We start from the raw sequence: 57,671 nt of genomic DNA on the forward strand, positions 1-57,671 counted from the left end.
ATACGGTCGGCGGGATGCCGTTCAGGGCGGACCACTGGCCCCGGAAACGCGCCCGAAGCAGTGCTGGAATGCCCGCGTGCGGCGAACAGCTGATGCGACGGGCCCGGGCGGGCCCGGCGGGCCGCCTCCCGGATCCTGCGTCGGGGAAACAACCCGCCGAGCCCGGCCCAGCGGCCGCGGCGCCGGGGCACCGTCGCGGACAACGGGCCCTGGGCGGCGAGCCGGTCCCGGGCCGTGCGCAGGACCGGCACCGCTCCGGCGACGCCGGCCGCGAAAGACAGGACGACACGCGGGGCCCCGTCGCACACCAGAAGCGTGCAGCCGAAGACGCCCCCGGAGAGGGAGAATCCGGCCGGCCAGCACCTGGAGCAGGCGATCGGCCTCGCGCAGCACCACCGCGTCGGCACCGACGCGCGCCCGCGGATCAGTCCGTGTACACCATCGGAGCCAACGCTCCCACCGACCGCCGAAGCACACCGCCGAAGTTGCCCTCGACCTCCGCCTTCTCCGCCGCGTTCGGGTAGGGGTTGGTACACGCCGTTCCCGCGCTGGACCCCGACATCAGACTCGAACACGGACCCGGCTTGCGGTCCGGCAGGCCCAGGATGTGACCGAGTTCGTGCGAGGAGATCCGCACCGTGTCATACCCCTGGTCGACCGCTTGCCGACCCATGTAGACCGTCCCGTTGCCCAGCGACGTGGTCTGTGCGCGGGGCCAGCCGTTGTCGGCCAGGACCCGGATATTGGCGCGCCGGCCGGCCTCGACGGGACGCAGCTCCACCCCGTCGACGCTCTCGTTCCAGATCGCCGCGCCCCGGTCGACCGCGCTCTTGAACTCCGCCGACGCGCTCGCGTCATAGGTGACCACACGGGCAGCGGCGGCGCTGCCCCCGGACACATCGGAAGGGGCGGCCGTGGCCTGCCCCCCGACCAGGGCGAAAGCCAGTGTGAAAGCGGCGGCGAAGCCGCGGGCGAACCTACGGACAGGCATGGACGTCCTCCTTGTGGGGGAAAGGCAGGCGCGTGTACATGACACACCCCCGCTCCCTGCCCACCCGGAACCAGCCCCAATCCATCAATCGGCCCGCCCCCGACGCCGCTCGCTCCAGCCGGAGAAGCAGGCGGCGAGAGAGCTCCTCCCGGTGGATCGCGCGCCGCGCCCCGCGCTGCCCCGGGTGAGCGCCCTGGCGCCGGCCGAGCGCGCGCTCCTCGAGGACCGGCCGGACCGGAACGCGGCCGGTTGAGGGGCCCCGGGTCCGGCGCCCTCGCGGCGGCCGGAGAGGTGGCCCCTTCACGGGCCGGAACCGGACACGCCGGGTCCCGGTGTCCGCCCCTCAGCCCCCGCCCGCCCCGGGACACCGGGTGGGGAAGGCTTCCACGAGGCGTCCCGGCGCCGCCTGCTGCCAGGAGTCGACGAGGATGTCGCGCAGCTCGCCGAGATCCTCCAGCGCGGCCAGCCGGACACGCACCCAGGCCGAACCGGCCTCGTGCGGCGGTATCCAGAACTTCTCCGGCTCGGCGGCGATCAGCTCCGTCCGCTCATGCCGGGGACAGCGCACCGCGAAGGACGTCTCGTCGTCGGGGACGGTGACGAACATCTTCCCCGCGACACGGAAGGTGGGCATGCTCCACGCTTCCTTCTCCACGGTCTCCGGGAGGGAAAGCGCGATACGGCGCACGTCCTCGGCATCGATCACGGTCACGGTCACCACCGTAGCCAAGAACCCCTCGCCGCTCGGCGGGTTCGCGATTCCCTTCCAGGAGCGGTGTGTGCCGGCCGGCCACAGCAGGGCTCCGGTGCGCCCCCGCCCTCGACCGGCCCGGCCGGCCTCCCGGGCACCGGGCCGCTCCCGGTCCCGGTCCCGGTCCCGGTCCCCTAACGGTGCCTGCCGTGAGCTGCCGGGCCGGGCCTGTGCCGCGCGGCCGGGGAGCGGCGAACACCGGGAGACCACCCGGCCGGAGCACCGCCCGGAACGGCCACCGCCCGGTCCCGCCGCCGGACAAGGCCGGAAGAGCCCCGCACCCCCGTGGCCGGGGCGGCGGGGACCGGTGCCGCCTACCGCGAGTGGCCACCCGGGGTGATGATCACGTCCAGGACCTCACGGACCGCCGAGAAAGCGGCGTAGTTGATGCTCGCAGCCAGAGAATCCGTCTCACCTCCTCCGCCGGCCTGCTCCCTGGCTCCGGCTTCCTGCTCCACCGCCCAGTCCCGGGCGACCCTGATCCGGCGGAGGAGTTCGTCTGCGTCCACGGCTTCACTCATGACCGGAACCTACCCAGCCCCCGGCCGCCGCAGCCGGACGATCCGGTTCCGGGGCGGCTGAGGCGCGCCCATGGCGCCGCATGGAAGCGTCCGCCTGGCCCGGACCCGGTCCGTCCGGAGCCCTCCTCGGCCGCTCCCCCGCGACCGCCCGCACCATCCGGGAACGCCCCGGCGCCTCGGAGGTTCCGCCAGCACAGGGGGGTGCTACCTTGTCCGATCAGCCGGTCCGGGTCGTGCCGCGCCGCAGGCCGGGGGGCCGGGCGGCACGGCGACGGCACGGCGACGGCCCTCCCCGACTCTCCCCGCGCCTCCTCCCCCACACCCCGAGCCCGTCTCCGGCACGGCGGCCGCTGCCGCGCCGGACGCGAGGGGAACCGCCCCTCCCGCGGTCCCCGTGAGAAAGGACAGTGGTATGGCAGTGACCTCTTCGGAAGCCTCCCGGCCGGGTGCCTACGCGGCCGCCCACCGCAGGAGCATCGAGGACCCCGAGGGCTTCTGGCTGGACGCCGCCCGCGAGATCGACTGGACGGTTCCGCCGTCGAAGGCGCTCGACGCCTCCCGCGCACCGCTGTACCGCTGGTTCCCGGACGGCGAGCTGAACACCTGCCACAACGCCGTGGACCGCCATGTGGAGGCCGGTCACGGGGACCGGCTCGCGATCATCCACGACAGCCCCGTCACCGGCACCGTCACCCGGCTCACCTACCGGGAACTGCGCGACGAGACCGCCCGGCTGGCCGGTCTGCTGTCCTCCTGGGGAGTGGCCAAGGGGGACCGCGTCGTCATCTACATGCCGATGGTCCCGCAGGCGGCCGTCGCGATGCTGGCCTGCGCCCGGATCGGCGCGGTCCACTCGGTGGTCTTCGGCGGTTTCGCCGCGCACGAGCTGGCGGTGCGGATCGACGACGCCCGGCCGAAGGTGGTGCTGACCGCCTCCTGCGGGATCGAGCCGTCCCGCACCGTTCCGTACAAGCCGCTTCTCGACTCGGCCCTCGAACAGGCCGCTCACCGTCCGGAGCGCTGCCTGGTGCTCCAGCGGCCGCAGCACACCGCCGCGCTCACCGAGGGCCGGGACGCGGACTGGGCGGAGGCGGTGGCCGGCGCCGAGCCGGTGGGCTGCACCCCGGTCGCCGCCACCGACCCGCTGTACATCCTCTACACCTCCGGGACGACGGGCCGTCCCAAGGGCGTGGTCCGGGACAACGGCGGGCACGCGGTGGCGCTGCGCTGGTCCCTGCGGAACATCTTCGACACCCACCCGGGTGAGGTCTTCTGGGCCGCCTCCGACGTCGGCTGGGTCGTCGGCCACTCGTACATCGTCTACGGGCCGCTGCTCGCCGGCTGCACCACCGTCCTCTACGAGGGCAAGCCGGTCGGCACCCCGGACGCCGGCGCCTTCTGGCGGGTCGTCGCCGACCACGGCGTCAAGACGCTCTTCACGGCGCCCACGGCGATCCGCGTGGTCAAGAAGGAGGACCCGGAGGGCGAGCTGTTCGCCCGCTACGACACCGGCTCGCTGCGCGTCCTCTTCCTGGCCGGCGAACGGCTCGACCCGCAGACCTACCACTGGGCGGGCGCCCTGCTCGGTGTCCCGGTGGTCGACAACTGGTGGCAGACGGAGACCGGCTGGCCGATCGTCGCCGACCCCATGGGCCTGGAGCCGCACCCGACCAAGCCGGGGTCCCCCACCCTGCCGGTCCCCGGCTACGACGTCCGCATCCTCGGCGAGGACGGCCGGGAGGTGCCGGACGGCACCGACGGCGCCGTGGCCCTCAAGCTGCCGCTGCCGCCCGGCACCCTGCCCACGCTCTGGGGCGACGACCAGCGGTACATCGATTCCTATCTCTCCGTCTACGAGGGCTACTACCTGTCGGGGGACGGCGGCCGCAAGGACGAGGACGGCTACGTCTACATCATGGGACGCGTCGACGACGTGCTGAACGTCGCCGGGCACCGCCTCTCCAGCGGTGCGATGGAGGAGGTGCTCGCCGGGCACCCGGACGTCGCCGAGTGCGCCGTGATCGGGGTGCGGGACGACCTCAAGGGCCAGGTGCCGCGCGGGCTCGTGGTGCTCAAGGCGGGCGTGGACCGGCCCGCCGAGGAGATCGCCGCGGAACTCGTGGCCGCCGTCCGCGAGCAGATCGGCCCGGTCGCGGCGCTGCGGCGGATCGATGTCGTCGCGGGGCTGCCGAAGACCCGTTCGGGGAAGATCCTGCGCCGCACCATGCGGGACATCGCCGACGGCGGCGACCCCGCGCTGCCGTCGACCATCGAGGACCCGGCGGTGATCGGGGCCCTCCGCCCGGTGCTGCGCGACGGCTCCTGAGCGGCGGGGCCGGGCCCGGGTCCGGCCGGGCGGTCGGCGGGCGGCGGGCGTTGCCTCACAGAGCTCAAGTGCCGTCGGCGCGGCCGCCGTCCGCCCGCGGGGGCCGCGTCTCCGGCTCGGTGCCCGCGCCCTCCGGTGCCGTCTCCCGCTCCGGTGGCGCGGAGGCGGCACCGGCCGCGGGTGCCGCACCGGGCTCGTTGCTGACGTACTCGGTGAGCCGGTGGACCTGGCGCTCCAGCGCCCGGATCCGGTCCATGACGTGCTCGGGCAGATTCTGCATCGGCGGCTTCCTCCCGGAACGGGCCGGCGTTCTCCCGGCGGTCCCCGGTTCCCCTTCCGCCCCGGGTCCCGGGGAGCCGGCGGCTGTCCCCTCCATCGTGGAACCCCGCCGCCCCGGTGCGCAGCCGAACGCCGGCACCGGGCGGCACCGCTGCGGCCCGGGGCGTACGCCCCCGTCCGGGCGGCCCCGCCGTACCGGCCGTACGGGCCGGGTGGGACGGGGCGCGGACGGGGCGCGGACGGGGCCCGCGGGTCAGCGTTCCGCCGCCCCGTCCAGGCCGCAGCGGCGCTGGAAGGCGACGGCAACCGCCATCAGCGCGGCGGGGAGGACGGTGAAGCCGAGAAGCAGCGCCGTGAGCGCGGAGTCCGGCTGCGCCACCAGGTGTCCCTCCGTGGTGGAGACGAAGCCCCCGAGGGCGAGCACCGCGGAGTACACATACGGACCGGCGGCCGTGCCCGTCGCCTCGGTCGCCGTCCACACCCCGGTGTACGCGCCTGCGCGGGCCGTGCCCCGGGTCTCGGCGGCGGCCACCGCGTCCGGCACCATCGAGAAGGCCAGCAGCTGCAGCCCGGCGAAGGCGGTGCCGAGGGCCACCACCACGAGGACCGTGAAGGCCGTGCCCGCCGTCCCGCCCAGCAGCAGGCCCAGCGAACCGGCGATGAACGCCCCCTGCGCCAGCAGCAGTCCGCGCTGTTTGCCGATCCGCCGCGAGAGCCACAGCCAGCCGGGGCCGGCGATCACGGCCGGGGCGAGGAAGCCGCCCATGAAGACCGGGGTGAGGCCGCTGTCCCCGAAGACGTAGCGGGTGTAGAAGGGCAGTGCCGCGAGGAACAGGTGTGTGGTGGTGCCGGTGAAGAAGTACGACAGGACCAGCGCCCGGAAGTCGCGGTCCCGTCCGGCGACGCGCAGGTCCCCGAGGACGGAGTGCGCGTGCGCGCCGGGCGGGCGGAAGCCGCAGCGGCCGGTGAGCCGCCGGACGCCCGCGAGGCCGGCCACCCCGGAGACGGCCATGCCCACCGCCAGCACCGCCGCCATCAGGGAGTAGTCCCCGCGGGTCCCCGAGGCGACCAGGGCCGGTGCCGCGACCCCGGAGGCGAGGAGCCCCAGGGTCAGGAAGAGCATCCGGAACATGAAGACCCGGGTGCGCTCGTGGTAGCCGATGCGCAGGTCGGAGGGTGTCGTCAGATACGGCACCTGGAAGCAGGCGAAGAGCAGGTTGCCGGCGATGTACCAGCCGCCGACCCACAGCGCGGCCCCCGTCCCGGTGAGGCCCGCGGGCACGGTGAACAGGGCGGCCATGGCGAGCGCCAGCAGCAGTCCCCAGCGGAGCATGCCCCGCCGGTGCCCGTCGCGGCGCGCCTGCCGGTCGGAGAGGGAGCCCAGCAGCGGGTGGACCAGCGCGTCGACGATCTTCGGTACGAGAAGCGTCAGCCCGGCCAGGAACGGCGAGACGCCCAGCGTGTGGGTGAGGAAGTACAGCAGGAGGAGTCCGGGGACGGTGACCCAGACCCCCATGCCGACCGAGCCGGTGGCGTACGCCATGAGGTCGCCGGCCCGCGCCCGCCGCGGGGGCCCGGCCTGTCCGGCCGGTTCCCGGGTCAGCGGGTCCGGTTGGGCGGTCACGGCCGGTCCGCCCGGCGATGGCGCCGGACGACTCCGGCGGCCGGCTCCGCGCCCTCGAAGGCTCCGGCCCGGACGCGGCCGGCCAGGGTGCGGGCGACGATCCGGTCGGTGAGCGACGGCAGATGGCGGGCCAGGAAGATCTCGGCGGCGCCCCGCCGGGTGGTCGCCAGGTCGCGCCGGACCCGGCGGCCGAGCCCGGCTTTGAGCACGGCGTCCACCACGCCCTCCAGCGGTTCGTAACTGCTCATTCCCTCCAGGGACAGCCCGGCCGCGGCGGTCGAGTCGTGGATGGGGCTGCGCACCGCCGAGGGGTAGACGCAGCTGACGCCGACGTGGGTGCCGATCTCCAGGCGGAGCGCGTCGGCGTACGCGACCAGCGCACGCTTGGAGGCGCCGTACGCCGCGGCCAGGGGCAGCTGCAGGACGGCCATCCGGGAGGAGACCATGACGACCCGGCCCCGGGAGGCCACCAGGGCGTCCACGCAGGCGGCCGTCACGCGCCAGGCGCCGAGCAGGTTGATGTCGAGCTGGCGGCGGACCTCGTCGCCGGGCGGGAGTTCGGCGGGGGCGGGCCCGCCGGTGCCGGCGTTGTTGATCAGCAGGTCCAGGCCGCCGAGCCGGGCGAGGGCGGCGGCCACCGCCCCGGGCACGGCCGTGTCGTCGGTGAGGTCGCAGGCCAGGACCTCGGCCGGGTCGTCCGGGCGGGGGGCGAGGTCCAGGCCGACGACATGTGCGCCGAGCTCCGTGAGCCGGGCGGAGAGCGCCCGGCCGAAGGTGCCGGAGGCGCCCGTGACGAGGACCCGCAGGCCGCGCGCGTCGCGGCGGCCGCCGCCGAGCAGGGCGGCGAGGGCGGCCCCGGGAGTGGTGCGGGCGGTGGCGGCGGTACGGGGGCCGGTGCTCATACGGTGCTCTCCTCGGTGCTCTCCCGGGTGTTCTCCTCGGTGTTCTCCTCGGTGTTCTCCGCGCGGCGGGCCGGGGCGGCCGGACGGGCGGCACCGCGCCGCGCGCGGGCGCGCCCGGCCTTCATCTCCCGGGACAGCCCGGCGATGTAGCGGTCGAAGTCGATCCGCATCCGCGGCCGCCGGTCGCTCCCCCAGCGCGCGGTGGCCTCCCGCAGGTCGCGGTCGGTGGAGCGCCGCTGCTCCGCCGCCGGGGGCAGGGCGTAGTCGCCGGCCAGCCGGGCGGCGGCCAGCTTGGCCTGGGCCTCGACGACGGGAAGGGCGGCGCCGGTGGACTGCATCAGCCCGACGAACGCCAGACCGGGGTCGTCGAGATGGAACACCCTCTTGTAGAGGGGCAGTTGCTCGGGGTCCCCGCCGGTCCAGCGGGGGGAGAGGAACGGGATGGTGACGCGGTAGCCGGTGGCCCAGACGAGCACGTCGACCGGGTCGGAACGGCCGTCGGTGAAGACCACGCGATCCCCCTCGAAGCGGTCGAGGCCGGGGCGCGCGGCCACCTCGCCGTGGGTGAGGCGGTGCAGGATGGTGTCGCTGATGGTGGGGTGGTTCTGGAAGAGGCCGCCGGCCGGGGCGGGGAGCCCGTAGCGCTGCGGGCGGCCCACAGCCAGCCCGAGGAGGGTCTCGGCGATCCGCTGGCGGAGCCGCCAGGGCAGGACGGACAGGGCGCCGCCGGTCGCGTCGGCCGGGCGGCCGAACAGGTACTTGGGCACGATGTGCACGCCGCGGCGGGCCGAGAGCAGCACCGGGCCGCGGGCGGTGTACGAGGCGTCGACGGCGATGTCCATGGCGGAGTTGCCCATGCCGACGACGAGCACCCGGCGGTCCCGGAAGACGTCGGCGGTGCGGTAGTCGTGGGCGTGCATCACGGTGCCGGTGAAGGTGCCGGGGTAGCCGGGTTCGGGCAGCCGGGGGTCCCAGTTGTGGCCGTTGGCGACCACGACGGCGTCGTACCGGCCGGTGTCGCCGGCCTCGGTGGTGACGCGCCAGGCGTGCCCCGCCCCGGTCTCCGCCCCGGTCTCCGCCCCGGTCTCCGTCCCGTTCTCGCGTTCGACGGAGGCGACCGTGGTGCCGTAGCGGATGTGCGGGGTGAGGCCGAAGGTCTCGGCGTAGTCGGCGAGGTATCCGGCCACGAGGTCGGCCGACGGGTAGTCCGGCCACTCCGCCGGCATCGGGAAGTCCGCGAACTGGGTGCGCCCCTTGCTGGTGTTGAGGTGGAGCGAGGCGTAGGCCGGGGAGAGGCCGCTGCTGTTGCCGCGGGCCCACAGCCCGCCGGGCCGGTCGCCCTTCTCGTAGGTGACGACGTCGGCTCCGGCGTCGAGGAGGGCCTTGGTGGCGGCGAGTCCGGCCGCTCCGGCGCCGATCACGGCGGCACGGCGGGGAGGGGGCATGGGGGCGTCTCCTGGGGAACCGGGGGAAGGGGAGGCGGCGGGGCAAGGGGCGGGGACGGGGTCGCTCCTTCCCCCGCCGCCGGCCCCGGCGGGGGGGCGCTGCCGGGGCACGGGCACGGCGGGCCGCGGAGGGCGGGCCGCGGTCCGTCTGTGGTGGGACCCAACCGTAGGCGCGGCCCACGGGCCGGGACATGGCGTGCGTCACCCGATTCGGGTGCCGGATTGTTCCCGGTCACAAGGGCGGGCAGGATGACCGGATGCACGCGCGCGACGACTGGCCCCCCGTGGTCGATCTCATCGAGCGGGTCGTCGGCGAGGACGACCTGCTGCCCTCCGTGGTGGCCACCGTCCGCACGATGGTGCAGGAGATCGCGGCCCTTCCCTCCGCCGACATCGCCGGGCACACCCGCGCGCTGCTGGCCGCGGCCACCCGGGCCCTGGCGGCCCGCCGGGGGCCGACGGAGGCGGAGCTGTCGTTCGTGGAGGAGCTGGCGGTGACGCGTGCCCGCCAGGGGGTGTCCATCGAGTCCGTCCTGGCGGCCGTCCACGTGGCCGAGCGGGCGATCTGGTCCCGGGCCCGGGAACTGGCCGCCGGTGCCAGGGTGGCCCCCGAACGGCTGCTGGACGCGCGGGAGTTGTACGACGACTGGGCCGAGGCCGTACGGGGCCGGCTGATCACCGCGCACCGCGCCACCGGGGCCGACCGGGAACCGCCGAGCGGCGGGCGGGACGCGGCGCTGCTGCGGCGGCTGTTCGCCGGCGGTTCGGCGGCCGCGCTGGCGGCCGCCGAGGCGGGTCTGCCGGCGGCCGGCGGGCTGTGGGTCCTGGTGGCCCGGCCCGAGGACGCCGCTGCCGCCCCGGAGCGGGCGCCGCGCGACCCCGGCGCCCCGGTGCTGTCGGCGCTGGTGGACGGTCTGCTGGTCGCCGTGCACGCCCGGCGGCCCCCGGCCCGTACCGCCCGAGCCGTCCGGGCGGGGGCGGCGGCCGGGCTCGCCGGGCCCGGTGACCCGGAGGGCCTGGCCTTCGTACGGCGTCTGGCGGTGGCCGCCCTCGCGGCCGCCGAGGCGGCCGGGCGGTCCGGGGTGGTGCACATCGCCGAGGTGGCGGCCCTCGCAGCGGTGGTGGACCGGGCCGACCTGGCGGCGGTGCTGCTCGACCGTCACGAGGCGGCGCTGACCGGGCTGGGCGCGAACGCCGGGCCGGTGGCTCTCGCCGTCCGCGCCTGGCTGGAGGCCGACCGGGATGTGCCGGCGGCGGCGGAGCGGCTGTTCGTGCACCCCAATACGGTCCGCAACCGGATCCAGCGCTTCTCCGCCGTCACCGGGATCGACCCGGCGGGGACCTTCGGGGCCGTCGACGCCTGGTGGCTGTGCCGGGCCTGGCTCGCACGGTCCTGACCGCCGCCGGGGCGCACCCGGCGGGCCGCGGCTCTCCCCTTCCCGTCTCCCGTTCCCGCCTCCCGTTCCCGGCGTTTTCCGGCCGGGTTCGGGGTGCCGATGAGCGTCAAAAGGTGAGATAACCTTTTTCGTGGTTTGCCGTGCACGGTGCGCGGAGTGGCCGTTTCGACAAGGGTTCTGTCCACCGTGGTGGACTTCCCCGTGATCCCCGCATCACCGGCAGGCTCTCGACCGGCGCCTGTCCGAACGCTGCGGACGGGCGAGTGAGAGGGAGCAGGGCGGCTATGGCGGGTAACGGACCACGTCCGGGGGCGCGGGGCACGGCCGCACAGGGTGCGGGACCGGTGGGTGAGCCCGAGCTGCGGCAGTTGCTCGCCGGGCTGACCGCCGTGCGCGACGGGGACTTCGGCACCCGGCTTCCGGACGAGGTCGACGGCCTGCTCGGGGAGATCGCCACGGTCTTCAACGGCATGGTCGACCAACTGTCGCTGTTCACCTCGGAGGTGACCCGGGTCGCCCGCGAGGTCGGCAGCGAGGGCCGGCTCGGCGGCCAGGCCAGGGTTCCCGGAGTCGGCGGTGTCTGGCGGGATCTGACCGATTCCGTGAATTTCATGGCGGGCAATCTCACGGACCAGGTCCGCAGTGTCGCCCAGGTGACGACCGCCGTCGCCGAGGGCGACCTCTCCCAGAAGATCACCGTCGACGCCCGCGGCGAGATCCTGGAGCTGAAGAACACCATCAACACGATGGTCGACCAACTGTCGTCCTTCGCCGACGAGGTGACGCGCGTCGCCCGCGAAGTGGGCACCGAGGGACGTCTGGGCGGCCAGGCCGACGTCAAGGGCGTCTCCGGCACCTGGCGGGACCTGACCGACTCCGTCAACTTCATGGCGGGCAACCTCACCGCGCAGGTGCGGTCCATCGCCCAGGTGGCCACCGCCGTGGCCAAGGGCGACCTCTCCCAGAAGATCAACGTCCCGGCCAAGGGCGAGATATCGGAGCTGAAGAACACCATCAACACGATGGTCGACCAGCTCTCCGCCTTCGCCGACGAGGTGACCCGCGTCGCCCGCGAGGTCGGCACCGAGGGCAGGCTCGGCGGCCAGGCCGACGTCAAGGGCGTCTCCGGCACCTGGAAGGACCTCACCGAGTCCGTCAACGTCATGGGCGACAACCTCACCGCGCAGGTGCGGTCCATCGCCCAGGTCACGACGGCCGTCGCCCAGGGCGATCTGTCGCAGAAGATCCGGGTGGACGCGCGCGGCGAGATCCTGGAGCTCAAGGAGACCATCAACACGATGGTCGACCAGCTCTCCGCCTTCGCCGGCGAGGTGACCCGCGTGGCCCGGGAGGTCGGCACCGAGGGGAACCTCGGCGGCCAGGCGACCGTGCGCGGGGTCTCGGGCACCTGGAAGGACCTGACCGACAACGTCAATGTGATGGCGTCCAACCTGACCGGCCAGGTGCGGTCCATCGCGCAGGTGGCCACCGCCGTGGCCAGGGGCGACCTGTCGCAGAAGATCACCGTCGAGGCGAAGGGCGAGGTGGCCGCGCTCGCCGGTGTCATCAACACGATGGTCGACACGCTCTCGGCCTTCGCCGACGAGGTGACCCGGGTCGCCCGCGAGGTCGGCACCGAGGGCCGCCTCGGCGGCCAGGCGCGGGTCCCGAACGTGGCCGGCACCTGGAAGGACCTCACCGACAACGTCAACTCGATGGCCAACAACCTGACCGGTCAGGTGCGGAACATCGCCCTGGTCACCACGGCCGTCGCCAACGGCGACCTGTCGAAGAAGATCGATGTCGACGCCCGCGGCGAGATCCTGGAGCTCAAGACCACCATCAACACCATGGTGGACCAGCTGTCGTCCTTCGCCGCCGAGGTGACCCGGGTCGCCCGCGAGGTCGGCAGTGAGGGCCGGCTCGGCGGCCAGGCCGAGGTCGAGGGGGTCTCCGGCACCTGGAAGCGGCTGACGGAGAACGTCAACGAGCTCGCGGGCAACCTCACCCGCCAGGTGCGGGCCATCGCCGAGGTGGCCGGCGCCGTCGCCGAGGGCGACCTGACCCGGTCGGTCAACGTCGACGCCTCGGGCGAGGTCTCCGAGCTCAAGGACAACATCAACTCCATGGTGGAGTCCCTGCGGGAGACCACCCGCGCCAACCGGGAACAGGACTGGCTCAAGACCAACCTCGCCCGGATATCCGGGCTGATGCAGGGCCACCGGGAGCTGGACGTCGTCGCCGAGCTGGTGATGGACGAGCTGGCCCCGCTGGTCGGCGCCCAGTACGGCACCTTCTATCTCGCCGAGGACGGCCCCGGCGGCACCGAGCTGTCCCTGATCGGCTCCTACGGCTACCCGGCGGACCCGGGGCGGCCGGCCCAGTTCCCGCTGGGCCGTTCCCTGATCGGCCAGGCCGCCCGCAGCCGGCGCACGATCGCCGTCGGTGAACTGCCCGACGGGTACGTCACCATCTCCTCCAGCCTGGGCTCCGCCCGGCCCAGGAGCCTGATGATCCTGCCCATCGTCGTGGAGGACCAGGTGCTCGGCGCGATCGAGCTGGCGTCCGTCACCGACTTCACCCCCGTCCACCGGGCGTTCCTGGACCAGCTGATGGAGACCATCGGCGTCAACATCGGCTCCATCATCGCCAACGCCCGGACCGACGAGCTGCTCGGCGAGTCGCAGCGGCTGGCCGGTGAACTGCAGGCCCGCTCCGAGCAACTCCAGGTCCAGCAGGAGGAGTTGCAGCGGTCCAACGCGGAACTGGAGGAGAAGGCCGCGCTGCTGGTCTCGCAGAACCGGGACATCGAGGCCAAGAACCTGGAGATCGAGCAGGCCCGGCAGGAGTTGGAGGAGCGCGCCCAGCAGCTCTCCCTGGCCTCCACCTACAAGTCGGAGTTCCTGGCCAACATGAGCCACGAGCTGCGCACCCCGCTCAACAGCCTGCTGATCCTGGCGCAGCTGCTGGCGCAGAACCCGACCCGGAACCTCACGCCCAAGCAGGTCGAGTACGCCGGCATCATCCACTCCGCCGGGTCCGACCTGCTGCAGCTGATCAACGACATCCTGGACCTGTCCAAGGTCGAGGCCGGGAAGATGGACGTCGCCCCCGAGCGGCTGCCGCTGCGCCGGCTGCTCGACTACGTCGAGGCGACCTTCCGCCCGCTCACCTCGCAGAAGAGCCTGGACTTCCACGTCGGCACGGCCCCCGGGGTGCCGGTGGACCTGGTCACCGACGACTCCCGGCTCCGGCAGGTGCTGCGCAACCTCCTGTCGAACGCGGTGAAGTTCACCGAGCAGGGCGGTGTGGAGCTGTGGATCGAGCCGGCCCGGGAGGACGAGCTGCCCGGATCGGTCCACCGCGGCTCCCCCGCCGTCGCCTTCCGCGTCAGGGACACCGGCATCGGCATCTCCGCGGAGCAGCTGGAGACGATCTTCGGCGCCTTCCAGCAGGCGGACGGCACCACCAGCCGCAAATACGGCGGCACCGGGCTGGGCCTGTCCATCAGCCGGGAGATCGCCCATCTGCTGGGCGGCGGCATCACCGCCGCGAGCTCCCCCGGCTCCGGCAGCGTCTTCACGCTCTATCTGCCGGTGGCCCACCCGGACTTCAGCGCCGGGCTCGCCCGCTCCGGCGCTCCCGCCCCGGCTCCGGAGCGGGCCCCGGACGCGGCGGCCGCCACGGGCGCGCCCGGCCCGGGTTCCCGCCCGGCGGCGGACGGCGTCCGCCGCCGCAAGCGGCTGCTGGTGATCGAGAAGCAGCCCCGCGGCCTGCTGTCCCTGGTCGCCGAGAACGCCGTGGCCGGCCTCTCCGGCGACCACGGCCTCACCGGTCCGCACGGCCCCGTCGACGTGGTCACCGTCGCGGGGGCCCAGGAGGCGGCGAGCGCGCTGGCCACGCACCCGTGCCACTGCGTCGTCCTCGAACTGGACATGCCGGGCGGTGAGGCGCTGCGGATCCTGGAGGCGATGGACGGCGACTCCGCGCTGGGTGGCGTCCCCGTGCTGGCCCACAACAGCCGCCGGCTGGAGGCGGAGCAGGAGCGGAGCCTGGAGGAGCGTGCCGGCAGCCGGCCGCTGGAGCTGCTCTCCAGCCTGGACGAGCTGCGCGAGCGCGTCACGCTGCATCTGTCCGCGGAGGAGCCGGGCGACGTGCTGCCGCTGGTGCGTCCCGGGGAGTCCGGTCCGCCGGCCGGCGCGGAGATCGACACCTCGCTGTCGGGCCGTACCGCCCTGGTGGTCGACGACGACGCCCGGAACGTCTACGCGCTGACCGGCATCCTCGAGCTCCACGGCATGCGGGTGCTGCACGCGGAGAACGGCCGCCGGGGCCTGGAGATGCTGGCCGCGCACCCCTCGGTCGACGTCGTGCTGATGGACGTGATGATGCCGGAGATGGACGGTTACGCCGCGACCGCCGCCATCCGCGGGATCCCCGCCCACGCCGGGCTGCCGGTCATCGCGGTGACGGCCAAGGCGATGCAGGGCGACCGGGAGAAGAGCCTCGCCTCGGGGGCCAGCGACTACATCACCAAGCCGGTGGACGCCCATGAGCTGATCGCCTGCGTCAGACGGTGGCTGCGGGTGTGAGGCCGCGCATCCCGCACCCCGCAGAGCCCGGCCCCGGCGGCCCGGGCGACCACGACCCCACTCCAGGAGCGGCGAGACCCGTGCACCCCTCCCAGCGTCCCGGGGAGCCGGGCCGGCCGAGCGCCCCGCCGCCCCCGCGTTCCCCCGCGGCGGAGCCGGAAGCCGCGGCGGAGCCCGGTCCCTCCGGGCCGCCCTCTGCCCCGGCCCCGTACGGCCCGGACCCCGGCGGGGCCGGCGCGGCGGCCGATCCGGGCGTCAGCCGGCTCGCGGCCACCGTCGAGCGGCTCCGCCGCGAGGTGCGCGAGGCGCACGCGGCGGCCGACGGCAGGGCCCTGATCGAGCTGGCCAAGGGCATCTTCGTGGAACGGCTGCGGTGCAGCCCGGCCCAGGCGGCGCGGGAACTCGCCGTCCTCGCCGAGCAGGCGGGGGCGGACCAGCTGGAACTCGCGGCGGAGGTCATCAACCAGGCGGCCCGCGACCGGGTGGCCGAGGCGGCGGTCCGGTTCGTCTCCGAGGCGGGGCGCGAGCCCGGCCGGCGCCCGACGCCCGCCGTCTCCCTGCGGAGCGCGGAGAGCGGGGCGCTGGCGGCGAGCGACACCCAGGCGGCGGCGCAGTCGATCCTGGAGCACGCGCTGGCGCCGCTCGACGCCACCGGTGTGGCCATCTGGTCGGCGGGCCCGGACGCCTCCCTGACACTGGCCGGCTCGGCCGGTTTCACCGGTGAGGAGGCCCGGCGCTGGCGCTACGTCCCGCCCGGTGTCGCCACCCCGGCCCGGCGCGCGCTCACCGAACTGCGCACCGTGTGGTTCGACCGGCTGTCGGCGTCGGGCCTGCCGTCCATCGGGCGGCAGGAGAACCCCGACGGCGGCCGGGTGGCCGTGCCGGCCGGCACCGGCGGGCGGATCCAGGCGGTGCTGGAGATCTGCTGGCCCAAGCCGCTGGCGGGGCCGCAGCCCCCGCAGGTGCGGCGGCAGATCGAGGCTCTGGCGGAGCTGTGCGCGCACACCCTGGAGGCGCACCAGGCGACGGGGGCGGCCGCCGGCCCCGCCGAGGCCCCCGACCGCCACTGGCCGGAGCTGGTGGACCTGGCCGACGGGCTGCGGGACGCCGCGCTGGTGCTCCGTCCGCATCTGGACCCGGAGGGCCTGCTCGGCGACTTCCGCATCCACCACGTCAACCCGGTGTTCATCGACATCGGCGGGCGGCCGCGCAGCGCGATCCTCGGCGCCCTGGTGCTGGAGGCGTATCCGCTGGCCGCCGAGGCGAGCGGCCTGTTCGAGAAGCTGGAGCACGTCTACGCCACGGGCGAGCCCTTCCGCGGCGACCACATGCGGCTGACCACGCTCGTGGACGATGTCCCGATCAGCTCGGCGGCGAGTGTCAGCATCAGCCGCCACGGGGAGAACCTGCTGCTCATCTGGCGGGTGCAGGACGAGGCGGCCCGGCTGGCGAGCCTTCTGCAGCACGCCCAGCGGCTGGGCCGTCTCGGCGGGTTCGAGGAGCACGCGGGAGCGGAGGGCATCAGCTGGAACAGCCAGATGTACGCCCTGTTCGGGCTCCCGCCCACCTCGCGCCCCGTCCCGCTGGAGCGGCTCCCGGATTACGCCCATCCGGACGACGCCATCACGATCGGCCGGTTTCTGCGGACTCTCCTCCACCACCGGCGTCCGGCGTCCACGGCTTTCAGGATGCGGCGGCCCGACGGGGTCACCCGGCACATCCGGGTGGTCGCCGAGCCCGTCCTCGACCAGCGCCGGCAGCTGGTCTCCGTCCGCGGCGCCTTCCAGGACATCTCCGCGCAGCACTGGACGGAGGTCGCGCTGGCCGCCACCCGCGACCAGCTCGCGCACACCGAGCAGGAGTCGGCCGAACGCAGCCGTCTCGCCCTGCAGTTGCAGCACGCGATCATGCCGCCGACGCGCGGCCCGCTGGACACCGAGGGGCTGCGGGTGGTCGTCCGCTACCGGCCCGCGGAGACCGACAGCCTGGTCGGCGGCGACTGGTACGACGTGGCCGTGCTGCCCTCGCAGCAGATCCTGCTCTGTGTCGGGGACGTCGCGGGGCACGGCATCTCGGCGGCGACCAGCATGGTCGTGCTGCGCAACGCGCTGCGCGGCCTGGCCGTCACCGGCGCCGGTCCCGGCCAGCTGCTGACCTGGCTGAACAGCGTGACGTACCACCTCACCAGCCAGGTCACGGCCACGGCGATCTGCGCCCTGTACGACCCGCGGGACCGTTCGCTGCGCTGGGCCCGTGCCGGGCATCTGCCGCCCGTCCTGGTGCGTGCCACCGAGGCGGGCCCGCTGCCGCTGCCCCGGGGGATTCTGCTGGGTGCCGTCGCCGAGACGCGCTACGAGGAGCACCGGACGGAGCTGGAGCCCGACGACCGGCTGCTGATGTACACCGACGGCCTGATCGAGCGGCGCGACCGCTCGACGGAGAACGCGCTCGACCAGCTCATCAGCACGGTGGGTTCCCCGGCCGGTGACCTGGAGACGTATCTGGACCGGCTGCTGACCCACAGCCGCTCCGACACGGACGACGACACCTGTGTCATCGGCATCCAGCTGAGCTGAGGCGGCGGCCCACCGCCGGTGGCGTCAGGCCGGGTCGGGGACGGCGCCGCCGGGCTCGCTCCGCGCGGCCCGGGCGGGGCCGGGCCCGGGGGCCGCCGCCGGGGGCGCGGCGCGTTCCAGCCACCGCAGGAGGAGGGCGAGGGTGCCGGCGATGGCGGGCCAGTAGACGTAGCGGTAGTCCGACACCGGCACGATGGGGAAGTAGCCGAGGATGTAGGCCGCCGAGCTGACGCCCAGTGCGCGGACGGGCAGGGCGAAGAGGCCCCGGCCGGGGCGTACGGCCAGGACCAGGGCGACGGTGAGCCAGAACCAGCCGGCGAAGAGCAGCGGCAGGTCCCGCACCGCTCCGTTCACATAGGTCTCAAGCGTGGCCGCCAGGCGGGTGTTGGACGGTTTCAGGCCGAGGTCGTTGGCGCTGATGCCGGCGTGGTACTGGTAGGTCGGCTCGAACAGCAGCTTGGCGAAGACCTGGGTGCGGTAGGCGAGATAGCCGGGGAGGTGACGGGGCATCTCCTCGGCCCACAGGGAACGGAGTTGTTCCGCGTCGGGGGCCAACCCCCGCGGGGAGCGCCGGTAGCAGGCCCAGTAGGCGTCCGAGAGGGCGCCCTCCCGGCGGCATTTCTCCGCCGAGGTGACCAGCCGCTCGCGGAGGTCCGGGGGGACGGGCGCGGCCCGGAGCTCGTCCGCGCTCAGGACGTGCAGCAGATCGTCGAGGAAGACCTGGGAGACCTGGCTCGTCTCCACGGGCCGGGCCGCCAGTGAGATGGCGGCGGTGGGCACGGCGAGGCCGGCGGCGAGCGCGGCGGCGGCGACCAGCCAGATCCGGCGGGAGGGGCGCGGCCACAGGGCGAGGACGAGGAGCACGAAGACGGGCACGGCGGCGAGGACCGCGTTCTTGCGGACCAGCACGGCGTAGCTCAGGAAGAGCACCCCGAGCGCGAGCAGCGTCCACCGGGCGCCGGCCGCCCACGGCGCGCCGGGGCCGGCCTTGCGCAGGCAGAGGCCGGTGAGGGCGATGGCGCAGGTGGCGAGCAGCGCGTAGGCCATGTGGACGTCCTTCCACACCACTCCGGCGAAGGTGAGGACGTGCGGGGCCGCGCCGGTGGCGAGGACGGCCAGGGAGCCGGGCCGGCTGCCGGTCAGTTCCCGGACACAGCAGGCGGCCACCCAGAGGGATCCCCACAGGACGACCGCCTGGAGGACGGCCAGGGAGGCGAAGGTCCCGGTGACGGCGATGAGCGCGCGCCACAGCAGGCTCAGCACCGGCGGGTGCCAGTCCGCCAGCGGGGTCCGGCCGGTGGCCTGCTGGTACTGGGAGAGGCTGTCGGGGCTCATGAACCCGGGGGCGAAGACGAGGGCGGTGGCCGTGCAGCCGGCGGCGGCGAGGAGGCCCAGGCTCCAGATCCAGCGGCGTTCGCGGAGGAATAGCCGGATTTGTCCCATGAGGCGGGATGCTAGCAGCGGGCCGGGGGCGGCCCGGGCACGGCCGGGGCCGTGCGTCAGGAGGCGGTGAAGACGTAGCTGCGGTAGGCGAAGAACCGGAACAGGGTGGCGACAGCCCAGCCGCAGACACGGGCGGTGTTGTCGCTGAGCACCGAGTCGAGGCCGAGCAGCCGGCGGGAGAGGAGGACGGTCCCGGCGGTGATGGCGATGCCGATGACGTTCACCACGGTGAAGAGCAGCAGCTCGTGGGCCATGTTGTCGCGGCGGCGGCTCCGGTAGGTCCAGTAGCGGTTCCCGGCCCAGCTGAAGAGCGTGGCGGCGCCGGTCGCGAGGACGGAGGCGCGGACGGGGAGGTCCCGCATCGGGCCGCCGCCCCCGCCGGGGAGCCCGAAGACGAGGAGGGTGTAGCCGCCGTGGTCGAGCACGAAGGCCAGGGCGCCGACGGTCCCGAACTTGGCGGCCTCGCGCCAGACGCCCCGGACGATGTCGCGCAGGCGCAGCGTCAATGAGGTGAGGACCGAGGCAACCGACACAAACCAGAAGATATCGGTCGCGGTGTGCCTTCCCGGGCCGGGCTCCCCCGTGTCGCACCATGGTCCGGGGTCCGTCCAGCCGAGGAGGAGCCGTGAGCCCGAGCCCGACCATCGCCTGCGTCGTGCCGTGTCACAACGAGGAGGCCGCCGTCGGCAAGGTGGTCCGTGATCTGCGGGCGGCGCTTCCCGAGGCCGACGTCTACGTCTACGACAACAACTCCACCGACCGCACGGCGGAGGTCGCCCGGGAGGCCGGGGCGGTCATCCGGGAGGAGCCCCGCAAGGGGAAGGGCAATGTGATCCGCCGGGCCTTCGCCGACGTCGACGCCGACGCGCTGCTCATCATCGACGGTGACGACACCTATGACGCCTCGCGCGCCCGCGAGATGGTCGACCTGCTCTTCCGCGGCCCCTACGACCAGGTCCTCGGGGCCCGCCGCGGGACCACGGGCAGCGCCTACCGCGCGGGGCACTCCTTCGGCAACCGGCTGCTCACCGGCGCGGTGCGGGTCCTCTTCGGCAACGACGTGACCGACATGCTGAGCGGGTACCGGGTCCTGTCCCGGCGTTTCGTCAAGTCCTTCCCCGCCCTCTCCCGGGAGTTCGAGATCGAGACGGAGATGACGGTCCACGCGCTCAACCTGCGTCTCCCCACCACGGAGGTCTCCGTCGACTACCGGGGCCGGCCGGCCGGGAGCGAGAGCAAGCTGCGGACCTACCGGGACGGCCGGCGCATCCTCGGCGTCATCCTCAACCTCGCGCGCCGGGAGCGGCCCTCGCTGGTGCACGCGCTGGTCGCCGGCCTGCTGGCGATGGCCGCGGTCGTCCTGGGGGTGCCGGTGATCGTGGAGTTCCTCCGGACGGGGACCGTGCCGCGTTTCCCCACGGCGATCCTGGCGGCCGCCCTCATGATCATCGCCACGCTGGTCCTGCTGGTGGGGTACATCCTCGCGTCGGTGATGCACCTGCGGCAGGAGCACTCCCGCCTCGTCCACCTGGCCTATCCGGCGCCGGGGCCGCCTCCGCGCGCCGACCCGGCCGACCCGGCCGGGCCCGGCACCGCCGCCGCCCCTCCCGGTTCCGCTGCCGCGCCGCCGGCCGGCGAGGGGTCCGGCCCGGCGGCCGGGGGTCCCGGGGGGCCGTCGCCGGACGGCCTGGGCCCCGCCCCGTCCGGCACCGTCTGACGGGACGGGCCGGGCGCGCCGTTCGGCTGCCGCACTGGCGTTCCCATGATCGGAGCAGTCGTTCCGCCCTGCATTGACATCACCGGCGTGCCCGGACAGACTCCTGGCTGCGAATGAACCTTTGTTCGCATGGCGAACGCAGCCTGCCCGCATCCGCCTCGGCTGCCCGCGGCTGCGCGCCCTGGTCCCGGCCCCCGTCCGGGCCGGCCTCCATGCCTCACCGCCCCTTCCCTTCGAGCCCTGAAGGACATCCCGCGATGACCCTCCACCGTGAACTGCTGATCGGCGGCAAGGACGTACCGGCCGCGTCGGGCCGGACGGCCCGGGACGTCAACCCGTACACCGGCGAGGTGTACGCCACCGTCGCCGCCGCCGGGACCGGGGACGTCACCCGGGCCGTGGACGCGGCGGACGCGGCCTTCGAGGAGTGGGCGGCCGTCAGCCCCTTCGCCCGCCGCAAGATCCTGCTGGACGCGGCCGATCTGCTGGAGTCGCGGAGCGAGCAGGCCGCCGCCCACATGGCCGGCGAGGCGGGCGGCACCCGGCCGTGGGCCGGCTTCAACGTGGCGCTGGCCGCCCAGATGTTCCGCGAGGCCGCCTCGGCCGTCACGGCTCCGCGCGGTGAGGTGCTGACCGCCCAGGAGCCGGGTGCGCTGGGCCTGGCCGTACGCGAACCGGTCGGTGTGGTCGCGGCCTTCTCCCCCTGGAACGCCCCCGTCATCCTGGGCGTGCGCGCCGTCGCGGCCCCGCTCGCCGCGGGCAACACCGTGGTGCTCAAGCCCAGCGAGGACGCGCCGGTCTCCTGCGGCCTGTTCATCGCCGACATCCTGCGGGAGGCCGGGCTGCCCGACGGCGTCCTCAACGTCGTCACCAACGACCCCGCCGACGCGGCCGAGGTGGCCGAGGCGCTCATCGCCGATCCGCGGGTCCGCTCGGTCAACTTCACCGGGTCCACCGAGGTCGGCCGGATCATCGGCATCCACGCCGCCACGCATCTCAAGCCCGCCGTCCTGGAGCTGGGCGGCAAGAACGCCATCATCGTGCTGGAGGACGCCGACCTCGACTACGCGGTGGACGCGGCCGCGTTCGGCGTCTTCATGAACTCCGGCCAGATCTGCATGTCCGGCGACCGGATCCTCGTCCACGCCTCGCTGGCCGAGGAGTTCACCCGGAAGTTCACCGCCAAGGTCGCCGCACTCCCCAGCGGCAGCCCCGAGGAGCCGCACACCGTCATCGGACCACTGGTCACCCCCGCCGCGGCGCGGCGCGTGGCGGCCCTGGTGGAGGACGCCGTGGCCAAGGGCGCCACCGTCCTGACGGGTGGCGGCGAGCCCGAGGGCTCGGTGTACCCGGCGACCGTCCTCACCGACGTGCCCCGGGAGGCCGGGCTGTACCACGGCGAGGCCTTCGGCCCGGTCTGCGTGGTCACCCCCTTCGCCGACGACGACGAGGCCGTCGCTCTCGCCAACGACACCGACAACGGCCTCACCTGCGGCATCATCACCGAGAACGGCACCCACGGGCTGACGGTCGCCCGCCGGATCCGCACCGGCATCGTCCACGTCGGCGACCAGTCCGTCGCCGACGAGCCGCAGGCGCCCTTCGGAGGCTTCAAGGCCTCCGGCTACGGCCGGTTCGGCGGCCGCTGGGGCATCGAGGCGTTCAGCAACACCCGCTGGGTCACGCTCGCCACCCGGCACGCCCACTACCCGTTCTAGCCCGGCCGGGACCGCGGGCCCCGGCCCGGGGCGGGCGGGCGGCGGGCCGGGGGGCCGCACCGGGCGCGGGAGGTGCCGGGTCCGGCCCCCGCGGCACGCGCCTCAGCGGCCGGCGCCGGGGGGCGGGCCGGTGTGCCGCAGCCGGGCGACGCACAGGTTCGCGGCGGCGAACGGCTCCAGGCTCTCGACCGCGAGCGGGGCCCGCAGGGTCTCGAGCGTCCCCTGCATCAGCCCGAGGTGGATGCCGCACACGATGTCCTGGCGGCGCCGGGCCACCTCGAGGAACGGGCAGTGGTGGAGCCGGATCCGGGGTTCCCCGTCCTCCTCGGCGGCCTCCGTGACGAAGCCCATGCTCTCCAGGTTCTCCACCAGCCGCCGCTGCCCCTCCCCGGCACCGACCGCCTCGGTGGGGGCCGGGGCCTCGGTCAGGTAGCCGCCCCAGGCGCGGCCGGCGTCGGTGGCGGCGGCGGCCGGGTCGCCGGCGGTGGAGGAGACCGCCCCGACCAGGATGTCGGCGAGGAGCCGGAAACTGCGGGAGCCGTCGTCGCCGGCGTCCGCCGCCGAGTAGACGATCTTCGGGCGGCCCGGCTCGGTGCGGGGAGCCGTGCCGCGCACGGCCAGTTCCTCGGCGACCAGGGCGTCCAGGTGGAAACGGGCGGTGTTGAGGTGCACGCCCAGCCGCTCGGCGACCTCGGCCGCGCCGAGCGGCTCCCCGGAGGAGCGCAGGCACCGGAGGACGGCGGCCCGGCGGCCTCGCTGGGCTGGAGCCGGGGTTCCGGTTCCGGGATCGGTGAGCTGGTGTCGCGGCATACAACGATGTTACAAGTGGCACACGTAGAAACAAGTCCTGCTGTTTCTACCGTTTCCGGGCCGCCCGGACGGCGAGGTGGAGCGGTGCGGGCCCGGAGCCCGCCGGGAGCACCGGCCGGCGTCCCGGCCGGTGCTCCCGCGTCGTCACCCGGGTGTCACTCCGGCGGGGAGAACGGCGCGCGCCGCAGCTTCCGCGCGAGCGAGACCGCCAGCAGCACGTGCGGAAGCGACACCACGGCGAGGAGCGCCGCCTCGGACGGCCGGTGGTGGCGGACGAGCTCCGCGGCGGCCAGGACGACGGCCACCACCGAGATGAACAGGGTCACCACCCGGTGGAAGCGCCCCACCTCCGAGTGCGGCCAGTCGTCCGGGGCCGCGGGCTCGGGCGCCTCCGGCACCGCGCGGCGGTAGCCGGCGAACACCCGGGACGCCCAGGCGCTGGTCGTCTGGCGTCCGTAGACCTCCAGCCCCGCGGCGACCGCCAGGAGGACCAGGACGTATCCGGCGGCGAAGAGCGCCTCCCCGCTCACGGGGCCACCGGTCCCGGCGCCGGGCGGCCGCCGGTGTCCCCGGCCTCGTCCCGCGATCCCTCCGCGGCGTCCGCGCGCTCCACCGACTCCGGTCCGGGCGCGCCCGCCTGCGCCGGGACCCGCGCCGGGTCCGGCCGCTCCGTGGTACCCGCCGTGTCCGCCGGGTCCGGCAGCACCTCGGTGAACAGCAGCGCGGTCTCGGGCGCGTCCGGGTGCCGGGTGCGTCCGGCGCGGTGCCGTACACCGAGCCAGGTCATCCAGAGCACCGGCAGGACGCCGCCGGCCATGAACACCACGTCGCCCGGGAGCCGCAGCCACTCCAGGAACACGTTGGTGTCACCCTGCAGATAGCCGAGGCTGCGCGCGTCGGCGTAGCCGCTCTCCACGACCTCGTAGAGCTGCAGGGCGCCGGCGGGCAGCAGCGTGGCGAAGGACATCCAGGCGAGGCCGAGGTTGAGGGACCAGAACGCCATCCGCGGCCAGCGGTCCGACCAGTGCTTCTCCGGGATGAGGTAGCGCAGCGCGAAGACGGCGAAGCCGACGGCCAGCATGCCGTAGACGCCCATCATGGCGGCGTGCGCGTGGTTCGCCGTCAGGCCGGTGCCCATCTCGTAGTAGGAGACGATCGGCAGGTTGATCAGGAAGCCGAAGACCCCGGCGCCGAGGAAGTTCCAGAAGCCCACGGCGGCCAGGAACATGACGGCCCAGCGGTGCGGGAACGGCGTGCCCGACTTGCTCTGCCGCTGCGCCCCGAGCTTCAGGAAGCTCCAGGCCTCGACGGTGAGGAAGAGCAGCGGGACGACCTCCAGGGCGGAGAACGTCGCGCCGAGCGCGAGGTGTTCGGCCGGCTCACCCGAGAAGTACAGGTGGTGCATGGTGCCGATGACGCCGCCCGCGCCGTAGAGCACGATGTCCAGGAAGATGACGGCGAGCGCGACCCGCTCGCGCACCACGCCGAGCAGGACGAAGAGGTAGGCCACCGTGGCGGTGGTGAAGAGCTCCATGAAGTCCTCGACCCACAGGTGCACCACGATGAAGCGCCAGAAGTCGGCGACGACGAAGTCGCTGCGCGGGGTGGCCAGCAGGCCGACGGCGTAGAAGGCGGGGAGGGCGAGCGCGGCCAGCAGGAACAGCCACGGCATGTTCGCGACGCTTTCCCGCTTCAGCCGGCGGTGCAGTCCGCGGTAGAGGATGACCACCCAGATCGTCAGCCCCACCACCAGCAGGGTCTGCCAGAAGCGTCCCAGGTCCAGGTACTCCCAGCCCTGGTTGCCGAAGAGGCTCCAGAGGTCGTCGAACCAGCCGCGCTGGCCGGCGAGTTCACCCAGCAGGCTGCCGACGACCACCACGACCAGGGCGCCGAGCAGGGTCCGCGTGAGCAGCGCCTGCCTGCGGGGCTCCCAGCCCTTGGCGATCAGCGGGATGATGAAGATGCCGATCGCCAGGAAGGAGGTGACGACCCAGAAGATGGAGAGCTGGACATGCCAGGTACGGGTCAGGTTGTAGGGCAGCCACTGGTCGAGCGGGATGCCGAAGAAGCTTTCGAGGTCGGCCCGGTAGTGCTGGGCGGCGGAGCCCAGCAGCGTCTGGACCAGGAACAGCCCGGCCATGACGAAGAAGAACCAGGCGGTGGCGCGCTGGGACGGGGTGAGCCGGACCTGGTCGGGGGCGTGGAAGCGCAGCTCGCGCTGGTCCCGGCCGTGCCAGCCGAGGAAGTTCCAGCGGCCGAAGGCGGCGAACAGGGCACCCGCGCCGACCAGCAGGAAGATCAGCGACAGGACGCTCCAGGTGACCGTGTGGCCGGTGGGCTCGTTGTCGACCAGCGGCTCGGAGGGCCAGTTGTTGGTGTACGAGTAGTCCTCGCCGGGGCGGTCCGCGGCGGCGGTCCACGCCGACCAGCCGAAGTAGGCGGTGACGTCGTGGATGTCGGCGGGGTCGGTGATCGCGTTCGGCCGCAGGCCCTGCTTGCCCTCGGGGCTGCCGAGCAGATCGGCGTAGTGCTCGGTGAGCTCGCCGAAGGCGGCGGCCTGTTCGTCGGTCCAGACGAGGGTGCCCGTCTTCTCGTCGTAGCGGTTGGTCCGGAAGTCCCGGACGGTGCGCTCGGCGGCGTCCGGCGTGCCGGCCCCGCCGTGGGCCTTCCGCACCAGGGTGGCGCTGCGGTGGAGGTAGTCGGCCGTGAAGTCCGGGCCGAGGTAGGCGCCGTGGCCGTAGATCGAGCCGTACTGCATCAGGCCGTTGCTCAGGAACACCTCCTGGCCGCGGCGGACGTCCTCACCGGTGAAGACCGTTTCACCGGCGGAGGTGACGGTGCGCTCGGGGATCGGGGGCCCGGCCTGGTAGGTGCGGATGGCCAGGAATCCCAGGACGAAGAACCCGCCCAGGGTCACGAGGATCGCCGCCTGCACCCAGCCGCGGGCGATCATGCGCCCCCGCTTCCCTGCCGGCTGTTCCGTGCCTCCGCCGTCCGCGGGGTCCGCGGCGGGGGGCGGGCCCGCCGCTTCTGCTGTCGCCATGTGTCCTCCTCGGGAGATCCCGGGCGCGGCAAGCGCCGTGCTTCGGCAAGGAGGATAAACCCAATGCTTTTTGTATTTAACACGGACCGCCGTTTCTAAGCCCCGGGCCGGGGGCGCTGCCCCCGGGCCGCTTCACGTGCCGGGCCACGGGGGTTCTCCGGCGCCTCGCGGCGCGGAGCGGGCGGAGCGGGCGAAGAGCGGCCGGACGCCGCCGGGCAGTCCCCCGCCTGCCGCTGTACCGCGCCCGGACGGTCCGGCGACCCGCTTCCCCGCGCCTCAGCCGCGCGGCCGGATGTTGGCGTTGAGCCGGAAGAGGTTGTCCGGGTCGTACGCCGCCTTGATCCGCGCCAGGCGTTCGTAGTTCCTGCCGTAGCCCTCGCGCATCAGCTGCTCGCCCTCCTCCAGGAAGCCGGGGAAGTTGAGATAGGTGCCGCCGCCGGAGTACGAGCGCAGGTCCGCCACGGTGTCCCGGACCCAGGCCACGTTCGCGGCCGAGTCGTCCGCGGCCGTCCAGTTCCCCTCGACGCCGAACAGATAGGGGGAGCTCCGGTTGGCGAAGGCGGTCTCCTGCTCCCCCACCCGGGCCATCGCGCCGCCCTGGTACCAGATGTCGATGGTCGAGTCCGCCGACGGTGCCGCCGCGGCATGGGCGGTCAGGCGGTCGATCAGCTCGTCACCGAGTCCGTCCGCGTACACGGACTTCCAGTAGTACCGCCGGCCGTCCGGGTACTCCTCGTCGAGGACCGACTGCGCCCCGGTGTAGGGCAGCACGCCGCTGAGGTCGGCGATCGGCTCGGCGATGTCCCGGAACGGCAGCAGGGCGCGCTCCCCCGCCGCCGGGTCGCCGGGGTGGAGGGCCAGCAGCGCCACGAACGGCTGCCCGTACGAACCGGGCGGGAACTCCGGGGCCTCCGGGATCCGTCCGAGGACCCCGATCGGACCGGCCGGGACAGGGGTCTCCGCCAGGCACCGCTCGCAGTCCCGCAGCACCTCCCGGGCCCGGTCCGCGGGGAAGTAGACGTTGCAGAAGTAGACCTCCGGCCCCACGGGGTGCAGCCGGTACTCGAAGGACGCGACGACGCCGAAATTGCCCCCGCCGCCCCGGATCGCCCAGAAGAGGTCCGCGTTCTCCTCCTCGCGGGCGGTCAGGACGCGTCCGTCGGCGGTGACGACCCGTGCCGACAGCAGGTTGTCGCAGCTCAGCCCGTGGGAGCGGCGCAGCCAGCCCATCCCCCCGGACAGCGTCAGCCCGGCGATGCCCGTGGCGGACACCACCCCCAGCGGGGTGGCCAGGCCGTGCCGCTGCGTCGCGCGGTCGACGTCGGCGAGGGTGCAGCCGCCCCCGGCCCGGGCCGTGCGCGCGTCCGGGTCGACGGTGACCTCCGTCATCTCCGACAGGTCGATCACCAGCCCGCCGTCGCAGAGGGCCTGTCCGGCCACGCCGTGACCGCCGCCGCGGACCGCGAGCGGCAGCCCCAGGTCCCGGGCGAAGTCCACCGCGGCGGCCACGTCCTCCTCGCCCCGGCAGCGGGCCACCAGCGCCGGGTGCTTGTCGATCATGCCGTTCCACAGTTCCCGCGCGGGCTCGTAGTCCGGGTCGCCGGGACGGAGCAGCCGTCCCCGCAGCCGGGCGGCGAGCTCGTCCGCACGGGCCCGCGGAACGGCACCGTCCGCCGTGGGCCGGTCCACCGCCGGTGTCCGCCCGCCCCGGTCGCGCTGCTTCCCGCTCATGCCGGAACCTCCTCGGTCTCCAGCATCCGGTCCCGGGGGCCGGGCCGCATCCGGGGCGCTCACCGCGACGGCGCGCCACCGCCGTCAGTCGGTCGGCTTGCGCCCCACCCCGCCGCAGGTCAGCAGACCGGCGATGTCCAGCGGTGCGGTCACCGGCCCGTCGGGCCGCCAGTAGGGCAGGTAGACGAGTCCGGGCTCGACCAGGTCCAGTCCGCCGAAGAAGCCGGCGATCTCCACCAGGCTGCGGAGCTGCCCGGTGCCGAGGGCCTTCATCAGGACCGACTGCAGGCCCCGGGCGGCGGCGGTGGAGGAGGTGAAGTGCGTCAGCGACATGTAGCTGCCGGGCGCGATGGCCTTCTTGTAGGTCTCGACGACGCCCCGCGGATCGTAGGCGTCGACGATGTGGTGGATCACCGCGTGGAGGATCAGCCCGAGCGGGCGCTCCAGGTCGAGGGCCGCGGTGACCTCGGGATGGGTGAGCACCTTGTCCGGTTCGCGGACGTCGGCGTCGACCACGACGGTCCGGTGGTCGTCGGCGAGCAGGGCGCGGCCGTGGGCGTGCACGATCGGGTCGTTGTCGACGTAGACCACCTTCGCCGCCGGGTTCACCGACTGCGCCACCTCGTGGGTGTTCGGCGCCGTGGGCAGGCCCGATCCCAGGTCGAGGAACTGGTCGACGCCCATCCCGGCCAGGTGGCGCACCACGCGCCCGTGCATCGCCCGGTTGAGCCGGGCTCCGGCGCCGCCGTCGGGGAACGCCTCGTTCAGTTCCTCCGCCACGGCGCGGTCCACCGGGTAGTTGTCCTTGCCCCCGAGAATGGCGTCGTAGACCCGGGCGATGCTGGGCCGGGTGGTGTCGATCTCCGGCGGCACGTACTCCGGATTCCGTTGCGTCCAGCTCATGTCGTCCGACATGCGGTGCCCTTTCGTTCACGGCGCCGGTCGACGGCGCGTCGGTCACACCCGCGGAACCGGGTTCGGTCAGGAGGACAGCAACTGCGCCTTGCCGGCCGGCCAGCCCCGGGCGAAGGCCTCGATCTCCGGCAGGGTGAAGAGCAGCGCGGGGCCGTCGGGGTCCTCGGACTGGCGGACGGCGATCCGGCCGTCGCCCAGTTCCAGCGCCTCGACACAGCTTCCGCCGTTGTCGCCGCTCCAGGGCTTGAGCCAGCCGTCCTGCCCGAGTTCCCGGGCTGCGCTGTAGACGCGGTCCATGGTTCAGATCTCCTTGCGCATGGCGTCGAGTGCCGCCGCGGTGCGCCGTACCGGCAGGGCCTGGGCGCCCATCCGGTCCATGACCTCGGCGAAGGCGGAGACGTCGTCGTACTCGTCGAGGTACACGGCGCCGATGAGGTTCTCGAGGTAGACGATGTCCTGCAACTCGGGCTGCGGAAAACGGAAGATGTGGAAGGGGCCGTACATCGCCGGGTGCAGGCCGAGGGCGAACGGCATCAGCTGGAGGGCGATGTTGGGCGCCGCGGAGACCTCGAGGAGGTGCTCGATCTGGGCCCGCATGACCCCGGGCGGGGCGATGGGGCGCCGCAGCACCGTCTCGTCCATGATCACCCAGAGCCGCGGGGCGTCCGGCCGGGTCAGCAGTTTCTGCCGCTCCATGCGGAAGGCGACGCGGCGTTCGGCCTCCTCCTCGGCCCCCCTGCCGAGGCCGGCGCGGAGCACGGTCCGCGCGTACTCCTCGGTCTGCAGCAGGCCGGGGATGAAGTTCGGTTCATAGGCGCGGATGACGCCGGCTTCCTCTTCCAGCGCCACATAGGTCTTGAACCACGGGGGCAGCGCGTCCCGGTAGCGGTGCCACCAGCCGGGCCGGTTGGCGGCCTCGACCAGGGCCAGGAAGTCGTCGATCTCCCGCTGCCCGCTCACGCCGTACTCGGTGAGCAGGTTCCGGACGTACGGGATCTTGAGTCCGACCTCGCCCTTCTCCATCCGGCGGATCGTCAGTTCGCTGACGCCGAGCACTCCGGCGGCGTCCCCGTAGGACTTGCCGGCCGCCGTCCGCAGGTCCTTCAGCCGCTTGCCGAGGATGACCAGGCGGACGGTCGGCGTGCTCATGGAACGGACTCTGGCCATCCGTCACCCCCCTTGCGCTCCGCGCGAGGACGGGCCGCCGCAACGGGAGGGCGGCCGGCGCCTCGCCGCGCCGGATACATCAAGATGAAATTATCAGGATGAGCCTTGCGGGACGAGGGTCTCCGACAGAATGAGGCCCCTCGAACCGGCAACGGCTGTTCGCGCACCCCCCGTTCCACGGTCTTCCCTGCCTGCGGCGACCCGATCGGAGCACCCGGTGACACCCACCGTCCACGACATCGAGGCCACCCTCCCCGTGCTCAGCCTGTTCGCGGGAGGCACCCCGGTCCACCACTGTCCCGAGGTCGACCAGCGCCTGGGGCGGCGGCTGTTCGTCAAACTGGAGAGCCGCCAGCCGGGCGGCTCCTTCAAGGTCCGCGGTCTGATCCGGCTGCTGGCCGGCCTGCCGCAGCACCGGCTGGACCGGGGGGTGATCGGCCGGGGCCGCGCCAACTTCGTCCGCGCCCTGGGCTGGGCCGGCCGGCGCTACGGTGTGCCGGTCACGGCCGTGGTGCCCGACGACGTCCCCGCCTCGCTGGTCCGCGACCTGCTGGCGTGCGGCGCGCGCCCGGTCTTCCATCCGGCCGGCTCGCCGGGGGCGGGCGAGGCGGTGCTGGCCGAGCAGGCCGGCCGGCACCGGCTCACCGTGGTCCGGCCCGGCGGCCGGCACGCCGTCATCGGGGCGGGCACGGTCGCCTGGGAGATGCTGCGCCAAGTGCCCGATCTGGCCACGCTGATCCTGCCGCTCGGCAGCGGTTCCCTCGCCGCGGGCTCGGCCCTGGTCGCCCGCGGCCGCCGGCGCGGCGTCAGGGTCGTCGGGGTGGCGCCGGCGCGGTCCCTCACGGTGAGCAGCGCGCCGCAGCACCGGATCGCCGCGGGCACCGCCGGATCGCGGCAGGCGCGGGCGCTGGACAGCGCCGACCCGGACCCGATGGCCGGAGAGCTCGCGGCCCGGCTCCTCGACGAGCGCGTCACCGTCGCCGACGAGGACATCCGGCGGGCCGTCGGCGTCTACGCCCGGGAGTACCGGCAGACCGCCGAGCCCAGTGGCGCGCTGGCCCTGGCGGCCGTGCTGTCGGGCCGGGTCCGGCCGGCCCCGGGCCCGGTGGGGGTGGTGCTCTCCGGCGGCAACGTCGTGGCGGACACCGGCGGACGGCCGGCTCTCACCACCGGCCGGGAGACCTCTCGGGCGCCGGGGGCGGAGGGCTGAGGCGGCCGCTCAGGCCCAGGCCGCGGAGTAGTCGACGGCGCGGGCCCAGCCCGGGTGGTCGATCAGCGGGTTGCGGTTGCCCTGGATCTCGCCGATGGCGGCGTTGCGGTGCAGTTCCCACTCTCCGGCCGGGTCCGCCTCGTGCCAGGCCAGCAGCAGTTCCAGCCGCCCGGGGGTGAGTTCGCGGGCGGCGTCGCCGACGTAGCCGGGGTAGCGGAGCAGGAAGTACAGGGTGGCCCGGGCGGCCGCGCCCTTGCCCGCGGACGGTTCAAACCCCCGCTCCTGTTCCCGCCGGCCGCAGTCGTGACGCAGGGCCTCGCCGAAGTCCGGGAAGTCGGCGTACGGGAAGTTGCCGCGGAAGCTGTTGCACCCCGTCTCACAGGCGAACAGGTGGTGCAGATCGCCGCGCATGGGCTCGCGGCGCCCGAACCAGGACTGCGGGACGACGTGTTCGCAGTTGTACGGGAGCGCCGCCTCCAGCGCGGCGGACTCGGCCGCCAGCGCGCCCGGCCCGGGGGCGCTCTCGCGGAGCAGGAACTCCTGCCAGCGGGCGGCCCGCGCGGCCTCGGCGGCGGCGTCGGCGCGGATGAACTCCACGGGGTCGAAGCTCTTGCCGGAGTAGAGGCTGCGCAGCCGCCGGTCGGGGTGCAGGTCCACCCAGGGGTAGACCAGCCGCATGGGCTGGTAGGCGGGGCGCCGCAGATGGCTGCTCTCCAGCAACTCCGCGAGCAGGGAACGCAGTTCGGCGGGGGATGCGCCGGACATGGACTCGCGCACGGCGGCGTAGTACGTCTCCCGCGCGATCTCGTCGGCCGCGCGGTCGTAGTACGGGCGGGAGGTTCCGGCCTCCAGGTCGACGAGCGCCGCGCCCAGCCCGGCGGCGGCCGGCGCACGCCCGGCGGCGCGCACCGGGTGAGGGTGCTCCGGGCCGGGGACGGGCGGGGCCCCCGCCGCGGCGGGGGCCGCGGCCGGCGGGACGGCCGCCGGGCCCGCGGCCGGGGCCGTTCCCGGAACGACGGTCAGGTCGAGCCGCAGCGGGACGGTCCACCCGGTGGTGACGCCCGGGGTGCCGGACGGTACGGGGCCCGGGGTGCCGGCGCCCCCGGCCGTCTCCGCCGCCGTCTCCGTCTGCGGCTCCCCCGCCGTCCGCGTCTCCGCCGGCGTCCACGCGGGGGCGGAGGAGGCGGCGGAGGGGAACGGGGGCGCGGCCGGGAAGGGGGCGCCGGCCGGGAGCCGCGTGGTGGCGGCCTCCAGCAGTTCCGCCCGGAGCGCGTCGGGGACGCCGGTCAGTGGCAGGTCCCGCAGCGCCTGCACCACGCGGCTCACGCGGACGCCCTCGTTGGCCTTCCAGGCCAGGTTCTGCTCTCCCGTCTCCGGGGTCCAGCGGGTGCCGTCGAGGGCGAGGTAGTGGCCGTCGCCGTCGGTGAGCGGGACGGCGGAGTGGTGCAGCGCCACCACCTCCCACTGGTCGTTGAAGACCGGCGAGCCCGAGGAACCGGGCGCGGTGTCGGTCTCGTAGTGGACGAACGTCTCCAGCAGGTCCATGACCCTGTTCTCCCGCAGCGCGAGCTGCTTCGGCTCGCCGTTCGGGTGCTGGACGATGTTCACCATCTCGCCGAGGATCGCCTTGCCCTGGGCCTCGTCCAGCGGCAGCATCCCGAACGCCGACAGGGGTTTGCCCTCGGTGGAGCGCGCGGCGACGGCGACCACGGTGAAGTCCAGGTCCCGGTCGGTCGCGAAGAACCGGGAGGGTTCGAGGCAGAAGGCCACCGGGTCCGGCGCGGTTCCGTCCGCGCCCGTCTGGAAGTTGAACTCGACCACGCCCCGCCCGGCCTCCTCCTGGTCGCGCAGGACGTGGTTGTTGGTCAGCAGCAGGGACGGCGACACCAGGAAGCCGGTGCCGTAGTGGGCGCCGCGTCCCCGGACGACCACCCGGCCGACCGACCGGGAGGCCAGCCAGCCCGCTTCGAGGAAGCCGACGTCGATGAGGTCGTTCCGCCCCATGAGCCGCTCCAGGCCCAGCACGCCGGCACCGAAGTGCTCGGGGGCCACCGCACCGTCGAGGCTGGCTCCGGTCGAGGCCAGCGGCGGTGTCCGCTCCATGGCGGCCGCCAGCGACCAGTCGGCCCCGAGCCGCTCCAGGCGCCGGGTGACCCGCGACGGCTCGTCGGTGTGGAGCACGCCGCGGCTGTCGAGTTTCCGGGCCGTCTCGGTCCGTTCCTCCGCACGTCCCGCGTAGCGGGACCCCGCGGCGCTGAGCTGGGACACGTACTCGGCGGTGACCACGGCCGCCTCCTCACCGCCCCGGTGGGGCACATGGCAGGTGATGTCGCCCCCGTTTCACCCGATTGTCCGGCCCCGCGGGCGGTCCCGCCTCCCCGCGGGGCCGCACCGCCACCACGCCGGGGCCCGGCCCCCCACCGGGTCCGGCGGGGAGGGGCACCGGCCGCCCGCCCACCCGCTCCCTCACCCGTATGGAGTAGCCGGGGCGGGTCGCCGTCCCGCTGTGCGGGGCCGGGGCCGCGCCTCCGCGCCCGGCGCGCGGACGGGGCTCCCGGGCCCCGTTTGCACCGGGCGGACGGCGGCGGGACGGTGGAAGGAGCACCGGCCGGGCCGGTGGGGGCCGCCCGTGCCGCACGGCGGCGCGAGGGCGGTACGGGCCGGCGGTACGGGTCCGGCGGCGCCGGTCCGACGGCGTCCCCGGGGCCGGTGCGCACCGACCATCCCTGCCGGGGGGCACGAACCGGAGCAGCCATGAACCACCATGAGACAGCGGGCGGCCGCGGGCACCGCGGCCGGCCGGACCTGGCCGACGCGGGCATCTCCAAGACCGCCGGGGAGTACACCGACCGATTCCTCGTCCTCCTGGCCCCCGGGGCGCAGGAGGAGGGCATGGCGACCCTGCGGTCCCGGGCCGGCACCGAACCGGCGGAGCGGATACGCCCCGACGTGACGGAGAGCACGGCGGAGGTGCTGGAGCAGGCCGGGTCGGTCGTGTTCGAGGACCTCGGGGTCGCGGTCGTCCAGGCCGCGCCCGACCAGCGGCGGGCGGTCATGGAGACCGCCCGGGACGAACCGGCCGTTCTCGCCGTGGAGCGGGAACGGGTGCTCTGGGCCTCGCAGTTGACGGAGTCCCGGGCCGAGACCGTGACGGCCGACTATCTGCGCGGCTACCACGACGGGGTCGAGGAGCTCGTCCAGCACGCGCTGGAGCGCATCGACACCGCGGCCGTCCGGGAGCCCGGGCCCGCCGGCTTCGACGAGTCCCTGGTGACCTGGGGCCTGCAGGCGGCGGGCGTGCCGCGGTCCGCCTTCTCGGGCCAGGGGGTCCGGGTGGCCGTCCTGGACACCGGCGTGGACACCGGCCATCCCGATCTGACCGCGCGCCTGGAGGGGGCGGCCTCCTTCGTCCCCGGCCAGGCCGTGCAGGACGGCCACGGCCACGGCACCCACTGCGTGGGCACCTCCTGCGGGCCGCGGACGCCGGGCGGGGCGCCCCGCTACGGCGTGGCCTGTGAGGCGGAGATCTACGCCGGGAAGGTGCTGGGCGACGGGGGCGGCGGCACCGACACCCAGATCCTGGCGGGCATGAACTGGGCCTTCGGCCAGGGCTGCCGGGTCATCTCCATGTCGCTCGGCTCCCCGGTCGGACCGGGCGAGCGCCCCTCGCGGGTGTACGAGCAGATCGCCCGGCGCCTGATGCGGGCCGGGACCCTGGTCGTCGCGGCGGCGGGCAACGAGAGCGAACGCCCGCACGCCGTCGAGCCCGTCGGGCATCCGGCGAACTGCCCCTCGGTCCTCGGCGTCGGGGCGCTCGACAGCGGGTTCGCGGTCGCGTCGTTCTCCAACGCCGGGCTCAACCCCGACGGCGGCCAGATCGACATCGCCGCTCCCGGTGTGGACGTGCTCTCCTCCTGGCCGCAGGCCCCCGGCCACCGGCGGCTGCGGGGCACCAGCATGGCCACGCCCCATGTGGCCGGCGCCATCGCCCTGTTCGCCGAGGCGGCCCCGGGCGCGTCGGCCGCGGAACTGAAGTCGTTCCTGCTCGCCGGGGCCCGTCGGCTGCCGCTGCCGGCCGTCGACGTGGGAGCGGGACTGCTGCAGGCGCCGTGAGCGCGCCGCGGCCCGTACCCGTCGTCGTGGCGATCGATCCCGGGCGCTTTCCCGAGGTGGTCCGGGCCCTCCGGGAGGCGGGGCTGGAGGTGGTGTCCGAACTGCCGGACCTCGGCTCGCTCACGGGGACGGTCCGTGACGACCGGCTGCCGGGGCTGGAGTCGATCGACGGCGTCGAGGCGGTGGAGCGCGAACGCGGCTACCGGGTCCCGCCCCCGGACTCCCCGGTCCAGTAGCGGCCCGCCGGCCGCCGCGGACCGCGCCCCCGGACCCGCCCGGCCCGGGGGCGGCCCATTTTCTCTGGACCGTTCCGCTCCCCGCTCCCGGGACCTTCGGCCCCCTGGCCCTCTCCGCCGGACTCATACCCTCAGGGGTATAAACCCGAAGGGAACGGAGCCTCACGTGAAGGTCGTCATCGTCGGAGGGGTCGCGGGCGGGATGTCCGCGGCCACCAGGCTGCGCCGTCTCGACGAGAAGGCGGAGATCGTCGTCCTGGAACGCGGCGCGCATGTGTCCTACGCCAACTGCGGTCTCCCGTACCACATCGGCGGAGTGATCCCCGACCGCGCCGATCTGTTCCTCCGGACGCCCGAGGACCTCGCGGCGCGGTTCGCCCTGGACGTCCGCGTCCGGCACGAGGTCCTCTCGGTCGACCGGACGGCCCGGACCGTCCGGGTGCGCGACCTCGGCGACGGCCGCGAGTACACCGAGCCCTGGGACCGCCTCGTCCTCAGCCCCGGCGCCACGCCCGTCGTACCGCCGGTGCCCGGCGCCGAACGGGGCCTGACGCTCCGCGACGTACAGGACTCCGACCGGGTGCTGCGCCGGGTGGAGGACGGCGCCCGGAGCGCGGTGGTGGTCGGCGGCGGCTTCATCGGGGTGGAGGTGGCCGAGAACCTGCGGCACCGGGGCCTGGCGGTCTCGCTGGTGGAGATGAGCGACCAGGTGCTCGCGCCGCTCGACCCCGAGATGGCCCGCCGGCCGGCGGCCGAACTCACCGCCGGAGGCGTCGACCTGCGGCTCGGCGCCCGGGTGGCCAAGATCCTGCCGGACACGGTGGAGCTGGGCACCGGCGAGACGCTCCCGGGCGACCTGGTGGTGTTCGCCGCCGGGGTGCGGCCGGAGACCGCTCTGGCGCAGGCGGCGGGCCTGGAGATCGGCCCCCGCGGCGGCATCGCCGTGGACGGGGCGCAGCGCACCACCGACCCGGACGTCTTCGCGGTCGGGGACGCGGCCGAGAAGCGGGACGCGTTCAGCGGTGAACCGGCCCTCGTCCCGCTGGCCAACCTGGCCAACCGGCACGGCCGTCTGGTGGCCGACGCCATCGCCGGCCGGCCGGTGCGCGCCCGCCCCTCCGCCGGCACGGCCGTCGTCAAGGTCTTCGGCCTGACCGCGGCGGCGACCGGCTGGAACGAGAAGCGGCTGCGGGCCGCCGGGCGCCCCTACCGCGCCGTGCACCTGCACAGCGCCTCGCACGCCGGCTACTACCCGGGCGCGCGGCCCCTGGCGCTGAAGCTCCTGGTCGACCCGGACGGCGAACGGATCCTCGGGGCACAGGCCGTGGGGACGGAAGGCGTCGACAAGCGCGTCGACGTGCTGGCGACGGCCATCGCGGGCGGACTGACCGCACCCGAACTGGCCGATCTGGAACTGGCCTACGCACCGCCCTTCGGCTCGGCGAAGGACCCCGTCAACATGCTCGGCTACATCGCCGGGAACCTCGCCGACGGGACCAGCCCCACCGTGCAGTGGCACGAGGTGGACGGCCGGCTGGCGGCGGGCGCGCTGCTGCTGGACGTCCGCACCCGCGCGGAGCACGCGGCGGGCACCATCCCGGGCGCCCGGAACATCCCGCTCGACGAACTCCGGTCCGGCCTCGGCCGGCTCCCCCGGGACCGGGAGATCCTCGTCTTCTGCGAGGGCGGGCTCCGCGGCCACGCGGCGCTGCGCGTCCTCGCCCAGGAGGGATTCCGCGCCGTCAATCTGGACGGGGGCCGGCTCACCTGGCAGGCCGGCCGGCCCGCCGGCTGAGTCGGTCCACCGGGCGGGCCGGGACCGGTCCGCCCGGCCGGGGCCGCCCGGCCGGGACCCGCACCGCCGTCACGTCATCCGGACTCCCGGGGCCGCCGCGCCACGCCCTCCCCGGTGTGAAGGTGATCACCCGGCCGCCGTCGGCCGCCCGGCGGCGCGAGCCGTACCGGCCCGGGAGTGTCCTGCCCGGAAGGCGGAGATTGCCACAAGGGGCATCCGTGCGGAATGGTGGCGGAAAGGGATGACGTTGCCGGCTTCTTCGGAGAGGTGGTGGCCTCGCGCTGCGGGACCATGCGGTTGTGGAGAGTTCCCTCTGTTCCCAGAGCACGGCCGGTGCCGCCGCGGACACCGGTGCCCGCGGCGTGGGCGGCACCTGGCGCGGTGCCCCGCAACCGGTCCTGGTGGTGAGTCCGGCCGGCACCGTGCGGGAGGCCAACGAGAGCGCGGCGGCGCTCCTTCCCTCCGCCGTGCCGGGGGCCTCGCTGCCGGAGGCCGCGCCGGCCTGGCTGGCGCTGGCCCATCAGCGGCTGGCCGCCGCGGCGGAGACCGCTTCCCCCGGGGATTCCCCGGACGGGGCGGGCGAGTCCGTGCGCGGAGAGGCCGGTGACCGTCTTCTGGAGGCGTACCCCTCCCTCCGGGACGACGGCGCCGTGGTGTGGTGGCTGACCGACCTGACCGACCGCCGCCGCGCCGAGGAGGCGGAGGAGGCGGTCCGCCTGGAACGCCTGCGCACCGAGTTCCTGGCGGAAGCCTCCAACCAGTTGCTGGCCTCGCTCAACCCGCGCCGTTCCATGGAGGTGACCGCGCAGCTCGCGGCCCGGCACCTGGCCGACGCCGCGGTCGTCGTCGCCCCCGCCCTCGACGGGCGGCTGCCGATGACGTACTGCGGTCCCGGCGGACGGATCACCCGCCAGGACGTCCACGCCGACGCCGGCTCGGTGCCCGGGCTGAGCGAAGCCCTGCGGGGCTTCCCGCCGGTGCCCTCCCGCTGGATCGACCCGGCGGCCGCCCCGGCGTGGGTGGTGCCGCCCGGCTTCGGCGGGCCCGTCGGCTCGATGGCCGTCACGCCCCTCCCCGGCCACGGTGTCCCCGCGGGGGCGCTGATCCTGGTGCGGCGCTCGGACCGGGCGTCGTTCAGCGAGAGCGAGGAGACCCTCGCCCGGATCTTCGCCGCCCGGGCCGGCGCCGCGATGTCGGCGGCGCGGCTGTACGCGGAGCAGTCGGCGATCAGCCGGGTCCTGATGCGGGAGCTGCTGCCGCCCCCGCTCCGGCCGCTGCGCGGCATCGAGTTCGCCGGCGGCTACCGGCCCTCCGACGACAGCGAGCGCATCGGCGGCGACTTCTACAACGTCCACCCCGGGACGGGCGGTGACGAGGAGTGCCTGGCCGTCCTCGGCGACGTCTGCGGCAAGGGCCTGGAGGCGGCGGCGCTGACCGGGAAGATCCGCAACACGGTGCACGCGCTGCTGCCCCTGGCCACCGACCACGTGCGGCTGCTGAACCTGCTCAACGGGGCGCTTCTCGGCTCCCGCAGCAACCGCTTCGCCACCCTGGTGCTGGCTTCTGCCGTACGGAGCGGTGCGGGGGTGCGGCTCCGGCTGACCAGTGCCGGGCACCCGGCGCCGCTGATCGTCCGTGCCGCCGGCCGGGTCGAGGAGGCGGCGACGCGCGGCTGCCTGGTCGGGGTGTTGCCGGAGGTGCACGCGAGCACGGCCGTCACCGAACTGGCGCCCGGAGAAACGTGCCTGCTGTACACCGACGGCATCACCGAGGCCAGGGGCGGCCCGTTCGGGGACGAGATGTTCGGCGAGCAGCGCCTCAGGGAGGCGCTCGCCGAGTGCGCGGGCATGCCGGCCGAGGCGGTCGTGGAGCGCGTCCAGATGCTCGCCGCCGAGTGGGTCGGCCCGGGCCGCCACGACGACATGGCCGTGGTGGCGATCGGCGCCCCGCGCCGGCAGCACCCCGGTCCGGCGGCCTCCCCCGCCCGCCGGGCCCTTCCGGACCTTCCCCCACAGGAGCGGCATCCCGTATGACGACCACCCCCCACTCCCCCGCCGCGCCTTCCCCCGCCCCGGCCGCCGGGATACCGGAACCGGCCGGCGGCCCGGTCGCCGAGCTCCTGTGGCGGGCCGTTTCCGCGGGCGACGAGGACGCGGCGACGGAGGCCGTGCTCGCGGCGCTCGACGCCGGGGCGGACCCGGAGAGCCTCCTCCTGGAGAGCGTCGCCCCCGTCCAGGCCCGGGTGGGCCGCGAGTGGGCCGCCAACCGCATGACCGTCGCCCAGGAGCACGCGGCCACCGCCATCAACGACCGCGTCGTCGCCGCCGTCGCCCACCACCCGGCGAGCCGCAGACGGCCGGACCGGGGCCGGATCACGGTGGCGTGCGTCAACGGGGAGTGGCACGCCCTGCCCGCCCGGCTGCTCGCCGAGGTACTGCGGCTGCGCGGCTGGCGGGTGGACTTCCTGGGCGCCCAGGTGCCGGCCCCGCACCTCATCGCGCATCTGCATCTCACCGGCCCCGACGCGGTGGCCCTGTCCAGTTCGATCCCCACCCGCCTCCCCACGGCGCACGCCACGATCACCGCCTGCCAGGCGGCCGGCACCCCGGTCCTCGCCGGAGGCGCCGCCTTCGGCCCCGACGGCCGCTACGCGCGGCTGCTGGGCGCCGACGCCTGGGCGGCGGACGCCCGCTCCGCCGCCGCCCGGCTCACCGAGAGTCCGCTCGCGGGCGGCCGGGCGGCGGCCCCGGTGCGGCAGCCCGCCGACCGGCTCCCGCATCTGGCCGACCAGGAGTACACCCACGTCACCCGGGACGCGCCCCGGCTGGTACGGGACACCCTCGCCGGCCTGGAGTCCCGTATCCCCGCGATGCGGGACTACACGGACGCCCAGCGGCGGCACACCGCCGAGGACATCGCCCACATCGTCGACTTCCTCGCCACCGCGCTCTACACCGGCGATCCGCGGCTCTTCACCGGCTTCCTCACCTGGACCGGCGGCATCCTCGCCGCACGCGGCGTCCCCGCCGCCACCCTGTGCCCCGCCCTCGACCGCCTGGCCGGACTGCTCGGCGACTTCCCCCGCGCCCTCGCCACCCTCGACGAGGCCCGGCGGGCGCTCGACACCGCCTTTCCCCCGGCGCCGGGCGCCCCGGAGGACACCGGACCCTGACCTCCCCGGGCCGACGGCCGGTCCGTGAGCCGAAGCGCGCTGCTTGTCACGGGCAGAGCCGGATGACGTGGCGCATGGGACAGCGCATGAGGCCGAACGAAGCAGCGCGGTTGTCACCGCGAGGCACGCGGCTTGTCGCCCATGCTCAGTCAGCGGCCTTTCCGCCACCGGTCCCGCGACGCCCGGGCGCTGGCACGGTGCGCGGCCGCAGACGTTCTCCCTGGGGCCCGAACATGATCAGATACTCGACCGGTCCGCCGGATCCGGCGTTTGCGACTCCGTGGGGGACGCGGGTGTCGAACTCGGCGACGTCCCCGGCAGTCAGGACGAGGTCCTGGTCACCGAGTGCGAGCCGGAGCCGCCCGTACAGGACGCACAGCCACTCGTAGCCCTCGTGGGACACCTGCCGGGGCCGCCCGGGCGGCCTCTCGACGGCCGGCAGGACATGCTTGTGGGCGTGCAGGCCGCCGACGTACCGGGTCAGCGGCAGCACCGCCTTGTCGTCGCCGAAGCCGTGCCGCGCCGTGCCGCGGCGCTCGGCCGCGGGAGCGGGCGCGGGAGCGGGTGCGGGTGCGGTGCCGGCCAGCTCGTCCAGCGAGACCGCGAATTCCCTCGCCAGCCGCAGCACCACCTCCAGGGTGGGCTTGCGCCGGCCGGTCTCGATCCGCGACAGCGTACTGGGCGAGATGCCGGTCGCGCGGCCGGCACCGGCGAGTGTGACGCCACGGCGCTCGCGCACGACCCGCAGCCGGGGCCCCACCGCCGCCAGCATCCCGGCCACATCGTCCTCTGCCACAGTCCCCGTTCCTTCCCGCCGTGCCACGTCACCACCCCTGTCCTGCAAGCTTGCCGGAATGGCAACGCTGATCGCGCCGAGTGGCCGCCGCGCCGCATGATCGATGGGTACCCGCCGCCCGCCCGCGAACCGAGGAGAGGTCCCCCATGCGATCCGAGCCGGCCGCCGCACTCCGCCACCGCACCGTCGCAGCCCCTGCCGGGCGCCTGCACCTGGCAGAGCAGGGCACCGGCCCGCTGATTCTGCTCGTGCACGGCTTCCCCGAGTCCTGGTACTCCTGGCGCCACCAGCTCCCGGCCCTCGCCGCGGCCGGGTACCGGGCGGTGGCGATCGACGTACGCGGCTACGGCCGCTCCTCCAAGCCCGCCGCGACCGACGCCTACCGCATGCTCGACCTGGTGGAGGACAACGTCGCCGTCGTCCGCGCCTTCGGCGAGGAGAACGCGGTGGTCGTCGGCCACGACTGGGGCTCCAACATCGCCGCCGCCTCCGCCCTGCTCCGCCCCGAGGTCTTCCGCGCCGTCGGCCTGCTGAGCGTCCCCTACGCGCCGCCCGGCGGCCCCCGCCCCACCGACGTCTTCGGCGGGATCGGCGGTCCCGAGCAGGAGTTCTACGTCTCCTACTTCCAGGAACCCGGCCGCGCCGAGGCGGAGATCGAGCCCGACGTCCGGGGCTGGCTCGCGGGCTTCTACGCGGCCCTGTCCGCCGACACCATGCCGGCCGAGGGCGAGCCCGACCCGCACTTCGTCGCCCGCGGCGGCGGCCGGCTGCGCGACCGCTTCCCCACGGGGGTCCTGCCGGCCTGGCTGAGCGAGGAGGACCTCGACGTCTACGCCGGGGAGTTCGAGCGTACCGGCCTGACCGGCGCCCTCAACCGCTACCGCACCATGGACCGCGACTGGGAAGACCTCGCCCCGCACCGCGGAGCCCCGGTCGAACAGCCCGCCTTGTTCATCGGCGGCGCCCTGGACGCCTCCACCACCTGGATGGCCGACGCCATCGACGCCCACCCCACCACCCTCCCCGCCCTGTCCGCCTCCCACCTCCTGGACGGCTGCGGCCACTGGATCCAGCAGGAACGCCCCGAGGAGGTCAACAGCCTGCTGACCGACTGGCTCGCCGGCATCCAGGGCTGAACCGGGCGGGCGGCCCGGGCAGCTCGGAGGGTGGTGCGTTGCGTCCCGGCACGCCGTGGGGCGGCACCGTGGCGGCGGCCGGTCCGGCGGCGGCGCCCCGCGTCAGCCGTAGCCGATGTCGATGTAGTCGATGTCGGTGAACTCCACCCGGAGGTCCTGGGCGCGGCGGCCGCGGTCCTTGAAGTAGATCTCCTGGAGCCCTTCGGCGACGATGCCGCGCAGCTCGGTCTCACCGGCCCCGGCCGCCCGCGCCTCCAGCAGCCGGGCGGCGTACGCGGGCGGGAGGTGCTGGGTGACACGGCGGACGCGGCCGTCGTCGGTGGAGCCGGGGGCGGCGGTGTAGCCGAAGCGGGCCCGGGTCTCGACCGTGATGCCGGTGTCGGTGGCGCGGCGGCGGGCCCGTTCCCGGACGCGGGGCTGCCAGCGGCGGCGGACCTCCGCCTCCAGCCGGTCGGCGATGGGACGGGGCGGGTGCTTCCGGGTGCCCTGCAGATAGCGCTCCACCGAGCGCATGCTGACCCCGAGCAGCGCGGCCACCGCCCGGGTGGTCTTGACCTGGCTCAGCAGGTAACGGACCCGCGCCTGGGTGGACTTGGGCGGCCGGCGGGTGAAGGACTCCTCGTCGGCCCGGAGCAGGCTGTCGCCGATCTCTCCCACGGGGGTCACTCCTCTGCGTCGCCGGCGCCGCCGGTCTTGATGTGGCGGGCCGGGTTGTGCCCGGCGTCGAGCAGTTCCGCGGCCCACAGCAGGGACCGGGTGCCCTCGTGCTTGACCATCCCCGGGTTGACGCCGAGCCGGAACCCGCCGGGCAGCGGCGCCCCGTCGGGCGTGCGCGGCAGGACGTCCAGCGGGGACGGGCCGTCGGAGAGGTAGACGGCGCAGTCGGAGAGGACGGCGACCGGGTACAGGCCCGCGCCCTCGGCCAGCTTGCGCATCTTGCGGTGCATGTTGACCCGGGCCGAGGCGATCACGGCGGCGCGGATGTCCGGGCGCCAGGTGGGGCGTTCCAGCGCGGGCCACCGCTGACCGGGCCGGTGGCCGCGGCCCTGGGGGCGTTCGCGGAGCTTCCCGATGCCGCCCTTGACCGTGGCCTTCACGGCGGACAGCACCGCGGCCTGGCCGGGGTCGGCACGCCGGTGCCGCTCCATCGCGGCGAGGAACTCGGCCTCCGGCATGCCCGGGGTGACGCCCAGGCGTTCCATCGTGGCGAGGTAGGCGTCGCGCAGCCGCTGGTACCAGGGGTCCAGATAGGGCCCGTGCTCCGGCCGGACCCAGGCCTCCGACGGCCGTACGTCGTGGCCGAGTTCCGCCGCGTACGCCAGGGTGGGCGTGGCGTACCAGGCCGGTCCCTCCGGGCGGTCGCCGTGCGGGGTGAACGGGTTCGGCAGGCGCGGGTCGAGGCCGAGGCCGGAGAGGTCCGCGTACCAGCAGCCGGGCAGCTTCTTGTCGAAGCGCGGCTCCCGTACGTGGACCGGGGCACCGAGGCCCACCGGCAGCCGGTTGGCGGCGGCGGCGAAGGCCATGTTGACGTCCAGTCCGACCGCGTACGCCCGGCCGCATTCGGCGTCGGTGAGCAGCTGGGGATCGCGGATCCAGTCGTGGGCCTCCTCGTCCAGCTCCTCACCGGCGGGGCGGCCCGCGGCGACGGGGTGTTCCCCGGGCGCCTCCGGGGGCGCCGGGTCGACGGCGGCCGTGAGCGAGCCGGGGACGGGGCCGGGCACCCAGCGGTCCCCGCCCTCCTCGCGTACGGGACGGGTCGGCGGCCGCAGGGCCGTCATCAGCTCCAGGCCGTTGACGGCGCACGAACCGCGCGGGGTGAGGACCCGGGCCGCGTAGTCGCCCAGGACCTGGGCGAGCCGGGGCGCGGGCAGGTCCTCCGCACCGGGCCAGGAGCGGGGGTCGAGCGCGCCGAAGGACAGCACGGCCAGCTGCACGCACCGGCGCCGGCCGTCGGCCGCGGGCCGGTAGATCCGCGGCCAGGGCCCGAAACCGCGCCGCGTGAGCCGCCATCCGGCGCGGGTGATCCGGCGGACGACGGGGTGGTCCTCCGGCAGCCGCCAGGTGCGCCGGTCCTCCAGTTCGGGCGGCAGGCCGAGACGGGCCGCGGCGGCGGCGGTCAGCACGACCAGCGGATCGGCGTCCCGGCCGGCGGGGTGCAGCCGCTCCGCGCCGAGCCGGGCCTCGCCGAGAGCCCATTCCACCAGCTCCGGCACGGTCTTGGCGGGGCACTCCAGGACGAGGCCGCCGACCCCGTACGCGGTGCCGTCCCCGTCCAGCACCACGAGCGGGCCGTCCGCGAACGGCGAGCCGGCGGAGGGGGCCTGGGCGCGTGCGCGGGGCGCGGCCGGTCCCCGGTCCGCGGAGCGGCCCGGTGCGGCGGCCCGGGTGGCGGCGGGCCCGCCGGAGGCGCGGGGCCGGGTTCCGGCCGGGGGGCCGGAGGCCGCGTGCGGAGGGGCGGCGTCCGAGGTCCTGTCGGATGCGGCGGGCTCCGTGGCTTCCGCGGGCTGCGGGGGCCCGGCGGGCCGCGGGGACTCCGGGGGTGCCGGATGGAGCGCGGCGAGCCGGTCCAGCAGCCGGATGTACGCCTGGCGCTGCGGCGGCCGGGGCTCGGTGCGCCCCGCCTCCCAGTTGACGACCGTCGTGCGGCGCACGCCCAGGGCTTCGGCGACCTGCTCCCGGGTCAGGCCGTGCGCCTTCCGCAGCCGCTCCCGCTCGGCGGGCGGCGGGAGCGTGGCCCGCCGTTCGACCAGCGCGTCGACCGCCTCGAACAACTCGGACACCGGACACCACCCCCAGCCGCAGACTTTATACACCGGACGCCGCACCGGACGCGCCCGCCGGCCGCCACGGACGAAACGGAGCGGAGAGGTACGTTGCCCGCATGGAACAGCGCATCAGTCTGATCACTCTGGGTGTCGCGGACGTGGCCCGCTCCCGGGCGTTCTACGAGCGTCTCGGCTGGCGGGGCCAGGAGACCGAGGGCACGGTCTTCTTCCAGGCGGGCGGCCTCGGCCTGGTCCTCTGGAGCCGCGACGCGCTCGCGCGGGACTCCGGTGTCGAGGACACCCGGGCCGACGGGTTCGGCGGGATCGCCCTCGCCCACAACCTGCGTTCCCCCGGGGAGGTCGACGAACTCCTCGCGGCGGCCCGGGAAGCGGGCGCCACCGTCACCCGGCCGGGGGCCACCACCTTCTACGGCGGCTACGCGGGCGCGTTCACCGACCCCGACGGCCATGTCTGGGAGATCGCCCACAACCCGGGCTTCCCCCTCGCCGAGGACGGCTCGCTCACCATCCCGGACCTCGGCGGAACCCAGCTGTCCTGACCACGGGGCGCCGGGCCCCCGGCCCCGCCGGGACGGGCACGCGCACGGTCCCGCCGGGGCGGAGCCGCCGGGGCGTGCCGCCGGCCCGCGCCCGCCGCCCCACCGCGCGCACGTGTGCCGGACACCCGGTCAGGACGGGATGCCCGGCATCTCCGGCCGGTCGATGATCCGCAGCCAGCTGCCGTCCGGCTCGCGGCGTACGACCTGCACCCTGCCGCCCGTGCCGTCCGCGGAGCGCGTCGAGGTGAGGGCGAGGTCGCCGTGGCGGACCGTGGGCAGCGGCTCTTCCCGGGGAAACGGCAGCGGTGCGTGCTCCAGCATCCGCTCGCACACGGCGCGGATCGCCTCCCGGCCGGCCGTGACGGCCCCGGGCGGAAAGGCGAGCACCGCGTCCGGGGCGTAGAGCTCGGCCAGCCCCTCGGCGTCACGGGCGTTGGCGCGCTCGACGAACAGCCGGGTGACCTCCTCGGGGGTGGTGGCGCGTTCCCGCGCGCCGGTGCCGCTTCCGGTCCCTGTCCCGGTCCCTGTCCCTGTCATGGGTACCTCCTGATCTCTCGCTCGCCACCACCCTGCGGGAGCCCGGACCAGAAGTCCAAGAGCTGGTTGGTCTGGTCACTAGAATCATCACTTATGGAACTGCGCCAGCTCGCCTACTTCGTGGCCGTGGCCGAGGAGCGGAACTTCACCCGGGCCGCCGAGCGGCTCCATGTGGCGCAGCCCGGGGTGAGCGCGCAGATCCGCCGCCTGGAACGGGAGCTCGGGCAGGAGCTGTTCGACCGCTCCGGACGCACGGTGCGGCTCACCGCGGCCGGTGCCGCCGTCCTCCCCCACGCCCGGACCGCCCTCGCGGCGGCGGACGGCGCCCGGTCCGCCGTCGAGGAGCTGACCGGTCTGCTGCGGGGCACGGTGGCGATCGGCAGCGTCACCTCGCACAAGGTGGATCTGCCCGGTCTCCTCGCGGACTTCCACCGGGACCATCCGGCCGTGGAGATCACCCTGACCGAGGAGACGACGGACCGGTTGGTCGACGGCGTGCGCACGGGGCGTCTCGACGCGGCGGTGATCAGTGTGGGAGAGACGGTTCCGGAGGGTCTCGCGTCCGTGGTGGTGGACGACCAGCCGATCGTCGCCGCGGTCGCCCCCGGCCACGAACTCGCCGTCCGCACGCGCCTCCCGCTCGCCGCGCTCCGCGGCCACGCGCTGATCAGCCTCCCCGGCGGCACGGGCCTGCGTGCCCGGCTGGACGAGGCCTGCGCGGCGGCCGGCTTCACTCCCCGGATCGCGTTCGAGGCCGGCGATCCGGGGGTTCTCGCCGAACTCGCGGCCCGCGGGCTGGGGGTGGCGATCCTGCCCGCCGTGGTCGCCGCGGCGCGGCCGGAGCGGCTGCGGGGAATCGCCCTCACACGGCCGGATCTGCGCGGGCGGCTGGTCTTCGCGTGGCGCGCCGGCGGCCCGGCGGGTCCGGCGGGCCGGGCCCTGGTCGGCCGTGCCCGCGCGGCCCTGCGGAGCACCGGCCGGTGAACCCGCGGCCACCGCCCGGGGTGCGGGCCCGGGCACGGACGCGGCGCGCGGTCCGCAGCCCCGGGGCGCCCGGCTCCGCCGCCCGTGCGCGGGGCCGTTCCCCGAGGTCAGCGGCCGGACGGGGACTCCGCGCCGCGCAGCCGCTCGTTGATGCGCCGGGCCTCTTCGAGCTGGTCCTCCAGGATGATGATCCGGCAGGCCGCCTCGACCGGGGTTCCCTGGTCGACGAGTTCGCGGGCCCGGGCGGCGATCCGCAGCTGATAGCGGGAGTAGCGGCGGTGGCCGCCCGCGGAGCGGAGCGGGGTGATCAGCCGCGCGTCCCCCACGGCCCGGAGGAAGGCGGGCGTGGTGCCGATGATTTCCGCAGCGCGGCCCATGGTGTAGGCCGGGTAGTCGTCGTCTTCCAGGGGATCGGTTGTGGTGTTCGAAGGGTCTTCCGCTGCCACCTGCACCTCTGTCTCCGAGTCGTGTCCTGTGAACGCGCGTCGAGGGGCTCCGGTGCCGTGCTGGCACCGGAGCCCCGAGGGATACAACACCATCTACCGGCTCACTGCGCCGGTCTCACTCGTTCCGTACGCCGGCCGGAGGCCGGGATACGGGGATCTTTGAATGCGTGACCGAGGACCACCTTGCCTTTCCTGGCCTTGCTCTGCCCGGGGTGACGAGGGGGGCGCCGCCCGGGCGATCCCGATGGTGATGTGCTCCTCTCTTCCGGTGATCAACGTGGTGGTACTGCTCCGGCGGCTCCTGGAGCCGCCCGGCCCGGCCGCCGGCGCCGGGGCCCCTTTCCCACTGCCGGCCCCAACCACCGCACCACCGTGCCGTCCTGCTCACGCGGTCGTCGCTGCCGCGCCCCGTTGGCTTGACTCCGCCTTCGGTTACACAAGAAACATTAACTCCGGTGCCCCCGAATGTCTACAACGGCCACAGGAGATTTTCCGGACCGGCGGAGAAGGGTCCGGCCGGCCCCGCGCACCGCCCTCAGGAGCGGCCGCCCGCCTCGCCGGCGTGGGCGAGTGCGCCGGGGGTGAGGCGGCCGACGATCGCCGGGGCCTCCCGGACGAGCGTGTCGTCGGTGAGCGCCTCCACCATGAACAGCGCGAAGTCCACACGGCGCGTCAGATTGCCGGCCAGCACGGGGTCCCCCACGTGCCGGCTCCACACCGGGAGGCCCTGACTCTCGCCCTCCTCCAGGGAGCTGCCGCGCACCACGGTCCACCGGGTGTCACTGGCGAACACCCGGCGGCACGCCTCCACCTGGTCGTCGATCTCGACGTACCGCAGCAGCTTCGCCACCCGGGCGGCGATCCGGACGGCCGCCCGGAAGCTCCACGAGTAGCGGTCCTTGCCGTCGCGCGTGATGTGCCAGCCGCAGGAGAAGACCAGGCGCGCACCCGGCCGCGCGTGGTCGAGCACCGCCTGCGCCGTGCCCGACGCGTACTGCCGCACCCCCCAGGGCACCAGCACCGTCAGCACCCCGTCGCACCCGGCGACCGCGCGCCGGATCACCTCCGGGTCGTTCGTGGGTCCGGGGACGACGGTCATCCGGCCGTCGAAGGCGGCCAGTTTCGGCACGCTGCGCTCCCGGCAGACGCCGACCACCTCGTAACCGCGCTCCAGCGCGTGCCGGACCATGTACTGCCCGAGCTTCCCCGAAGCCCCGACGATGCAGACCTTCTTCACACGTTCCGTGCCCATGGCGCGGCCCTTTCGCCGGAATGTCAACCTTACGATGTAAGGCAGGTTAGCCTTATGGCGTAAGGCAGTCAAGGCAGCGAGAGCGGGAGGAGAGCGGATGCGCGAGGGAGGCAGGGGCCGGCGCGGGACGCTCAGCCGCGAGCGGGTGATCCGCACGGCGATGGCGGTGGCGGACGAGAAGGGCTCGGCCGCGCTCACCATGCGGGCCGTCGCCGGGCCGCTGGGCGTCGAGGCGATGTCGCTCTACCACCACGTCGCCGGCCGGGAGGACCTCCTCGACGGCATGGTGGACGCGGTGTTCGGGGAGATCGAGCTGCCGCCGCGCGACACGGACTGGAAGAGCGCCATGCGCCGGCGCGCGGTCTCCGCCCGCGCCGCGCTCCGGCGCCATCCGTGGGCCGTCGCCCTGATGGACTCCCGCACCCGGCCCGGCCCGGCGACCCTGCGCCACCACGACACCGTGCTCGGCACGTTGCGCGCCGGAGGGTTCTCCGTCCCGATGGCCGCGCACGCCTTCTCGCTGATCGACAGCTATCTGTACGGCTTCGTGATCCAGGAGCTGAGCCTGCCGTTCAGCGGCCCGGCCGAGCTGGACGAGGTGGCCGGCGCCATCCTGCGCGAGATGCCCGCCGACGCCTATCCGCACCTCACCGAACTCGCCACCGAGCACGCCCTCAAGCCCGGCTACGACTACGCCGACGAGTTCACCTTCGGCCTCGCCCTCATCCTCGACGCCCTGCACCCGGACGAGGACGGGAGCGGCTGAGGGCCGCCCGGCGCCGCGCGCCGGACCGGGCCGTGGTGTCCGGAGCCGCGTACGGCGGACAGCCCGGGCGCCGGCGCCGGCCGGCGTCGCCCCTCGTCAAGTGCCGTGCGGTTCAGGGGAATCGGCGACCGCGCGTACCGCCGCCCGTTCCGCGCCGCGTACCCTGAGGGCCGCCCGCTATCGATCTCTCGTTCCGGAGAACCCGGACACCGTCCCGTGGTCCGCCGCGGTGTGCGGCGAGGGAGACGGGCACGAGGGCTCCCGCCCAGATGGGTTCCGGCCACCATGATGCCCCTGTGCGACACCGCCCGGATGCTGACCTCGCTGCTCGGCGCCAGTCACACGGCCAGCCTCGAGCAACTGCCGTCCCTGGTGGCCGGGCACGCGGACCGCGCGGGTCTGCACCGTCTGCGGATCTATGTGGCCGATCTGCAGGAGAACGTCCTGCGGGAGGTGACCGGCCGCGGCCCCGACGCCGGTGAGGGCGGCCGGCAGCTGCGGATCAACGCCACCCTGCCGGGCCGCGCCTTCCAGAGCGCCCGGATCCTGCCCGCCGTCATCGGCGGACGGCGGCAGTACTGGGTGCCGGTCCTGGACGGCACCGAGCGGATCGGCGTGCTGAGCTGCGAACCCGCCGAACCGGGCCCGGAGACCGAGGAGGTGCTGTCCGGTCTGGCCTCCCTCCTGGGGCTGCTGCTGGTCAGCAAGCGCGCCGTCAGCGACTCGCTCGCCCGGCTGTGCCGCACCCGGCCGATGACCGTCTCCGCGGAGATGCAGTGGACCCTGATGCCGCCGAAGACCTTCGCCAACCACCGCATGATGATCAGTGCGGCGATGGAACCGGCCTACGAGGTCGCCGGGGACGCCTTCGACTACGCCGAGGCCGACGGCACCGCCCACCTCGCCCTCTTCGACGCCATGGGCCACGACACCGCCGCGGGGCTGACCGCCAATCTGGCCGTGGCCGCCTGCCGCAGCGCGCGCCGGCAGGGCGCGGACCTGCCCCGGGTCCGCGAGATCATCGAGCAGACCCTGATCGAGCAGTTCGGCCGCAGCCGCTACGCCACCGGCGTCCTCGCCGACCTCGACCTCGGCACCGGGATGCTGAGCTGGATCAACTGCGGCCATCTGCCGCCGGTGGTCATCCGCGGCGGGCGCACGGCCACCGCCCTGCGCAGCCGGCCCACACATCCGCTCGGCACCGGGCTGGGCCTGCCCGTCACCGTCTGCCGCGACCAGCTGGAGCCGGGCGACCGGCTGCTGCTCTTCACCGACGGCATCACCGAGGCGCGCGGCGCGGGCGGTGAGGAGTTCGGTGTGCAGCGCTTCACGGACTTCATCATCCGCCACGAGGCCGACAAGCTGCCCGTCCCGGAGACCCTGCGCCGCCTGGTCCACGCCGTCCTCGACTACCACGGCGGCACGATGCGCGACGACGCCACCGTCCTGGTCTGCGAGTGGCCCGGCGCGACCGCCGGCCACCTCCGGCCCTGATCCGGACGGCGCCCGTCACTCCCACGGGGCCGGGCCGGTGCGGTCCGCCCACGCGGCCAGGGCGGCTCCGCCGAAGCAGCGGATGCCCGTGTGCGCGGCGTAGTCGACCGCGGGTTCGGTGAACGAGCTGGTGGTGACGAGCGCGGCGACATCGGCCTCGTGGACGGTGAAGCAGGTGCCGCCGAAGCGCTGCAGTTCCTGGGATCCGACCTTGTTGGCCGCGCCGTAGCGCTTGCACTGGATGACGATCCGCCGGCCGTCCGGGCCGGTGGCCACCACGTCCGCGCCCAGGTCGTTGGCGCCGCCCACCACGCCGACGTCCCGGCAGCCGTCGCGCTCGCACAGCGCCGCCACCGCCTGCTCGAACGCGTCGGCGTCCATGGCGTCGTAGGCCCCGCGGACCGCCTCCTCCGGGCAGGTCCCCGCGGCGCCCGGCTCCGCGCACCGCTCCGGGGCGGGGTCCGGGACGGCGTCCGGGACGGCTTCCGGGACGGTGTCCGGGCCCGGCTCCGGGTGCAGGTCGGGCAGGAGTTCCGGCATCGCCTCGCGTTCGGCGGCGGCGATCTCCTCCTCCAGCGGGACGGCACCGGGGTGCCGGGCGGCGGTCCGCGCCTGCCGGCGGCCGCGCACCACGGCGACCGCGGCCATGACGGCCGCCAGCGTCCCGAGCGCCGCAGTCGCCAGGTGCCCGGGCGATGCCTGGCTCGCCTGTCTCAGGGTCAGCCCGATCCCGCAGACGAGGACGATCAGCAGCCCGAGGGAGGAGGCCCACTGGCGCACCCCGAGCGGGCGTCCGGGCTCCGGTCCGGGCTCGGGCCCGGGCTCGTGGTGGCCGGGTGCGGTGTGCCGGGTCGGTGCGGCCATGGGCAGGCTCCCCCCAGAGGTCCGAACGAAGATCGTTCCTGCCTCCTGCCCCGGGTCCGCGGGGTTTACCGCAACCCCGCCCTGCCACCCGGCACGGTTCACAGCCGTGCCCGCGGCCCCGGGCCCTCAGCCGTGGAGCGCCGCCTCGCCGGTCACGCCGATCCCCGTCCGCTCGCCGGGCCGGACGGTCACCGGTCCGGCGACCCGGACGTCGACGGGGCTGTCGAGTCCTTCCACCACGACCGTGACCATCGCGTCGTGCCCGAAGTAGCTCACGTCGAGCACCGTGCCGAGGGTCTCCGCGGCCGCCGCCTCGGTGAGCCGCAGCTGTTCCGGCCGCAGCAGTACGGTCCCCTCCCGCGAGCCGTTGACCGCGCCGCCGTTCCCGGAGGGCGCGGTGACGGGTATCCGTCCCAGGGCGGTGACGGCCGCGCCGTCGCGGGCCGTGCCGGGGAGTGTCACGGCCTCCCCCACGAAGCCCGCGACCCACAGGTCGGCGGGGTGGCGGTAGACCTCCTGCGGAGTGCCGCACTGGGCGACCGTCCCGTTCCGTACGACGGCCACCAGGTCCGCGGTGGACAGGGCTTCCTGCTGGTCGTGGGTGACGAGGACCGCGGTGGCGCCGGTGGCGCGCAGCGCGGCCCGGACATCGGCCCGGACCTCCGTGCGCAGGGCGCTGTCGAGGGCGTTGAACGGCTCGTCCAGCAGCACCAGTTCCGGCCGCGGGGCGAGGGCCCGGGCCAGCGCCACCCGCTGCTGCTGGCCTCCGGAGAGCTCGTGCGGCATCCGGTCCCCGTAGCCGGCGAGGCCGACCAGGCCGAGCATCTCCTCGGTGCGGCGGCGGCGCTCCCCGCGGTCCTTGCCGGGCAGGCCGAAGGCCACGTTGCGGGCCACGCTGAGGTGCGGGAAGAGCGCGCCCTCCTGCGGGACGATGCCGATCCGGCGCCGCTCGGGCGCCACATGCGTACCGGGGCCCTCGACGGTGCGGCCGGCCACCTCGACGGTGCCCGCGTCCGCGCGGAGGAAGCCGGCGATGATCCGCAGCAGCGTCGTCTTGCCGCAGCCGGAGGGGCCGAGCACGGCGGCCAGGGCCCCGGCGGGCACGGTGAGACCGAGGCCGTCGAGCACGGGGGTGCCGCCGCCGTAGGACTTCGACAGGGCGGAGATGCGCAGTTCGGTCATGTGCGGTGCCTCCCGAGCAGATACGAGGGGACGGCCGCGAGGAGGATCAGCGCGGCGGCGTACGGGGCGGCGGCGGCGAACGCGCCGGCACCGGTCTCGGTCCACAGGCGGGTGGCCAGGGTGTCCATGCCGGTGGGGCGGAGCAGCAGGGTCGCGGGGAGTTCCTTCATGCACACCACGAAGGTCAGCGCCGCCCCGGCGGCCACCCCGGGTGCGGCGAGCGGGACGGTGACCTCCCGCAGCGCCCGCAGCGGTGAGCGGCCGAGGGAGCGGGCCACGTCCTCCAGCACGGGCGGGGCCTGGAGCACGGCGGCGCGCGTGGCGGCCACCGCGACGGGGAGGAAGAGCACCGCGTACGCGGCGACCAGCAACGGGAGTTCCTGGTAGAGCGGATGGGCGTAGCGCACGGCGAGGAAGACGAGGGCCAGCGCCACGGTGATACCGGGCAGCGCGTGCCCGGCGTAGGCCGTCTGCTCCAGGAGCCGGGCGGCGCGGCCCCGGTGGCGGGCGGCGATCACGCCGACCGGCAGGGCCAGCACGGTGGTGAGCGCGGCCCCGGCGGCGGCGACGCCGAGCGTGGCCCAGGCGGTCTGGGCGAGCCGGGCGGGGTCCCAGGTCGCGGAGGAGCCGGCGGCCAGCCAGTAGCCGAGGGTGCCCAGCGGGAGGACGACGGCCAGGGCGGTCACCGCGCCGCACCAGGCCAGGGCGGGGGCCCGCCAGCGGCCCAGGGCCGCGGGCGCGGCGGGACGCGCGGTGCCGGTGCCGGTGCGGGCGTGCCCGGCGCGGCCCCGGGTGCGGGCCTCGGCCGCGACGAGGAGCACGGTCATCACCACGAGGACGACGCTCAGGGCGGCCGCCGGGGTGCGGTCGAAGCTGGCGCGGTAGGAGGTGTGGATGGCGCGTGTGAAGGTGTCGTACCGCATCAGGGAGACGGCGCCGAAGTCGGAGAGCACGTAGAGCGCGACCAGCAGCCCGCCGCCCGCGGCGGCGGGGCGGAGCTGCGGGAGGGTGACCCGCAGGAAGGTGCGGACCGGCCCGAGCCCGAGGGAGCGGGAGGCCTCCTCCTGCGCGGGGTCGGTGGCGCGCAGGGCGGCGGTCACCGGCAGATAGACGTAGGGGAAGCTGACCAGGGTCAGCGCCAGGGCGGCCCCGGTGAATCCGGCCAGGCCGGGGGCGGCGGACAGCCAGGTGAACGCGGCCACGTAGCTGGGCACCGCCAGTGGCAGGGTCACCAGGACCGACCAGAACCGGGCACCGGGCAGGTCGGTCCGCACGGTGAGCCAGGCCAGGGAGACGCCGAGCAGCAGGCAGGCGGCGACGACCACGGCGGTGAGCCCCAGGCTCCGGCCGAGCAGCGAGGCGGTGCGCTCCGTCGCGACGAGTTCCCAGGCGTAGCCGGGGCCGCGTTCCAGGGCGCGGACGGCGAGATAGCCGAGCGGCAGCAGCGCGAAGACCGAGGCGACGCCCGCCAGGGCCATCAAGGGCCAGGGCGGCCGGTTTCCGGCACGCCGGTACCCGGCCGGCGCGGGGGCGCCGGCCGGGCGGGGGCGGGCAGCCGCCGGGGCGGCCGCGGGCGGGGAGGAGCGCATGGATCAGACCATGCCGACGTCTTGCAGCATGGCCAGCGTCTCCTGGAGGGAGTCCAGTTCACCGAGGTCGATCTCGGGGCTGTCGAGGGAGTCCAGCGGCGGCAGGTCCTCGGTCTCCGGGTCGACCCCGGCGGCCAGCGGGTACTCCTTCGTCTCCTCGGCGAAGTAGGTCTGTGCCTTCTCCGAGAGCAGGAAGTCGACGGCCTTGCGCGCCTGCTCGGTCTGTCCGCTGCCCTTCAGGACGCCGGCCCCGGCCACGTTGACCAGGGCGCCCGGGTCACCGCCGGGCAGGAAGCGGAGCTTCGCGGTCACGGCGTCGTCGCCCTTCTCGGCGACCCGCTCGTACCAGTAGTAGTGGTTGATCAGGCCGAGGGAGATCTCTCCGGAGTCGACCGCGTCCAGCACGGCGAGGTTGTTGGCGTACTCCTTGGCGCCGTTGGCCTTGAGGTCCTTCAGCCAGTCGCGGGTGGCGTCGTCGCCCTCCAGGACCCGCATGCCGGTGACGAAGGCCTGGAAGGAGGCGTTGGTCGGCGCGTAGCCGACCTCGCCCTTCCACTTCGCCCCGGTGACGTCGTGCACGCTGTCCGGGGCCTTCGCGGTCTTCTCCGGGTTGTAGGCGATGACGCGGGCGCGTCCGGAGACGCCGGTCCAGTCGCCCTTGCCGGAGCGGTAGGAGGGGTCGACCTTGCCGAGGGTCTTCTCCGGCAGCTTCTCCAGCCGGCCTTCCTTGGACAGGGCGCCGAGGGCGCCGGCGTCCTGGGAGAAGAACAGCGCGGCCTCGCTCCGGTCCCCCTCCTCCAGGATCTGCGCCGCCAGTTCTGCGCTGTCGCCGTAGCGGACCTCGACCTTGGTGCCGACGGCTTTCTCGACCTGGTCGAGGATCGGCTTCACCAGCTTCTCGTTGCGGCCGGAGTAGATGACGAGCGCGGAGTCGTCCCCCGGGTCTCCCTGGTCGTCACCGCCGCAGGCCGCGGCCGCGGGCAGGAGGAGGGCCGCCGCTGCGAGCGCGGCGAGACGACGGCGGGCGGGGAGGCGGCGCATGGTGGAGCCTTCCTTGCGTGGTGCCCCCGGGCGCGCGGTGCGCGGGCGGGAGGCGGGCAGCTGGTTGATCGCCGCGGGGGTACGGGCGAGCACCCCCATGGTTAAGGTAAACCTAACCTGACCGTCAAGTGTGATGTTCACCGCCCCCCTTACCGTCGTCTCCGGCGTCCCCGGCGACGTGGGGGGCGTGAGGGGCGGTGCAGGACAGATCACACAGCCAACGGGTTTCGGTTTTAGGTAAGCCTTACCTACTATTCGGCGCGTGACGCACCACCCCGAGCAGCTCCCCGGCACCGCCCCCGTCCCCTTCGTGCGCGACCTGGCCGTCCACGGCGACCGCACCGCCCTCATCACGGCCGGCGGTGAGCTGTCCTACCGGGACCTCGCCGCCCGGGTGTCGGCGGCCGCCCGGCGTCTCGGGTCCCGGCGGCGGCTGGTCCTGCTCGCCGGCGCCAACACGGTCGATTCCCTGGTCGCCTATCTCGGGGCCCTCGCCGGCGGGCACCCCGTGCTGCTCGTTCCGGGCGGCAGCCCCGGAACGCTGCGGTCGATGACCGGCGCCTACGACCCCGATGTGGTGATCCGGCCCGTGGACGGCCGGTGGTCGGTGGAGGAACGGCGCGCGGTCTCCGCCCACGCGCTGCACCCGGATCTCGCCCTGCTGCTCAGCACATCCGGGTCGACCGGATCGCCGAAGCTGGTCCGCCTGTCCCACGGGAACCTGCAGAGCAACGCCGAGTCCATCGCCCGCTACCTGGACATCCGCGCCACCGACCGCGCCGCCACGACGCTGCCCCTGCACTACTGCTACGGCCTCTCCGTGGTCAACAGCCATCTGCTGAGCGGGGCCGGGCTGGTCCTCACCGATCTGTCGGTGGCGGACACCTGCTTCTGGGACCTCTTCCGCGACAGCCGCGCCACGACCTTCGCCGCCGTCCCTTACACCTTCGACCTGCTCGACCGGGTCGGGTTCGCGCACATGCGCCTCCCCCACCTCCGCTACCTCACCCAGGCGGGCGGCCGGCTCGCGCCCGACCGCGTGGCCCGCTACGCCGCCCTGGGGCGGCGGGACGGCTGGGACCTGTTCGTCATGTACGGCCAGACCGAGGCGACCGCGCGCATGGCCTATCTGCCCCCGGAGCTCGCGGAGTCCCGGCCGGAGGCCATCGGCGTCCCCGTGCCCGGCGGCTCCTTCCGGCTGCGGCCGCTGCCCGGCCTGCCCGGAGACGACTCCGCCGGCGGCACCGGCGACACCGGCGAACTGGTCTACACGGGCCCGAACGTCATGCTGGGTTACGCGGAGACCCCGGCCGACCTGGCACGGGGCCGGACCACCCGGGAGCTCCGCACCGGGGACATCGCGCGCCGTGCGCCGGACGGCCTGTACGAGGTGGTGGGACGGCACAGCCGGTTCGCCAAGATCCTCGGGCTCCGCATCGACCCGCAGCAGGTCGAGGCGGTCCTCGGCCGCCACGGCGTCGACGCGTTCTGCGCGGGGTCCGACGACGGGCTGGCCGTGGCCGTCACCGGCGGGGCGGACCCGGGCCGCGTCCGGCGCCTGGTCGCGGAGGAGTGCGGCCTGCCGCCCCGGGCGGTCCACGTCCGCGCGTACCCCGAACTCCCCCGGCTCGCCACGGGGAAACCGGACTACCGGGCCGTACGGGCGCTGGTCCCCGCCCCCGGCGGGAACCCCGCGGAGGCGGGCGGCCCGGCGGAACGGCGGCCTTCCGCGCGGCGGGGGCGGCCCGCCCGCCCCGCCGACCTGTGCGCGCTGTACGCGGAGAT

At 74.8% G+C, this 57,671-nt stretch carries 45 protein-coding genes (1 of these 45 running past the window's edge); 18 read left to right on the top strand and 27 right to left on the bottom strand.

Annotated features, from left to right (window positions below; all coding sequences use genetic code 11):
• Positions 1-424: 424 nt before the first annotated feature.
• The 3 genes from LIX60_RS00005 to LIX60_RS00015 form a co-directional block, all read right to left on the bottom strand.
• The gene (locus LIX60_RS00005) at positions 425-991 is read right to left on the bottom strand and encodes a snapalysin family zinc-dependent metalloprotease (RefSeq protein WP_227956592.1); all 567 of its coding nucleotides are present in this window, start codon (positions 989-991) and stop codon (positions 425-427) included.
• A gap of 343 nt (positions 992-1,334) precedes the next feature.
• Positions 1,335-1,697 carry an MmcQ/YjbR family DNA-binding protein gene (locus LIX60_RS00010; protein WP_227962552.1) on the bottom strand — a complete coding sequence of 121 codons (363 nt, stop codon included), beginning with the start codon at positions 1,695-1,697 and terminating at the stop codon, positions 1,335-1,337.
• A 359-nt stretch (positions 1,698-2,056) separates the two neighbouring features.
• Positions 2,057-2,263 carry a hypothetical protein gene (locus tag LIX60_RS00015; protein ID WP_227956593.1) on the bottom strand — a complete coding sequence of 69 codons (207 nt, stop codon included), beginning with the start codon at positions 2,261-2,263 and terminating at the stop codon, positions 2,057-2,059.
• Positions 2,264-2,675: 412 nt separating this feature from the next.
• Here LIX60_RS00015 and LIX60_RS00020 point away from each other — a divergent pair, with 412 nt between their 5' ends.
• Positions 2,676-4,589 (top strand): propionyl-CoA synthetase, encoded by a 1,914-nt coding sequence (locus LIX60_RS00020; protein WP_227956594.1) that lies wholly within the window; start codon positions 2,676-2,678, stop codon positions 4,587-4,589.
• Positions 4,590-4,653: 64 nt separating this feature from the next.
• On the opposite strand, the gene LIX60_RS00025 is transcribed toward LIX60_RS00020, so the two are convergent.
• The 4 genes from LIX60_RS00025 to LIX60_RS00040 form a co-directional block, all read right to left on the bottom strand.
• Positions 4,654-4,869 (bottom strand): hypothetical protein, encoded by a 216-nt coding sequence (locus LIX60_RS00025; protein WP_227956595.1) that lies wholly within the window; start codon positions 4,867-4,869, stop codon positions 4,654-4,656.
• 252 nt (positions 4,870-5,121) lie between these two features.
• The gene (locus LIX60_RS00030) at positions 5,122-6,492 is read right to left on the bottom strand and encodes an MFS transporter (protein WP_227956596.1); all 1,371 of its coding nucleotides are present in this window, start codon (positions 6,490-6,492) and stop codon (positions 5,122-5,124) included.
• Complete coding sequence (locus tag LIX60_RS00035) at positions 6,489-7,394, bottom strand: SDR family oxidoreductase (RefSeq protein ID WP_265584768.1); 906 nt, start codon at positions 7,392-7,394, stop codon at positions 6,489-6,491. The genes LIX60_RS00030 and LIX60_RS00035 overlap by 4 nt, the downstream gene beginning before the upstream one ends.
• Positions 7,391-8,839, bottom strand: a complete 1,449-nt coding sequence (locus LIX60_RS00040) for an NAD(P)/FAD-dependent oxidoreductase (protein WP_265584769.1) — start codon at positions 8,837-8,839, stop codon at positions 7,391-7,393. Before LIX60_RS00040 ends, LIX60_RS00035 begins: the two co-directional genes overlap by 4 nt.
• A gap of 257 nt (positions 8,840-9,096) precedes the next feature.
• Here LIX60_RS00040 and LIX60_RS00045 point away from each other — a divergent pair, with 257 nt between their 5' ends.
• From LIX60_RS00045 to LIX60_RS00055, 3 genes are all read left to right on the top strand, one after another.
• On the top strand, positions 9,097-10,236 hold the full coding sequence (locus LIX60_RS00045; RefSeq protein WP_227956597.1) for a helix-turn-helix domain-containing protein: 1,140 nt from the start codon (positions 9,097-9,099) through the stop codon (positions 10,234-10,236).
• Between the two features lie 284 nt (positions 10,237-10,520).
• On the top strand, positions 10,521-14,828 hold the full coding sequence (locus LIX60_RS00050; protein ID WP_227956598.1) for a HAMP domain-containing protein: 4,308 nt from the start codon (positions 10,521-10,523) through the stop codon (positions 14,826-14,828).
• 80 nt (positions 14,829-14,908) lie between these two features.
• Positions 14,909-17,404 (top strand): SpoIIE family protein phosphatase, encoded by a 2,496-nt coding sequence (locus LIX60_RS00055; RefSeq protein ID WP_227956599.1) that lies wholly within the window; start codon positions 14,909-14,911, stop codon positions 17,402-17,404.
• Between the two features lie 24 nt (positions 17,405-17,428).
• On the opposite strand, the gene LIX60_RS00060 is transcribed toward LIX60_RS00055, so the two are convergent.
• Complete coding sequence (locus tag LIX60_RS00060) at positions 17,429-18,847, bottom strand: hypothetical protein (protein ID WP_227956600.1); 1,419 nt, start codon at positions 18,845-18,847, stop codon at positions 17,429-17,431.
• Positions 18,848-18,903: 56 nt separating this feature from the next.
• Positions 18,904-19,380 carry a GtrA family protein gene (locus LIX60_RS00065; RefSeq protein WP_227956601.1) on the bottom strand — a complete coding sequence of 159 codons (477 nt, stop codon included), beginning with the start codon at positions 19,378-19,380 and terminating at the stop codon, positions 18,904-18,906.
• 92 nt (positions 19,381-19,472) lie between these two features.
• On the opposite strand from LIX60_RS00065, the gene LIX60_RS00070 reads away from it, so the two are divergent.
• Together LIX60_RS00070 and LIX60_RS00075 are read left to right on the top strand one after the other, a co-directional pair.
• Positions 19,473-20,564: a glycosyltransferase family 2 protein gene (locus LIX60_RS00070; RefSeq protein WP_227956602.1), complete on the top strand. Its 1,092-nt coding sequence runs from the start codon at positions 19,473-19,475 to the stop codon at positions 20,562-20,564.
• Between the two features lie 257 nt (positions 20,565-20,821).
• Positions 20,822-22,282 (top strand): aldehyde dehydrogenase family protein, encoded by a 1,461-nt coding sequence (locus LIX60_RS00075; RefSeq protein ID WP_227956603.1) that lies wholly within the window; start codon positions 20,822-20,824, stop codon positions 22,280-22,282.
• A 102-nt stretch (positions 22,283-22,384) separates the two neighbouring features.
• Here LIX60_RS00075 and LIX60_RS00080 read toward each other — a convergent pair whose 3' ends face one another.
• The 7 genes from LIX60_RS00080 to LIX60_RS00115 form a co-directional block, all read right to left on the bottom strand.
• A complete protein-coding gene (locus tag LIX60_RS00080) occupies positions 22,385-23,092 on the bottom strand; it encodes a metalloregulator ArsR/SmtB family transcription factor (protein ID WP_227956604.1) in 708 nt (235 codons plus the stop codon).
• A gap of 155 nt (positions 23,093-23,247) precedes the next feature.
• The gene (locus LIX60_RS00085) at positions 23,248-23,622 is read right to left on the bottom strand and encodes a hypothetical protein (RefSeq protein WP_227956605.1); all 375 of its coding nucleotides are present in this window, start codon (positions 23,620-23,622) and stop codon (positions 23,248-23,250) included.
• The gene (locus tag LIX60_RS00090) at positions 23,619-26,135 is read right to left on the bottom strand and encodes a nitric-oxide reductase large subunit (RefSeq protein ID WP_227956606.1); all 2,517 of its coding nucleotides are present in this window, start codon (positions 26,133-26,135) and stop codon (positions 23,619-23,621) included. The genes LIX60_RS00085 and LIX60_RS00090 overlap by 4 nt, the downstream gene beginning before the upstream one ends.
• Positions 26,136-26,411: 276 nt before the next feature.
• Positions 26,412-27,866, bottom strand: a complete 1,455-nt coding sequence (locus LIX60_RS31340) for an FAD-binding oxidoreductase (protein WP_265584771.1) — start codon at positions 27,864-27,866, stop codon at positions 26,412-26,414.
• A gap of 84 nt (positions 27,867-27,950) precedes the next feature.
• Positions 27,951-28,781, bottom strand: coding sequence for an SAM-dependent methyltransferase (locus LIX60_RS00105; RefSeq protein WP_227956607.1), 831 nt, complete (start codon positions 28,779-28,781; stop codon positions 27,951-27,953).
• Between the two features lie 66 nt (positions 28,782-28,847).
• Entirely contained in the window at positions 28,848-29,078 is a 231-nt protein-coding gene (locus tag LIX60_RS00110; protein WP_019708414.1) for a DUF397 domain-containing protein, read from the bottom strand.
• A gap of 3 nt (positions 29,079-29,081) precedes the next feature.
• Entirely contained in the window at positions 29,082-29,948 is an 867-nt protein-coding gene (locus tag LIX60_RS00115) for a helix-turn-helix transcriptional regulator (protein WP_227956608.1), read from the bottom strand.
• Positions 29,949-30,165: 217 nt separating this feature from the next.
• Between LIX60_RS00115 and LIX60_RS00120 the strand changes: the two genes are divergently transcribed.
• Entirely contained in the window at positions 30,166-31,158 is a 993-nt protein-coding gene (locus LIX60_RS00120; RefSeq protein ID WP_227956609.1) for a pyridoxal-phosphate dependent enzyme, read from the top strand.
• A 9-nt stretch (positions 31,159-31,167) separates the two neighbouring features.
• Here LIX60_RS00120 and LIX60_RS00125 read toward each other — a convergent pair whose 3' ends face one another.
• A complete protein-coding gene (locus tag LIX60_RS00125) occupies positions 31,168-33,444 on the bottom strand; it encodes an endonuclease (RefSeq protein WP_227956610.1) in 2,277 nt (758 codons plus the stop codon).
• A 468-nt stretch (positions 33,445-33,912) separates the two neighbouring features.
• Here LIX60_RS00125 and LIX60_RS00130 point away from each other — a divergent pair, with 468 nt between their 5' ends.
• The 5 genes from LIX60_RS00130 to LIX60_RS00150 all read left to right on the top strand — a co-directional run bounded on the left by LIX60_RS00130 (position 33,913) and on the right by LIX60_RS00150 (position 40,474).
• Positions 33,913-35,271, top strand: coding sequence for a S8 family serine peptidase (locus LIX60_RS00130; protein ID WP_227956611.1), 1,359 nt, complete (start codon positions 33,913-33,915; stop codon positions 35,269-35,271).
• Positions 35,268-35,507, top strand: a complete 240-nt coding sequence (locus LIX60_RS00135; RefSeq protein WP_227956612.1) for a hypothetical protein — start codon at positions 35,268-35,270, stop codon at positions 35,505-35,507. Before LIX60_RS00130 ends, LIX60_RS00135 begins: the two co-directional genes overlap by 4 nt.
• 166 nt (positions 35,508-35,673) lie before the next feature.
• Positions 35,674-37,302, top strand: coding sequence for an FAD-dependent oxidoreductase (locus LIX60_RS00140; protein ID WP_227956613.1), 1,629 nt, complete (start codon positions 35,674-35,676; stop codon positions 37,300-37,302).
• A gap of 299 nt (positions 37,303-37,601) precedes the next feature.
• Positions 37,602-39,335, top strand: a complete 1,734-nt coding sequence (locus LIX60_RS00145) for a PP2C family protein-serine/threonine phosphatase (protein WP_374117765.1) — start codon at positions 37,602-37,604, stop codon at positions 39,333-39,335.
• Entirely contained in the window at positions 39,332-40,474 is a 1,143-nt protein-coding gene (locus LIX60_RS00150) for a B12-binding domain-containing protein (RefSeq protein ID WP_227956614.1), read from the top strand. The genes LIX60_RS00145 and LIX60_RS00150 overlap by 4 nt, the downstream gene beginning before the upstream one ends.
• Positions 40,475-40,619: 145 nt before the next feature.
• On the opposite strand, the gene LIX60_RS00155 is transcribed toward LIX60_RS00150, so the two are convergent.
• Positions 40,620-41,270, bottom strand: a complete 651-nt coding sequence (locus tag LIX60_RS00155) for a helix-turn-helix domain-containing protein (protein ID WP_227956615.1) — start codon at positions 41,268-41,270, stop codon at positions 40,620-40,622.
• A 146-nt stretch (positions 41,271-41,416) separates the two neighbouring features.
• On the opposite strand from LIX60_RS00155, the gene LIX60_RS00160 reads away from it, so the two are divergent.
• Entirely contained in the window at positions 41,417-42,406 is a 990-nt protein-coding gene (locus tag LIX60_RS00160) for an alpha/beta fold hydrolase (RefSeq protein ID WP_227956616.1), read from the top strand.
• A gap of 102 nt (positions 42,407-42,508) precedes the next feature.
• Here the strand turns inward: LIX60_RS00160 and LIX60_RS00165 are convergent, their stop codons facing one another.
• Both LIX60_RS00165 and LIX60_RS00170 read right to left on the bottom strand, forming a co-directional pair.
• A complete protein-coding gene (locus tag LIX60_RS00165) occupies positions 42,509-43,063 on the bottom strand; it encodes an XRE family transcriptional regulator (RefSeq protein ID WP_227956617.1) in 555 nt (184 codons plus the stop codon).
• Between the two features lie 5 nt (positions 43,064-43,068).
• Positions 43,069-45,186, bottom strand: coding sequence for a helix-turn-helix transcriptional regulator (locus LIX60_RS00170; RefSeq protein WP_227956618.1), 2,118 nt, complete (start codon positions 45,184-45,186; stop codon positions 43,069-43,071).
• 101 nt (positions 45,187-45,287) lie between these two features.
• Here LIX60_RS00170 and LIX60_RS00175 point away from each other — a divergent pair, with 101 nt between their 5' ends.
• On the top strand, positions 45,288-45,731 hold the full coding sequence (locus LIX60_RS00175) for a VOC family protein (protein ID WP_227956619.1): 444 nt from the start codon (positions 45,288-45,290) through the stop codon (positions 45,729-45,731).
• Between the two features lie 129 nt (positions 45,732-45,860).
• On the opposite strand, the gene LIX60_RS00180 is transcribed toward LIX60_RS00175, so the two are convergent.
• A complete protein-coding gene (locus tag LIX60_RS00180) occupies positions 45,861-46,268 on the bottom strand; it encodes a nuclear transport factor 2 family protein (protein WP_227956620.1) in 408 nt (135 codons plus the stop codon).
• A gap of 93 nt (positions 46,269-46,361) precedes the next feature.
• Here LIX60_RS00180 and LIX60_RS00185 point away from each other — a divergent pair, with 93 nt between their 5' ends.
• Positions 46,362-47,252, top strand: coding sequence for a LysR family transcriptional regulator (locus LIX60_RS00185; RefSeq protein WP_227956621.1), 891 nt, complete (start codon positions 46,362-46,364; stop codon positions 47,250-47,252).
• Between the two features lie 107 nt (positions 47,253-47,359).
• On the opposite strand, the gene LIX60_RS00190 is transcribed toward LIX60_RS00185, so the two are convergent.
• A complete protein-coding gene (locus LIX60_RS00190) occupies positions 47,360-47,629 on the bottom strand; it encodes a MerR family transcriptional regulator (protein WP_227962556.1) in 270 nt (89 codons plus the stop codon).
• A gap of 604 nt (positions 47,630-48,233) precedes the next feature.
• The gene (locus LIX60_RS00195) at positions 48,234-48,950 is read right to left on the bottom strand and encodes an NAD(P)-dependent oxidoreductase (protein WP_227956622.1); all 717 of its coding nucleotides are present in this window, start codon (positions 48,948-48,950) and stop codon (positions 48,234-48,236) included.
• A gap of 97 nt (positions 48,951-49,047) precedes the next feature.
• Between LIX60_RS00195 and LIX60_RS00200 the strand changes: the two genes are divergently transcribed.
• Both LIX60_RS00200 and LIX60_RS00205 read left to right on the top strand, forming a co-directional pair.
• Entirely contained in the window at positions 49,048-49,716 is a 669-nt protein-coding gene (locus LIX60_RS00200; RefSeq protein ID WP_227956623.1) for a TetR/AcrR family transcriptional regulator, read from the top strand.
• A 285-nt stretch (positions 49,717-50,001) separates the two neighbouring features.
• Positions 50,002-51,210, top strand: a complete 1,209-nt coding sequence (locus LIX60_RS00205) for a PP2C family protein-serine/threonine phosphatase (RefSeq protein WP_227956624.1) — start codon at positions 50,002-50,004, stop codon at positions 51,208-51,210.
• 15 nt (positions 51,211-51,225) lie between these two features.
• On the opposite strand, the gene LIX60_RS00210 is transcribed toward LIX60_RS00205, so the two are convergent.
• The 4 genes from LIX60_RS00210 to LIX60_RS00225 all read right to left on the bottom strand — a co-directional run bounded on the left by LIX60_RS00210 (position 51,226) and on the right by LIX60_RS00225 (position 55,985).
• Complete coding sequence (locus LIX60_RS00210; protein WP_227956625.1) at positions 51,226-52,074, bottom strand: restriction endonuclease; 849 nt, start codon at positions 52,072-52,074, stop codon at positions 51,226-51,228.
• Between the two features lie 126 nt (positions 52,075-52,200).
• Entirely contained in the window at positions 52,201-53,256 is a 1,056-nt protein-coding gene (locus LIX60_RS00215) for an ABC transporter ATP-binding protein (RefSeq protein ID WP_227956626.1), read from the bottom strand.
• The gene (locus tag LIX60_RS00220; protein ID WP_374117766.1) at positions 53,253-54,845 is read right to left on the bottom strand and encodes an ABC transporter permease; all 1,593 of its coding nucleotides are present in this window, start codon (positions 54,843-54,845) and stop codon (positions 53,253-53,255) included. The genes LIX60_RS00215 and LIX60_RS00220 overlap by 4 nt, the downstream gene beginning before the upstream one ends.
• A 3-nt stretch (positions 54,846-54,848) precedes the next feature.
• Positions 54,849-55,985, bottom strand: a complete 1,137-nt coding sequence (locus LIX60_RS00225) for an iron ABC transporter substrate-binding protein (protein WP_227956628.1) — start codon at positions 55,983-55,985, stop codon at positions 54,849-54,851.
• 163 nt (positions 55,986-56,148) lie between these two features.
• On the opposite strand from LIX60_RS00225, the gene LIX60_RS00230 reads away from it, so the two are divergent.
• Positions 56,149-57,671, top strand: the 5' portion of a protein-coding gene (locus tag LIX60_RS00230; RefSeq protein ID WP_227956629.1) for an AMP-binding protein. Its footprint extends 1,219 nt past the window's final position; 1,523 of the gene's 2,742 nt are visible here — the first part of the coding sequence; the start codon lies at positions 56,149-56,151; its stop codon lies beyond the right edge, outside the window.

It is taken from the genome of Streptomyces sp. S07_1.15 (genome assembly GCF_020739505.1).
Taxonomy (GTDB): domain Bacteria; phylum Actinomycetota; class Actinomycetes; order Streptomycetales; family Streptomycetaceae; genus Streptomyces; species Streptomyces xinghaiensis.

Coding starts and splice junctions, on each gene's coding strand:
- LIX60_RS00005 (WP_227956592.1), bottom strand. CDS start 991: ATGCCTGTCCGTAGGTTCGCCCGCGGCTTCGCCGCCGCTTTCACACTG.
- LIX60_RS00015 (WP_227956593.1), bottom strand. CDS start 2,263: ATGAGTGAAGCCGTGGACGCAGACGAACTCCTCCGCCGGATCAGGGTC.
- LIX60_RS00020 (WP_227956594.1), top strand. CDS start 2,676: ATGGCAGTGACCTCTTCGGAAGCCTCCCGGCCGGGTGCCTACGCGGCC.
- LIX60_RS00025 (WP_227956595.1), bottom strand. CDS start 4,869: ATGCAGAATCTGCCCGAGCACGTCATGGACCGGATCCGGGCGCTGGAG.
- LIX60_RS00035 (WP_265584768.1), bottom strand. CDS start 7,394: ATGAGCACCGGCCCCCGTACCGCCGCCACCGCCCGCACCACTCCCGGG.
- LIX60_RS00040 (WP_265584769.1), bottom strand. CDS start 8,839: ATGCCCCCTCCCCGCCGTGCCGCCGTGATCGGCGCCGGAGCGGCCGGA.
- LIX60_RS00045 (WP_227956597.1), top strand. CDS start 9,097: ATGCACGCGCGCGACGACTGGCCCCCCGTGGTCGATCTCATCGAGCGG.
- LIX60_RS00050 (WP_227956598.1), top strand. CDS start 10,521: ATGGCGGGTAACGGACCACGTCCGGGGGCGCGGGGCACGGCCGCACAG.
- LIX60_RS00060 (WP_227956600.1), bottom strand. CDS start 18,847: ATGGGACAAATCCGGCTATTCCTCCGCGAACGCCGCTGGATCTGGAGC.
- LIX60_RS00075 (WP_227956603.1), top strand. CDS start 20,822: ATGACCCTCCACCGTGAACTGCTGATCGGCGGCAAGGACGTACCGGCC.
- LIX60_RS00080 (WP_227956604.1), bottom strand. CDS start 23,092: ATGCCGCGACACCAGCTCACCGATCCCGGAACCGGAACCCCGGCTCCA.
- LIX60_RS00090 (WP_227956606.1), bottom strand. CDS start 26,135: ATGGCGACAGCAGAAGCGGCGGGCCCGCCCCCCGCCGCGGACCCCGCG.
- LIX60_RS31340 (WP_265584771.1), bottom strand. CDS start 27,866: ATGAGCGGGAAGCAGCGCGACCGGGGCGGGCGGACACCGGCGGTGGAC.
- LIX60_RS00105 (WP_227956607.1), bottom strand. CDS start 28,781: ATGTCGGACGACATGAGCTGGACGCAACGGAATCCGGAGTACGTGCCG.
- LIX60_RS00110 (WP_019708414.1), bottom strand. CDS start 29,078: ATGGACCGCGTCTACAGCGCAGCCCGGGAACTCGGGCAGGACGGCTGG.
- LIX60_RS00115 (WP_227956608.1), bottom strand. CDS start 29,948: ATGGCCAGAGTCCGTTCCATGAGCACGCCGACCGTCCGCCTGGTCATC.
- LIX60_RS00130 (WP_227956611.1), top strand. CDS start 33,913: ATGAACCACCATGAGACAGCGGGCGGCCGCGGGCACCGCGGCCGGCCG.
- LIX60_RS00150 (WP_227956614.1), top strand. CDS start 39,332: ATGACGACCACCCCCCACTCCCCCGCCGCGCCTTCCCCCGCCCCGGCC.
- LIX60_RS00160 (WP_227956616.1), top strand. CDS start 41,417: ATGCGATCCGAGCCGGCCGCCGCACTCCGCCACCGCACCGTCGCAGCC.
- LIX60_RS00175 (WP_227956619.1), top strand. CDS start 45,288: ATGGAACAGCGCATCAGTCTGATCACTCTGGGTGTCGCGGACGTGGCC.
- LIX60_RS00180 (WP_227956620.1), bottom strand. CDS start 46,268: ATGACAGGGACAGGGACCGGGACAGGGACCGGAAGCGGCACCGGCGCG.
- LIX60_RS00185 (WP_227956621.1), top strand. CDS start 46,362: ATGGAACTGCGCCAGCTCGCCTACTTCGTGGCCGTGGCCGAGGAGCGG.
- LIX60_RS00190 (WP_227962556.1), bottom strand. CDS start 47,629: ATGGGCCGCGCTGCGGAAATCATCGGCACCACGCCCGCCTTCCTCCGG.
- LIX60_RS00195 (WP_227956622.1), bottom strand. CDS start 48,950: ATGGGCACGGAACGTGTGAAGAAGGTCTGCATCGTCGGGGCTTCGGGG.
- LIX60_RS00200 (WP_227956623.1), top strand. CDS start 49,048: ATGCGCGAGGGAGGCAGGGGCCGGCGCGGGACGCTCAGCCGCGAGCGG.
- LIX60_RS00205 (WP_227956624.1), top strand. CDS start 50,002: ATGATGCCCCTGTGCGACACCGCCCGGATGCTGACCTCGCTGCTCGGC.
- LIX60_RS00210 (WP_227956625.1), bottom strand. CDS start 52,074: ATGGCCGCACCGACCCGGCACACCGCACCCGGCCACCACGAGCCCGGG.
- LIX60_RS00215 (WP_227956626.1), bottom strand. CDS start 53,256: ATGACCGAACTGCGCATCTCCGCCCTGTCGAAGTCCTACGGCGGCGGC.
- LIX60_RS00220 (WP_374117766.1), bottom strand. CDS start 54,845: ATGCGCTCCTCCCCGCCCGCGGCCGCCCCGGCGGCTGCCCGCCCCCGC.
- LIX60_RS00225 (WP_227956628.1), bottom strand. CDS start 55,985: ATGGGGGTGCTCGCCCGTACCCCCGCGGCGATCAACCAGCTGCCCGCC.